The organism is Janthinobacterium sp. 75 (assembly GCF_004365495.1).
Lineage (GTDB): Bacteria > Pseudomonadota > Gammaproteobacteria > Burkholderiales > Burkholderiaceae_D > Janthinobacterium.
The window spans coordinates 1,591,778-1,648,705 of record NZ_SORD01000001.1 but is presented as its reverse complement, the minus strand read 5'-3'; the positions used below and the strand labels follow the sequence as shown (position 1 = coordinate 1,648,705).

Here is a 56,928-nt window from a genome sequence, read left to right as displayed (position 1 = left end):
CGCAAATTATCCAGGCCATAATTGGCCAGCACGGGGCCGACGCCAGGCGAGACGAACAGACCGGCGGCGGCCGACAGCACGAAGTAGCCGTGGGCGATGCGCTTGCCGAACTGCGATTCCTTTGCAGCGATTTCGTCGAAGTGCATGTAGAAGAAATCGCCCGAGATGCCGCCGAAGGCGACGATGTCCGCTTCGCTGACGGTGCGGCGGTGCGTGAGCAGCGAGTCGCCCGTCTTCAGGTCCTCGAAGTGCTTGCGGAACGGGTGGATCGGGCTTTCGTTGACATCCGCGCCGCGCACGTATTCGCCCGTGATCGCCGCCAGCATGGTCGGCGAGCCTTGCACGGCCGCGCGTTGCAGGTAGTGGCGCACGGCGCGCACGCCGCCCAGTTCCTCGCCGCCGCCCGCGCGGCCTGGGCCGCCGTGCTTCAGTTGCGGCAAGGGCGAGCCATGGCCCGTCGAATCGACGGAGGCCACGCGCTCGAGCACATGCACGCGGCCATGCGTGGCCGCCACGTGCGGCACCACGCGCGCAGCGATCTTCGGATCGCGCGTCACCAGGGTACTCACCAGGCTGCCCTTGCCGCGCGCGGCCAGGGCCAGCGCTTCATCGATATCCTTGTAGCCCATCATGGTGCTGACGGGGCCGAACGCTTCCACGTCATGCACGGCATCGTTGCCGAAAGCGTCGCGGCACAGCAGCAGGGTCGGCGAGAAGAAGCTGCCATCCTGTGCCCCATCACCCAGGGGACTGAAGCCGTCGGCGGCGCCGAACACCACTTCGTTCCCTTGCGACAGCGTGGCGACCCGTTCCGCCACGTCGTTCTGCTGTTCTTTCGATGCCAGCGCGCCCATGCGCACGCCTTCGATGGACGGGTCGCCCACCACCACCTTGGCCAGGCGCTCGCGCAGGCGCGTGCCGACGGCGTCCATCAGGTGCTCGGGCACGATGATGCGGCGAATCGCCGTGCACTTCTGGCCCGACTTGCCCGTCATTTCGCGTACGACTTCCTTGACGAACAGGTCGAATTCCACGTCGTCGGGCGTGACGTCCGGCGCCAGGATGGCGCAGTTGAGCGAATCGGCTTCGCCGTTGAAGGGCACGGACTGGGCGATCAGGTTCGGATTTGTGCGCAGCTTGGCGGCAGTGGCGGCCGATCCCGTGAACGTGACGAAGTCCTGTCCATTCAGGCGGTCCAGCAAGTCGCCCGTGGAGCCGATCACCAGTTGCAGGCTGCCGGCCGGCAGCAAGCCAGATTCATGCATCATGCGCACGACAGCTTGCGTCAGATAGCTCGTCGCCGTGGCCGGCTTGGCGATGCAGGGCATGGCGGCGAGAAAACTCGGCGCAAATTTTTCCAGCAGACCCCAGATGGGGAAGTTGAAGGCGTTGATGTGCACGGCCAGGCCGCCGCGCGGCACCAGGATGTGCGTGCCGGCGAAACCGCCCTTCTTGCCCAGCGCGATGGCCGGGCCTTCATGCAGCACGTTCGACGACGGCAGCTCGTTGCTGCCCATGCTGGCATAGGCGAACAGCGTGCCCGTGCCGCCTTCGATATCGACCCAGCTATCTGCGCGCGTGGCGCCCGACAGGTGCGAGATCGCATACAGCTCTTCCTTGCGCTCGACCAGGTACAGGGCCAGCGCCTTCAGGCGCGCGGCGCGCTGCTGGAAGTCCAGCGCCATCAGGCCCGGCACGCCCGTCTTGCGGGCATACGTGACGGCTTCGTCGAAGTCGATCTTCTCGGCATGCGTGTGATAGATGACGCGGTTGTTCAAGGCGCTGTGCAGGGGCACGGCGGCGCTTTCGCCCAGCCAGCGGCCGGCGATCAGGCTTTGCAGGGTGGATATTTGAGCCATGTGGTTTCTCCGTAAAACGAGGGTGTTGGTGACGTTGGTGTGGTGTCGGATTACGCTGGGCGCTGCCCCGCTAATCCGACCTACGCCCATATTGTTTATTGCGCTGCGGCGTTCTTGTGCAAGTGCAGCGGCAATGCGGATTCGAAATTGAGACGCTGGCGGTTCGCCTCGACTTCCGTCAGGGCTTCCACTTCGCGCATCGTCTGCATCGAGCGTACGGCCAGTTCGTGGTACTGGCCCGTGCCCGAACTCTTCCATTTGATTTCATCGTCGGTGAGCGACCGTATCACCTTGGCTGGCGTACCGACCACCATGCTGCGCGGCGCAACGATCATGCCCGCCTTGACGAAACTCATGGCGGCGACGATGGATTCCTCGCCAATGATGGCGTTATCCATCACCACGGCGTTCATGCCCACCAGCGCGTTGCGGCCGATGCGGCAGCCGTGCAGCACGGCGCCGTGACCGATATGTCCGTCGACTTCGACTACCGTGTCGCAGCCGGGGAAGCCGTGCATGACGCAGGTGTCCTGCAGATTCGCGCCCTCTTCCAGGATCAGGCGGCCGAAGTCGCCGCGGATCGAGGCCAGCGGGCCGATGTAGCAGCGCGGCCCGACGATCACGTCGCCAATCAGTACGGCCGACGGGTGCACATAGGCGCTGGGGTGGACGACGGGGGTGACGCCGTTGATTTCGTAGACTTTGACCATGTTGCTCTCCAAAACATTATTGCCAGCCGTAGCGGCTGATGTCGGATTACGCGCAAGCGGCTCGGCGCCCCCGCTAATCCGACCTACGTCTTCACATACCCAAGTAGGCGCTTTGTACCTGCTCGTTAAGCAGTAACTCGGGACCGGGACCGGACAGCGTGATGGCGCCCGTCTCGATCACATAGCCCACGTCGGCGATCGACAGGGCGGCGTGCGCGTTCTGCTCGACGAGGAAGATGGTGATGCCCTGGTCGCGCAGTTCGGCCACGATGCGGAAGATTTCCGCGATCAGCAAGGGTGCCAGGCCCATGCTCGGTTCGTCGAGCAACAGCAGTTGTGGACGGCCCATCAGTGCGCGCGCCATGGCCAGCATCTGCTGCTGCCCGCCCGATAAGGTCCCGGCCAGCAGCAGCCGCTTTTCCTTCAAAATCGGGAACAGGCCATACATGCGCTCCATGTCACCCGCCACGTCCTGTGCGGGGCGTGTAAAAGCGCCCAGGCGCAGATTGTCTTCCACCGTCATGGGGCCGAACACTTGCCGCCCTTCCGGCACCTGGCAAATGCCGGCGCGCACGCGCCTGTCGGCGCTCATGCGGCTGACGTCCTGACCGGCGAAGGCGATGCTGCCGGCGCTGATCGGCTGCACGCCGGAAATCGCCCGCAGCAGGGTCGTCTTGCCGGCGCCATTGGCGCCCACCAGCGCCACCAGTTGCCCTTGGCGCACCTGCAGGTCGATGCCGTGCAGGGCCTGGATGCGGCCATAGTGGCTGGTCAAGCCCTTGATATCGAGCACCAGCGGCGTCTGAGGTTTTTCCTGATTTTTTTCGTACTTCATGCAGCCACTCCCAGATACGCCGCCACCACATCGGGATTGGCGCGCACTTCGGCGGCGGTCCCTTCGGCCAGCTTCTTGCCATAGTCGAGCACCAGGATATGGTCCGACAGGTTCATCACCAGTTTCATGTCATGCTCGACAAGCACCACCGTCACGCCCGATTGCGCCACCTTGCGTATCAAGGCTTCGATCTCGCCCGTCTCCGTATGGTTCAGGCCAGCGGCCGGTTCATCGAGCAGCAGCACCTTCGGCTTGGCCGCCAGCGCGCGGGCGATTTCCAGGCGCTTTAATGCGCCATACGACATCTGACCCGCCTCGTCGTCAATATGCCGGCCCACGCCGACAAACTCCATCAGGCCCGCCGCCTCGTCGCGGCATACCGCATCGGCACGGCGTACGGACGGCAAACGCAGCATGGAAGCGAACAGGTTCTGGTTCAGGCGCAGGTGCGCGCCCACCATCACATTGGCTATGGCCGTCATGTTCATGCACACCTGCAGATTCTGGAAGGTGCGGCTCATGCCGCGCCGCGCCAGCGCATCGGGCGGCATGGCGGCCACGTTCTCGCCATTCAGCAAAATCTCGCCCTTGGTCGGCGTGTACACGCCCGTAATCAAATTGAACAAGGTCGTCTTGCCGGCGCCATTCGGCCCGATCACGGAGTGGATATTGCCTTCCTTGACGGTGAAGCTCACGTCCTGCACCGCGTGCACTCCGCCAAAGCTCTTGCTCAGACTATTAATCGTCAGCATTTCACACCTCCTGTGCCGATGGTTTTGCCGTGCCTTCGTCGGCTTTGGGTGCCTGCGGCACCCCTGCCCGCTTGCGCGAACGGCTGGCCAGGCTGGGTACGAGACCTTTCGGCATGAAAATCATGGTCGCCATCAGGATCACGCCGAACACCACCGTTTCCCAGCCTTCAAAACTGGATAGCAGTTGCGGCAGGATCGTCAGCAGGGCCGCACCGATGATGGAACCGAAGATCGATGCCATGCCGCCCACCACCACCATCGTCACCAGCTCGATCGAGTGGAAGAAGCCGGCCAGGTTGGGGGTGATAAAACCGATGTAGTGGGCGCTGATGCTGCCTGCAATACTGGCAATGACTGCCGACAGCACGAACACGCGCACCTTGAAGCGGGTCGTGTCGACACCGACCACGCGTGCCGCCACTTCCGAGCCGTGAATCGCCTGCAGCGCGCGCCCGACGGGCGAATCGATCAGGTTCAGTGCCAGCCACGTGACCAGCAACAGCAGCACGGCGCACACCAGGTACCACGATTTTTCACCGGCGATTTCCAGGCCGGCGACACTGAAGGCGGAGACGCCGATGCCGTCCGGGCCGCCCGTCCACTGCGTTTCGTTGTTGATTACGATGGAAATGATGATGCCCAGGCCCAGGGTCGCCATGGCCAGGGTATGGCCCTTGAGCTTCAGGACGGGACGCGCCAGCAGCAGGGCCAGCAGACCCGTCGCGACGGCACCCGCCGCCAGGGCAGCTAACGGGGGCCAGCTGTAGTGCGTGGTCAGCACGGCAGACGCGTACGCACCCAGGCCATAGAAACCCGCGTGGCCCAGGCTGATCTGGCCTGTGTAGCCCATCAGGAGATTCAGGCCGATGACGACGATGGCGTTGAGCGCAATGCGGATCGCCACGTCATAGTAGAACGCGTTGGTGAGGAACAGCGGCAAGATGGCCAGCACCAGAGCCAGCACCAGCAAGCCACCGTGACGCGAGCGGGTAAAGAATGTTGGCAACCGCGTCTTCATACACGCTCCGAATTTTTAGCACCAAACAAGCCTTGCGGCAGGAAGAACAGAATCAACAGGATCAGCACGAAAGGCACGGCGTCCTTGTAGGCCGAGGAGATGTAGCCGGCCGTCATGGCTTCAGCGATGCCGAGAATGAGGCCACCGGCAATTGCACCCACGCCACCGCCAAGGCCACCAAGTACGGCGGCGACAAAACCTTTCAGACCCAGCATGATGCCCGCGTCATACGAGGTGTAGGTGATCGGTGCGACCAGAATACCGCCAGCCGCGCCCAGCAAGGCTGACAAGCCGAACGAAAACAGCAGTACCTTGCGCGTGTTGATGCCCACCAGTTGCGCGGCCAGCTTGTTGTGCGATGTGGCCAGCATGGCCTTGCCCATCAGCGTGCGGCCAAAGAACCAGCCCAGCACCAGCACGATGACGACGGTGACACCCAGCACCCACAGGCTTTGCGGCAGCAGGCTGGCGCCCAGGAATTCGATCGGCGCGTCGCCGGAAAAGGCTGGCAATGTATGCGTATCCTTGCCCAGCCAGATTTGCACCAGGCCACGCAGCACCAGCGAGGCGCCGATGGTAATGATCAGCAGGGTGATGACCTGCGCATTTTGCGCCGGTTCGATCACGGCTTTTTCCATCAACAGGCCAACCAGGCCCGTGGCGATGACGGCCAGGATGATGGCCAGCGGCAGCGGCACGCCAGCGGCGGACATCACGGCGGCCAGCATCCCGCCCAGCATGATGAATTCGCCTTGCGCGAAGTTGATCACGCCGCTGGTGTTGTAGATGATGGTGAAGCCCAGCGCCGCCAGCGCGTAGGCGGAACCGACCGTCATCCCGGAATACAGAAATTGTAAAAATTGAGCGACTTCCATGGTGTCTCCATTATGTTCGGCTATGCGCGGGCCCCCTTCGAGGACGGCCTCGCGCAGGTACTTCCGGCTTACATTATTTCGACAATTGCCATTCGCCGTTCTTCACTTCCACCATGCGGAACGCCGACAGGTCCAAGCCCATGTGGTCTTTGGCCGACATGTTGAAGACACCGGTGGTGCCCACAAAACCCTTGGTCTGTTCCAGCGCCGTACGCACTTTTTCGCGGTCCGTTCCCCCTGCGCGCTTGATGGCATCCACCGACAGGTTCAGGGCATCGAGCGCATAGCCGCCAAATGTCGACGGATCAATCTTGTAGCGCTCTTTATACGTCTTGTCGTAGCCAACCACGATGGCCTTTTGCGCGTCGCTGTCCGGCAGCATGGCGCCGATCAGCAGGGCCGGCGTTGGCAGACGCACGCCTTCGGCAGCCTTGCCCGACAGCTTCAGATACTCGTCCGATGCCACGCCGTGCGACTGATACAGCGGCAGTGCGGCCATGCCCAGCTGGCCATAGTTCTTGGTCACGACCGCAGGGCCCTGGCCCAGTCCAAAGACGAATACGGCTTGCACGCCAGCCGTGTTCTTGATGCGCGTGAGCTGCGCCGTGATGTCCGTATCTTTCGGTCCATAGGTTTCATCGGCCACCAGCGTGATGCCATATTTCGAGGCGACGATCTGCGATTCCTTGCGGCCCGAGGCGCCGAAGCCGCTCGTTTCCGACAGCAGGCCTACCTTGCTGATGCCGCGCTTTTTCATGTCTTCGAATACCTTCTCGGCAGCCATGCGGTCCGTATGCGGCGTCTTGAACACCCATTTCTTGACCGGATCGATAATGACTACAGCGCCCGCCAGCGAGATGAACGGCATGCTGGCGCGCTCCACCAGTGGCGCCATCGCCATCGTCGCACCCGTGGTGGTGCCACCAATCAGCACATCGACCTTGTCCGACTCGATCAGGCGCTTGGTAAAACCGTTGGCCTTGGCCGCGTCGCTGCCATCATCGTAGTGCACCAGTTCCAGCTTGCGTCCCAGCACACCGCCTGCCGCATTGATCTTCTCGATATACAGCTGCAGGGTTTTCAGCTCCGGATCGCCCAGAAAGGCGGCAGGTCCCGTGACGGACAGCACGGAACCGATCTTGATGTTATCGGCCGCATACGCGCCCGCAGCGGACATCGCCAGCACACCGGCGATCAGGGTTTTCTTGAAAATATTGGCAATCATTGTGGTCTCCACCAGGTTGGCACTACGGTCAATGTATTGTTGGCGCTTTTTTACAAGCCTGCGCCTTTTTTGTTTTTACTTTGTTATACGCGTTCAATTACTACAGCAATACCCTGCCCCACGCCGATGCACATGGTGCACAACGCATAGCGCCCGCCCGTGCGTTCCAGCTGGTTCAGGGCCGCCATCACCAGGCGCGCGCCCGATGCGCCCAGCGGATGGCCGATGGCAATCGCGCCGCCATTCGGGTTCACGTGGGCCGCGTCGTCAGCCAGGCCCAGGTCGCGCGTGACGGCCAGTGCCTGCGCCGCAAACGCTTCATTGAGCTCGATGACATCCATCTGCTCGATGGTCAACCCTGTCTGCGCCAGCACCTTGCGCGAGGCTGGCGAGGGTCCAAAGCCCATGATGCGCGGCGCCAGACCGGCCGTGGCCATGCCCAGCACTTTTGCGCGCGGCGTCAATTTGTATTTATCCACGGCGGCGGCGGACGCCAGCAGGATGGCGCAGGCGCCGTCGTTCAGGCCCGAGGCATTGCCGGCCGTGACCGTGCCATCCGGCTTGACCACGCCCTTGAGCTTTGCCAGCATGTCCAGCGAAGTATCGGGACGCGGATGTTCATCCATCGTCACCATCTTCGGCTCGCCTTTTTTCTGCGGCACGGCAACAGGCACGATTTCGCGCTCGAAGACGCCAGCCGCGTTAGCGGCGGCCCAGCGCTGCTGGCTGCGCAAGGCCAGCGCATCCTGGTCGGTGCGGCTGATGCCAAATTCCACGGCCACGTTTTCCGCCGTTTCCGGCATGGTATCGATGCCGTACTGCGCCTTCATCTTGCCGTTGACGAAGCGCCAGCCCAGGGTCGTGTCTTCAATTTTCGCAGCGCGCGAGAATGCGCTGTCAGCCTTGCCCATCACGAAAGGCGCGCGCGTCATGCTTTCCACGCCGCCGGCGATGATCAGTTCCGCCTCGCCCGCCTTGATGGAGCGAGCGGCCATGCCGACGGCGTCCAGGCTGGAGCCGCACAGGCGATTGATGGTATTGGCGGGTACGGAGGCAGGCAAGCCAGCCAGCAGCGCGGCCATGCGGCCGACGTTGCGGTTGTCCTCGCCCGCCTGGTTGGCGCAGCCGTAGAACACATCGTCGATGGCGGACCAGTCGACGGACGGGTTACGGGCGATCAGCGCGGCGATCGGCAGCGCGCCCAGGTCGTCCGCGCGCACGCCGGCCAGGGCACCGCCATAGCGGCCAAAGGGGGTGCGTACGGCGTCACAGATAAAAGCGTCGTTCATGTGTGTTTCCTTGTTCGGGCTATCAGGAGAAAATCTTCGGGCGCTGGTCGACCACGCGGCGGGCCTTGCCCGTCAGGGTCCGTTCGATGCCGGCGGCGGCCACCAGGCGCACGCGCGTGCTCACGCCCACATGCGTCTTGATGCGGTGTTCCAGCTCGCGCGCCAGACCTTCGGTCTCGCTGGCCGAGATGGTGGCAGTGAGATCGATACGCAGCTCGGCGATCACTTCGAGCTTGTCGAGGTGGCCGTCGCGCGTGACCACCAGCTGGTATTGCGGCGCCAGCTTCGGCATCTTCAAAATCAGCTCTTCGATCTGCGTGGGAAAGACGTTCACGCCGCGGATAATCAGCATGTCATCCGAGCGGCCCGTGATCTTGCCAATGCGGCGCATCGAGCGTGAGGTGGGCGGCAGCAAGCGGGTAAGGTCGCGGGTGCGGTAGCGGATAACGGGCAGCGCCTCCTTCGACAGCGAGGTGAAGACCAGTTCGCCCTCTTCGCCATCCGGCAGCACTTCGCCCGTTTCCGGATCGATGATCTCGGGATAAAAATGGTCTTCCCAGATGACGGGACCGTCCTTGCTTTCGATGCATTCGGAAGCCACGCCAGGCCCCATTACTTCGGACAGGCCATAGATGTCGACGGCGTCGATGCCGGCGCGCGCTTCGATTTCCGAACGCATGGCGTCGGTCCACGGCTCGGCACCGAAGATGCCCACCTTCAGTGACGATTCAGCCGGATCGAGACCCTGGCGCGTGAATTCCTCGATGATGTTGAGCATGTACGACGGCGTGACCATGATAATCGATGGCTTGAAATCCTGGATCAGTTGTACCTGCTTTTCCGTCTGGCCACCCGACATGGGGATGACGGTGCAGCCCAGGCGCTCGGCCCCATAGTGCGCACCCAGGCCGCCCGTGAACAGGCCGTAGCCGTAGGAGATATGCACCATGTCGCCCGCGCGGCCACCGCCGGCGCGGATCGAGCGCGCCACCACGTTGGCCCAGGTATCGATGTCGTTCTGCGTGTAGCCAACCACCGTTGCCTTGCCCGTGGTGCCGCTCGACGCGTGGATGCGCACAACTTGCTCGCGCGGCACGGCGAACAGGCCAAACGGGTAATTGTCACGCAAGACTTTTTTATCGGTGAACGGGAATTTCGACAAGTCGGACAGCGACTTCAGGTCGTCCGGATGCACGCCAGCTTCGTCAAAAGCGGCACGGTAATGGGGCACGTTGTCATACGCGTGCTTGAGCGTCCATTTCATGCGTTCAAGCTGCAGCGCCTGCAATTCATCCTTGCTGGCGCGCTCGATCGGCTCGAGGTCATTTGGGGAAGGCGTACGTTGGACCATCATTGTCTCCTAATTGGTTCTTTAACTTTTCAAATCAGCTGCGGCAGTTCGAAGCTGCTCTTGTAACCTCACTTGTCACCTCAGCCGCTAATGACTTCACCCGCCACACGGATCGACTTGCCGCGAAAGAGCGCGATGGCGCGCCCTTCCTGGTTGCTGACCTTGACGTCGTAGACGCCGCTCTTGCCGGCCAGCGCCTGTTCGACCGCGTGCGCCGTCAGCACGTCGCCCTCGCGGCCTGGCGCCAGGTAATCGATGGTGCAGCCGGCGCCCACGGTATTCATGTTGTAGCTGTTGCAGGCAAACGCGAAGGCGCTGTCGGCCAGGGCGAAGATGAAACCGCCGTGGCAGGTCTGGTGTCCGTTGAGCATGTCGGCGCGCACCGTCATCGTCATGCGCGCATGGCCGGGGCCCACCTCGGCCAGGGCGATGCCCATGGCAGCGGTGGCGTTGTCGCGCGACAGCATGGAAGCGGCCGCCGCTTCGGCCAATGCCTGTGCAGTCATGTTGTGATCTTCATTCGGCATGAAACGTCGCTCCAGTGGCAAGTTTGCGGCGCAGCAGCGGCGAAACACGGTAGCGGTCTTCGCCATAGCCATGCGCCAGGTGGTGCAGCACGGTCACGATGTGTTGTATGCCCACCGCATCGGCCCAGGCCAGCGGTCCGCGCGGATAGTTGACGCCCTTCTGCATGGCGATATCGGCGGCAGCCACCGTGCACACGCCCTGGTTGACAGCATCGGCTGCCTCGTTGGCCAGCATGGCGACCGTGCGCATGACAGCCAGGCCAGGCACGTCGTCCAGGCGCGTGACGATGAAACCGGCCGCCTGGAACAGGCCGACGACGGCCGCATAGGCGGCATCGCTGCACTGGTCGGCACGCGCCAAGGCGATGCGTTTTGCCCCGGCGTAATCGAGCGCCAGGTCGAACAACACCGTGTCCGGATGCTGGTTATCGTGCGCGCGCTGGGTGGCGCTGCGCCCATCGGTCAGATAAATCGCGGCGCCATGGCAATGCAGGGCGGGCGCCTCGTCGTGTGTCTGGCCTTCCTGCATCACGCGGCGGCTCACGGTGATGCCCGCCTGCTCCAGGCGCTGCACCAGGCTGCGAATGACGCCGCTGTGGCCACGGCCATCGCCGCCGATGGCCGCCGACAGGGCAACAAATTCCGGCTTCGGCTGCGCGCTTTCCGCCTGCGCCACGGGGGCCGGCGCGCCTTCGTGATACTGGTAAAAGCCACGGCCCGATTTGCGACCCAGGAAACCGGCGTTGACCATTTCCTGCTGCAGCACGGACGGCGTGAAGCGCGGGTCGTTGAAATAGGCGCCGAACACGGATTGGGTAACGGAAAAATTGACGTCGTGGCCGATCAAGTCCATCAACTCGAATGGGCCCATGCGGAAACCGCCCGCTTCGCGCAGAACCGCGTCGATGGTGGCGGGATCGCCTGCCTGCTCGCTCAGCAAACGCCAGCCTTCTGCGTAAAACGGACGGGCGACACGGTTGACGATGAAGCCGGGCGTCGATTTCGCATGCACGGGATTCTTGCCCCAGGCAATCGACGTGTCATACACGGTGGCGGCGACTTGCTCGCTGGTAGCCAGGCCACTGATCACTTCCACCAGCGCCATCAAGGGAACCGGGTTGAAGAAGTGCATGCCGACCAGGCGTTCCGGGCGGCGCAGCTTGGCGGCGATGGCTGTCACGGAAATCGACGAGGTGTTCGTCGCCAGGATGCAGTCGTCGCTGACCACGGCTTCCAGTTCGGCGAACAGGCCGCGCTTGACGTCGAGGTTTTCCACGATGGCTTCCACTACCAGCGCGGCATCTGCAACGTCGGCCAGGCTGCCGGCCGCCTGCAGGCGCGCCGTGGCGGCGGCCGCTTCGTCCACCGTCATGCGGCCCTTTTCCGCCAGCTTTGCGTACATCTTGCCAATATCGAGCAATGCCTTGCTCACAGCTTCCGCGCGCGTGTCGTACAGTTTTACCCGGTAACCGGCAGCCGCCGCCACCTGTGCGATACCGGCGCCCATGGCGCCGCTGCCGATGACGGCGACGATACTGTTGTTTGCCAATGCGGTCATATCAGTGTCCCTTGAATTGCGGTGCGCGCTTTTCCATGAAGGCTGCCACGCCTTCGCGGTAATCGTCGCTGTTACCGAGTTCGCTCATCATGCGCGCTTCCAGCGCCAGCTGCTGCGGCAGGGTATTGGCGCCGCTGGCGGCCAGCGCCTGCTTGGTGAACGCCAGGCCCTTGGTCGGCGCCGTGGAAAAGTGCACGGCCAGCTTGCGCGTTTCCTCCAGCAGTTGGGCATCCTCGACGCATTTCCAGATCAGGCCCCAGTCTTCCGCTTTTTCCGCCGTCAGTTTTTCACCGAGCATGGCCAGGCCGATGGCGCGCGCGGAACCGATCAAGCGTGGCAGGAAGAAAGTGCCGCCCGTATCGGGAATCAGGCCCAGCTTGCAGAACACTTCCACGAAACTGGCCGACTTGCCAGCGATGACGATGTCGCAGGCCAGCGCCAGGTTGGCGCCCGCGCCGGCGGCGACGCCATTGACAGCGCAAATCACGGGCATCGGCAGTGCTTTCAAGGCCAGCACCAGCGGCGCATAGTTCTTTTCCACCGACTCGCCCAGGTCCACGCCCTTCGAACCTGGTTCGACGGCGCGGTCGGACAAATCCTGGCCTGCGCAAAATCCGCGCCCCGCGCCCGTCAGCACGAAGACACGCACGGAGCCGTCGGCGTTTACTTTCGCAATCGCATCGCGTACTTCCTCGTGCATGGCCTGGGTAAAGCTGTTGAGCTTGTCGGGACGATTCAGGGTCAGCGTGGCGATGCCCTGCTCGATGGTGAAGAGGATATTCTGGTAGCTCATGGCGTCTCGTTTTTTTAATGGGTATGGCGGGGCGCGTGCCCTGCGCCGGCTTTACTCTGCCTGGTCGAAGTCGACCACGACCTTGTCGGTGAGCGGGAAACTCTGACAGCTGAGGACGAAGCCGCGCGCTACTTCATAGTCTTCCAGCGCGTAGTTGACGTCCATTTCGACCTTGCCATCGAGGATCTTGCAGCGGCAGGTCGAGCATACGCCGCCCTTGCACGAGTAGCGCATGTCGATGCCATGGCGCAGGCCCGCATCGAGGATGGATTCCTTGTCCTTGTCCATCGTGAAGGAGGTGTGGTTGCCATCCATGATGACGGTCACTTCCGTTTCCTGCACGGCGCCCGCGTCGAGCTGGGCGCGCGGCTTGTGGGCGTTTTTCGGGATGCTGGCGGCGAACAGTTCAATCTTGATGTTCTGCTTCGGCATGCCGGCCGCCTGCAGGGCGGCGGAGACGCCCAGCATCATGTCTTCCGGGCCGCAGATGAAGGCGTTGTCGTAATCTTCGACCTTGATCCAGTGCTGCAGGAATTGTTCGCATTTTTCCTGCGTGATGCGGCCATTGAACAATTCGATGTCTTGCTGCTCGCGGCTCATCACGTACACCAGGTTCAAACGCTCCAGGTACACATCCTTCAAATCCGTCAATTCTTCCTTGAAGATGACGGACGACGAAGCGCGGTTGCCGTAGAACAGGGTGAAGCGGCTCAATGGTTCCGTCAGCAGGGTCGTCTTGATGATGGAGAGAATGGGCGTGATGCCGCTGCCGGCCGCGAACGCCAGGTAGTGCTTGCGGTTGACGCAGTCGAGCGGCACGTTGAAGTGCCCCATGGGCGGCATCACCTCGATGGTGGCGCCAGCCTTCAAGGTGTCGTTCGCCCAGGTGGAAAAAGCGCCGCCCGGCGTGCGCTTGATGGCCACACGCAGAGTGCCATCCTGCACCGCAGAACAGATGGAATACGAGCGGCGCACGTCTTCCGCATTGATATTGGCGCGCAGGGTCAGGTGCTGACCCTGCTGGAAGCGGAACTGCTGCTGCAGGTCGGCTGGCACGTCGAAAGTGACGGCGATGGTGTCGCGCGTTTCATTGCGCACGTTCGCCACGGACAGCGGATAAAATTTACTCATGCTTCATCTCCAGTTTCTTCGGAACGTGTGCCTGTTTTTTTTAGTGGCACTTGAAGTAGTCAAACGGTTCGCGGCAAGCCAGGCATTTGTACAGGGCCTTGCAGGGCGTGGAGCCGAACTGGCTGGTCAGCTGCGTGTGCGCGGAACCGCAATTCGGGCAGATCACCTCCAGCGTCGGCATGGGCTGGCGCTTGACACCCCCCTTCAAGCCGCTGATGTCGATCACCTGCTGCTGCGGCGGGGCGATGCCATAGCCTTTCAGCTTGGCCTTGCCCGCCTCGCTCATCCAGTCCGTGGTCCAGGCGGGCGCCAGCTGATTCACCAGTGTCACCTTGGCCACGCCATGGCTGCGCAAGGCATCCGTGACGGCATCGGCGATTACCTGCATGGCAGGGCAGCCCGAATAGGTGGGCGTGATCGTCACGATGCACTCGTCGCTGCTGACCACGTCGACGGCGCGTACGATGCCCAGGTCCACCACCGAAATGACGGGAATTTCCGGGTCCGGCACGTCGCCCAGCCAGGCCCAGACCTGGGCGGCTTCCAGCGCTGCCGCGGGCGCGTTCATTACCACTCCGCCCCGGGATAGGCGCGCTGCAGGAATTGCATCTCGGCCAGGATGAATCCCAGGTGTTCCGTGTGCGTGCCCTGCTTGCCGCCCTTTTGCATCCAGGCGTCGGGCGCCGGCATGGTCAAGGTGGCTTCGTCGAAAATCTCGGCCACGTGTTCGAGGAAGGCCTGGCGCAACACGTCCGATGGCGGTGCGATGCCGTTGGCAAGCATGGCCTGGTCGACGGCGTCGTACTTGAACATCTCGCCCGTGTACATCCACAGCTTGTCGGCCGCCGCCTGCGTCTTGGCATGGCTGTCCGCCGTACCGTCGCCGAGACGCACGATCAGGTCACCGCTGCGGCGCAGGTGATAGGTCACTTCCTTGATCGACTTCTGCGCCACTTCGACGATGCGTGGATCACTGCATTTCGCCAGTTCCAGCAGCTGGAAGTAGTGCCAGGTATCGAAGAAGAACTGGCGCATCATGGTGTCGGCGTAATTGCCGTTCGGCTGCTCCAGCAGCAAACAATTCTTGAAGTCGTGGGCATCGCGCAAAAAGGCGATGTCATCTTCGTCGCGGCCTGCGTTTTCCAGTTCGGCCGCATAGCTGAACCACAAACGCGTCTGGCCCAGGAGGTCGAGCGCCACATTGGTCAGCGCCATGTCCTCTTCCAGCGCGGGTCCCTTGCCGCACAGCTGCGACAACTGCTGGCTGAGAATCAGGGCATTGTCGCCCAGGCGCAAGAGGTAATTGACTTTGTCATCCATTGCAAGCGCTCCCATCACAGGTTCTTGACTTCTTCCGGCATCGGGAAGAAGGTGGGATGGCGGTACACCTTGCTGTTCGACGGCTCGAACAGGGCACCCTTGTCGCCGGGGCTGCTGGCCACGATGTCGGCCGCGCGCACCACCCAGATGCTCACGCCTTCATTGCGGCGCGTGTAGACGTCGCGCGCATGGTTGACCGCCATGGTGGCGTCGGAGGCGTGCAGGCTGCCCACATGCTTGTGCGCCAGGCCGTGCTGGCTGCGGATGAAAACTTCCCACAATGGCCATTCTTTGCTCATGTTGCTCTCCCCTATCTGTCTTATGTATTTACGCTGCCGCTTTGACTGCGGCTTGTTTGTCTGCATACGCGAGCAAGGCATCGCGGAACCATGCACCGTCTTCATACGCCTTGACCCGCGTTTGCAGGCGCTCGCGGTTGCACGGGCCATTGCCCTTCAGGACATTGTTGAACTCGGACCAGTCGATTTCGCCAAATTCATAGTGGCCCGTCTCCGCATTGAACTTCAGGTCGGGATCGGGCACGGTCAAGCCCAGGTACTCGATTTGCGGCACGGTCTGGTCGACCATGCGCTGGCGCAATTCATCATTCGAGAACAGCTTGATGCGCCATTGCGCCGATTGGGCGCTGTTGACGGAGGCGGCGTCGGACGGACCGAACATCATCAAGGACGGCCACCACCAGCGGTTCAGCGCATCCTGTGCCATGGCTTTCTGTTCTGGCGTGCCCTTGCACAGTGACATCATGATGTCGTAGCCCTGGCGGGCATGGAATGATTCTTCCTTGCAGACGCGGATCATGGCACGGGCATACGGGCCATACGAGCAGCGGCAGAGGGGAATCTGGTTGATGATGGCAGAGCCGTCGACCAGCCAGCCGATGGCGCCCATGTCGGCCCACGACAGGGTGGGATAGTTAAAGATGCTGGAATACTTGGCTTTGCCCGAGTGCAAGGCAGCAAGCAGATCGTCGCGCGACACGCCCAGGGTTTCGGCAGCGCTGTACAGGTACAGGCCGTGACCCGCTTCATCCTGAATCTTCGCCAGCAGGATGGACTTGCGTTTCAAGGTCGGTGCGCGCGTGACCCAGTTACCTTCGGGCAATTGACCGACGATTTCCGAATGCGCATGCTGCGAAATCTGGCGGATCAGGGTCTTGCGGTAAGCGTCCGGCATCCAGTCCTTGGCTTCGATCTTGATACCTTCGTCGATACGCGCCTGAAAAGCGCGCTCTTCCGCCCCCATGTCATCGATGGAACGGACGTTCTTGAGGCCGGTTTCAACCATTTGTGCGTACATGATCTGTCTCCCATGTCTTGATTTTGCGCAGCAATGCGGTGCGATGAACAGATAATACGATACAAAAAACGATTTGCATACACTTGATGTGAGTCATTTTAAAAATTCGTATCTTGTGCGGCTTTTTTGTGCGTATGATATTGCTGATGAGAAAACACTGCGAAGTGCCACCAGCGCTTCCTGCAAATTATTGACGCGCTACCCGCGCAGCCAAGTAAACTGCTGCTTTTATTGAATCGACCGCAACACGGCCAGACCGGAACCACATGAAGAACACCCGCTGCACGGCATGGATAGCCGATTTCCTGGAAAGCGACCCACCGCGCTCGAAGTCCCTGGTGATGACCATTTTTGGCGACGCCATCGTGCCGCGCGGCGGCGCCATCTGGCTGGGCAGTCTGATCGACCTGCTGGCACCATTTGGCGTAAATGACCGCCTGCTGCGCACCAGCGTGTTCCGCCTGGCGCAGGAGGGCTGGCTCAGCTCGCAGCGCGACGGCCGCCGTAGCGCCTATACGATACGCCCGGAGGCGCTGGTCCGCTTTGAGCGCGCTTATCGCCGCATCTATGCGCCACTGGTCGTGCACTGGGATGGAAGCTGGACCCTGGTGATCGGGCCGGCCGGAAGCATCGGCGCCGCCGAGCGGGGGGCGCTGCGCAAGGAATTATTGTGGGCTGGCTATGGATTGATCTCTCCCGGCATCTTTGGCCATCCGGCCAGCAACTCGGAGGCGCTGGAAGACATCCTCGTGCGCAACGACGTACAAGGCAAGCTGTATGTCTGCCACACTACGGAGTTGCCGGATGTCAGCACACGGCCCCTGCGCGACATGGTGGGAGAATGCTGGGACTTGTCGGAAGTGATGGCCGGCTACGAAAAATTCATCGCCAGCTTCCAGCCGCTACTGACCCTGCTACAAGAAGAGCCCGTGTTCGATGCCGAGCAAGCCTTCGTCATCCGCTCGCTGTTGACGCACGCCTACCGCCGCGTGCAGTTACACGATCCGCAACTGCCCGTCGAACTGCTGCCCGAACCGTGGCCCGGCACGCAAGCCTATGCGCTGGCGCGCGACCTGTACCGCCTCACCTATGCGGCGGCCGAAGACCATATCCTGGCCACATTACGGCGCGAGGATGAGCACGCGCCAGACGTGGAGCCCTGGTTCTACGAACGTTTCGGCGGCCTGAACACCTGACAAAACGTCCATGGCGGCGTTGCAGGGCCTGGGCGTACGTTCGTACTGCCTGCGGCCCCGCGCCTTGCCCTGAACATTTTTCAGGCGTTCAGCAAGCGTCGTTATCAAACTTTCATTGCTTGGCGACGACCTGCTTGGCCCCCGCCAACAAGTCCTGCCCCAGCTTTTCCAGCGCATTGGCCTGCACCAGCATGGTGTCGAGAATGGCGGCATTGAAGGTGAATTCGGCCGGTGTCGTATAGCCGGGAAAACGCAGAATGCGCAGCAATTCCTGCAAGGTCGTTCCCTTGCCCAGGTGCGCCAGGGCGTCGCTGAGGGCGCTGACTTTCTTTTCCAGTTCGCGTAAATGTTTGCCGTTGTCATCCATGATGCTCTCCCCGTGTTGGAGCTTCCACCTTAGCAAAGTACATCCGTCATCGTTTGCGCCAGCACAAAGGCCACCGCAAAACAGGTATCATCGCGCCATTGCACACGATGCAAAACCCATACGTTTTTATCAGGAACACTCATGACCATTAAAATCAGCCAGCAATTCGACGCCGGCGCGATCGAGGTGCTGCGCGCCGACGATGCCCAATCCATCGAGCTGAACATCCGCAAGGATTCCCACGCCGACATCACGCAGTGGTTTTATTTCCGCCTGCAGGGCGCGCAAGGCGAAGCGTGCACGATCCGCTTCATGAATGCAGGCAAGTCGGCTTACCCGGACGGCTGGAAAGACTACCAGGCCGTGGCCAGTTATGACCGCGAAACCTGGTTCCGCGTGCCAACCAGCTTTGACGGCACGGTGATGACCATCGAACACACGCCGGAAGAAGAAAGCGTGTATTACGCCTACTTCGAACCGTACCCATGGGACCGCCACCTGGCCCTGATCGACAGTGCGCAAGCGTCGCCGCTGGTACGCTTGATCGACCTGGGCAGCACCGTGGAAGGCCGTGACATGAATCTGCTGGTGGTCGGCGACGCCGATGCCGAGAAAAAAGTCTGGGTCATCGCGCGCCAGCATCCAGGTGAAACGATGGCCGAATGGTTTGTCGAAGGCATGCTTGAAGCATTGCTGGACCAGGCCAATCCCTTTGCCCGCCAGTGCCTGCAAGATGCCGTCTTCTACGTGGTGCCGAACATGAACCCGGACGGTTCCGTGCATGGCAACCTGCGCACCAACGCGGCCGGCGCCAACCTGAACCGCGAATGGATGACGCCGACGATGGAACGCAGCCCGGAAGTGTTCCTGGTGAAACAGAAAATGCATGAAATCGGCTGCGATCTGTTCCTCGACGTGCATGGCGACGAAGGCTTGCCTTACGTCTTCGTCGCCGGCAGCGATGCGCTGGAGAATTTCACGCCAGCACAAAAAGCCGAGCAAGACCGCTTCATCGCCGACTTCAAGGTGGCCAGTCCCGACTTCCAGGATGAGCACGGCTATGAAGACGGCCCGTTCACGCCGGAAGTGCTGACCATGGGTTCGCCCCACATCACGCACGCCTTCGGTTGCCTGTCGCTGACCCTGGAATTGCCGTTCAAGGACAATGCCAACGATCCCGACGCGCAAACGGGTTGGAGCGGCGCGCGCAGCGCCGCCCTGGGCGCCGCCGTCTTGCAGCCTATTCTGGCCAGCCTGCGCGCCTGAGCGCTTGCAGCGAACCGGCCCGCAAGGGCTGGCGTCCTGCCTGTTTGACACCATGCCCCGCACGCCGGGGTATTTTTATGCCAGCGCGCAACGCGCGGCTTGCGTTGCGGATAAAACGTATTTTTATACGAACGTCTTGCCTGTTGGAAATTATCGTTCTACACTCAATCATCAAATCGGAGCATGCCGGCATGCGTGCTCCTGCAACAATAATTTGCCGGATGACAAGGCACCCTCTCCTCCCCGGCATGCACGCCCACGGCATCTGCGTGGCATCACGGCCCCATACCTGCCGAGCTAGCTTTCAGTACCACAACGTTTCCGTATCAGCAGCACCTCCCATGAGGCCGGCGCTGACCTGACCACACGATGTTTGTCTTTAGCTCAGGATGGATTGCATATGTCGAATCTCAAAATCAGTACCCGCCTGGGCCTCAGTTTCGGCTTGATCATCGTCCTGCTTGCCATGGTGGCCTTTGTTTCCGTCAGCCGCATCCGCAACATCAATGCATCGACGGATAAAATCCTCAATGACCGCTATGTCAAGGTCATGCTGTCAAATACGATCCAGTCCGAGATCAATATCCAGGCCCGCCTGCTAAGCAATGCCATCATCGGCGCCAACGATGCAGACGAAGTCAGCAGTGCCCTGGGCAAGATTCAGGCGTCGGCAAAAAAGAACGTGGAACTGCTGGCGCGCCTGAAAATCCTGATCAACACGCCCAAGGGCCAGGAACTGTTCCAGGCCGTGATGACCAGCCGCGAAAGCTATGCCAGGACGCGCGATGCGAATATCAAACTGTTGCAAGAGGGCAAAACCGAAACGGCAGGCATCTTCCTGCTGACGCAGCTGCGCTATCCACAAGAGAAATTCTTGACGGCGCTGGCGGCCATGGCCGGCTTCCAGGAGTCGCTGATGGCAGCCGAAGGCAAGCAAGCCCTCGTCGACGGGCGCCTGGCCATCATCCTGACCCTGTCCCTGTCCCTTGCCGCGACGGCGATCGCCATTGCGCTGGCCATCCTGATCAGCCGCTCCATCAGCCGGCCCATCGGCGAAGCCGTCAAGGTGGCCCAACGGGTCGCGTCCGGCGACTTGTCGGGCAGCATCGACGCGCGCGGCACCGATGAAACAGGCATGCTGCTGCGCGCCCTGAAAGAGATGAACGACAATTTGCAAGGCATCGTGGCCCGCGTGCGCCATGGCACGGATGCCATCGCCCATGGCTCGCGTGAAATCGCCTCCGGCAATATGGACTTGTCTTCGCGCACGGAGCAGCAAGCCAGTTCACTGGAAGAAACGGCATCGTCGATGGAAGAATTGACGTCGACCGTCAAGCAGAATGGCGAAAACGCACGCCAGGCCAACCAGATGGCGCAATCGGCCTCCAGCGTGGCCAGCAAAGGCGGCCAGGTGGTGGCGAAAGTGATCACGACCATGGAGTCGATCAATGCCTCGTCGAAGAAAATCGTCGACATCATCAGCGTCATCGACGGCATTGCCTTCCAGACCAATATCCTGGCCCTGAACGCGGCAGTGGAAGCGGCCAGGGCGGGAGAACAGGGCCGAGGCTTTGCCGTGGTGGCCACGGAAGTGCGCAACCTGGCTCACCGCTCAGCCTCCGCCGCCAAGGAAATCAAGATCCTCATCGACGATTCCGTACACCAGGTCAATCTGGGCAGCACCCTGGTGAACCAGGCGGGCAGTACCATGGAAGAGATCGTCAGCAGCGTGCGGCGCGTCACGGACATCATGGCCGAGATCACCTCCGCCAGCAACGAGCAGGAAACGGGCATCGAGCAGATCAACCAGGCCATCACGGAAATGGATGCCGTGACACAGCAAAATGCCGCCCTCGTGGAAGAAGCGGCGGCCGCGTCCGAAGCGCTGCAGGAGCAGGCCGGCATCCTGGCCGAAGCCGTCAGCGTGTTCAAGCTCGACGGCATGCAAGCGCTGCCGCCGGTTCAGGTTCCAGCCATCCGCACGCCAGCAAAGCCTGCCGCCGGACCACGCGTCACGGCCACTGCCGCACCCATCAGGAAAGCAGGCAAGGCGGTCGCACTGGCCGCGGTCGCCGAGACCGAGTGGGAAGAGTACTGAGACCATCTCAAACCAAACTCAGCCCTTGGCCAGCTGGCGCAGGGCATCGACCAGCTTGTCCAGGTGCGCCTCGGGCGTAAAGATGCCCGGCGTGACGCGCACGCATGCGCCGCTGGCCAGGCCGTCGCGCGGCACGGCAAAGATGCCGTGTTCCTGCACCAGCTTTTTCGACAGGGCATAACTGTCGGCCACGCTGGTCTTGCCTTGTAACCGAAACGAGGCGATGGCGCTCGTCAGGCGCGGATCGGATGACGCCAGCACGTCGATGCCATCGATGCCACGTGCCGCTTCGACCCAGCGATTGCGCAGCAGCCGTAGCCGCGCCTGCTTGTTGGCCACACCTATGTGCGCGTGCAAGTCCAGCGCCGTCGGCAGACTCAGGTAGGCGGCGAAATTCACCGTGCCCGTATGCACGCGGGTGCGGATATCGTCGCCCGCCTTCTCCCCCCGCAGTTCCCCCATGTACGGATCGATATCGGCCAACCTGCCCCGCTTGATGTAGGCCGCGCCCACGCCCACGGGCGCGCCTATCCATTTGTGCAAGTTGATGCCGGCAAAGTCCGCCTGCAAATCGGGGATCGTCATGTCCAGCTGGCCAAAGCCATGCGCCGTGTCGACGATCACATCAATGCCCCGTGCGCGCGCCAGGCGGCTGATCTCGGCCACGGGCAAGACCATGCCGTTGCGGTGATTGACATGTGTGAGCAGCATCAATTTCAGCTTCGGATGACGTTCCATGGCGGCAACATAGGCAGCAACCACATTGTCATGCGTAAATGGTTCCGGGATGGCAATCGATACCACCTGGGCGCCGCGCCGTTGCTGCAGCCAGCGCGTGACGGTGATCATGTTGTCGTAATCGATATCTGCGAATAGCACCGCATCGCCCGGCTGCAAGCGGTTGTAGCCGGCGATCAAGACTTGCAGCGCTTCCGTGGCGCCCCGCGTCAACACGATTTCATCGATACCCACGCCCAGCGCCATGGCTGCCGCCGCGCGGGCCGCCTCAAAATCGGCCGGAAAGCGCATGCGCGCATACCAGGCGTTGTCGCGGTTGACCATGGTCAATTGCTGCTCGTAATGACGCAGCACGGGCCTGGCCATCGAGCCCCAGAAGGCATTGTCCAGTTGCACGATGGCATCGGTGGTGTCGTATTGCGCGGCCACGGCCTGCCAATAAGCCTGGTTGCCGGCCAGGGATTCCGGCGTGGTGCCGGCTGGCACCGCTGGCAATGGCGGCAAGGGTGGAGACAGGGCGGCGGACGCTGCCGCAGCCGATCCGGCGCCCACCGTCAAGGGCAGCGCCACCGCCAGCGAACCGGCGCGCAACAAGGCGCGGCGTTGTGGATTCATCATCATCCCCCCTTAAAATTTCACTTTGTACTCGACGTACAGATTACGGCCGTCCGTGTCGTACGGCGCATTGCGCGAATAGATCAGACCGCGGCTGGCCTGGAAGCTTGCTTCATCAGGATACTTGTCCAGCACGTTGTCGATACCCACGCGCACCGACTGCTTGTCGCTGATCTTGTAGCTGGCCGCCAGGTCGAGAAATTGCATGGCGCCAAAACGCTGGAAGATATCGCCCGTCGCGTTGCCGGAATTGTCCGTCCACGCACCGTAGTAGCGTACGCGGGCCAGGGTATTCCAGTTGCCCAGGTCATAGTTGCCGCTGATGGTGGCTTTCTGGCGCGGCAGGCGCTCTTCAAACACTTGCCGCTGGGCCGGATTAGTCACCAGGCTGGACTTGCCGCCGTCGACCTTGGTGGTGTTGTAGTTGTAGGCCAAGGTCAGGTTCAGCTTGCCGTCGCCGATACGGCTCAGGTGGCTGCCGACGATATCGATGCCGCGCGTGGTGGTGTCGAAGTCGTTCGTGAAATAGCTGACCGAGGTGTAACGCAAGGGGTTGGCCACGCCAGCGGGAACGGCAAACGAAGCGGACGTGCTGAAGCGGTCGCTGACCTTGATGTCATACACGTCGACGGAACCGGAAAAGCCGGCCGGCGTCTTCCATGTGAAGCCCAGGGACAGGTTTTTCGATTTTTCCGGCTTCAGCGCCTGGGCACCGAGCAGGATGGCCAGTGGGTCGTTATTGGCCAGGCGGCCGCTGGTAAACAACAGCAGGGTCTTGGTGTCGAGGCCTTGATTCGTGCTGTTGGTATTCGACTGGCCGGGCGTTGGCGCACGAAAACCCGTCGAGTAGGAGCCGCGCAGGGCCAGGTCTTCACTCAGTGCATAGCGGGCCGATAACTTGCCATTGACGGTGCTGCCGAATTCAGAGAAATGTTCGTAGCGGGCGGCGCCGCCCAGGCTCAGGGCCTTGGTGAGGGGCACTTCCACGTCCAGGTAGGCTGCATAGCTGTCCTGGCCCCAGCTGCCAGCCTGGCGGTCGCTGAAACCCGGTGCGCCGTTGGCGTTCGCGTCCAGGCCGATGGCGGCGCCCGGCCCGACCGTCCAGGACGCCGCATCGCCCGCCTTCACCCCATACGTTTCATTACGCGCTTCGGCGCCGAATGCGATATTGACCGGCTGCGGCAAGGACGCCACCGGTAATTCATAGTTGAAGTTGGCGTTGAGAATCTTTTCCGCCTGCGACAACTGGCCCAGGTAGAACGACGTCGGGCTGCCCGGCCCCATTGAGGCGTTGATGGAATTGGCCAAGTTATAGTCGATGCGGTTGCGGCCGTAGGAAGCACTCACATCCCAGCCGAAGCGCTCGTTGAAGTGACCGCGCACGCCGGCCACCAGCTGTAAGTCATCCTGGTCGTTCGAATAGCTGGGGCTGAAGCCGAGCGCATACACACTACGCAAATCCCAGCCGGGGAACAGGCTGCTGGTTTTATACGCGCCCGTGCTGGTGTCGGGATTCCTCCAATTAAAGTCCGAGGTGCCGTCGCTGCGGCTGAACAGGCCGAAACCGTACAGTTCCATCGTGTCGGACAGCGCCATGCTCGCATTGAAGCCGATGCGCTTGCTATCGAGCTCAGGCTGGCCCCAACGCTGCACGGGATTGGGGACCTTCAGTTCCGGATGGGCATTCTGGAAAGCGATGGCGTCGGCTCGCTGGCGCGTGCGCGAGGTGGGGTCGGACTGGGCCAGCGCGCCGAAAATCGTCGCCTTGCCCGTCTCGCCAAACGCAAAGCCCGTCTTCAGGTTGAGCTCATTACCTTTGCCATCGCCTTCCGAATATTGAGAATGGTGCACGGACATCTCCGTACCGGGCGTGTCGTCAAGAATGATGTTGATCACGCCGGCAATCGCGTCGGAGCCGTACTGGGCCGAGGCGCCGTCGCGCAGTACTTCGATGCGCTTGATAGCGGACACGGGAATCTGCGCCAGATCCGGCGCCTGCGCGCCGCGCGCGCCCAGCAGAGCGCTGCGGTGGAAGCGCTTGCCGTTAATCAGCACCAGAGTCTGGTCCGGCGACAGGCCGCGCAAGGTAGCGGGACGCACGAACACTTGCCCATCGGCCATCGGCAAGCGCTGCACCACGTACGAGGGTACGAGTTGCGCCAGTACATCGTTCAAGTCCGACGATTCGACGGCGCCGATATCTTCGCGGTTGAACACATCCACGGGCGCCATGGTATCGAACTGCGTGCGATTGCTGCCGCGCGTGCCGGTGACGATCACGGCTTGCGGTACCTCAAGGGTATCGCTGGCAGCAGCTGGTGCGGCGGACGCATCGCCAAGGGCTTGCGCCTGGTTGACGAACAGGGTGTTCATGGCACACAACAGGGCCACCGCGCGGGCGATGCGGGTACGGGAGTAGGTCATGGAGAGTTCACTATGCAGGTTGGATCAACAACGACGCGTTACTGCAAGACTCGCATCTTGCATGAAATATCACGAAGTTCGGCTTACTTACATTAAAAGCATCTAAATTGCGCAAATAACGTCAGATGGCGCCATCATACGAAGCGAATATTTCCGCCGTATGACGATCAAACCGCTGCAAAAAAAACACAGGGACAAGAAAAAAGGCGCCAGCGGCGCCTTTTGATCAAGAAAAATACATCCGTTCAACCGCCCGCCACCACCATGCTCTCGATGAGGATGGAACCCGTCTCCTTGGTGCCGCGGCGCAGCACATCGGCGCCTACGGCGACGATGTTGCGCAGCATGTCCTTCATGTTGCCGGCGATGGTGATTTCTTCCACCGGGTATTGAATCACGCCATTTTCCACCCAGAAACCGGACGCGCCGCGCGAATAGTCGCCCGTCACGTAATTGGTTCCTTGTCCCATCAGTTCCGTCACCAGCAAACCCGTGCCCAGCTTTTTCAGCATGGCACTAAGATCGTCTGTGGCGGCCGTCTGGCTGGACGTCAGGTACAGATTGTGCGAGCCGCCCGCGTTACCCGTGGTCTGCATGCCCAGCTTGCGGGCCGTGTAAGTCGACAGGAAATAGCCTTGCACCACGCCATTCTTGACGACATCGCGGCTGACGGTCTTCACGCCCTCTTCGTCGAACGGGGCCGAACCGACGCCGCCGATCACATGCGGGTCTTCAAAGATCTGCACATGATCCGGCAATACTTGCGTACCCAGGCAATCGTTGAGGAACGTGGATTTGCGGTACAGGGCGCCGCCCGAGGTCGCTTGCACATAGGTACCCAGCAAGCCGGCCGCCAACGGCGCCTCGAACAGGACGGCACAGGTGCGCGTGCCCAGTTTGCGCGCGTTCAGGCGCGACAGGGCGCGCTCGGCGGCGTAGCGGCCGATGGCTTCCGGACTCGACATTTTGGAGGCGTCGCGCACGGACGAATACCAGTCGTCGCGCTGCATCTTCGCCCCCTTGCCGGCGATGGGCGCCACGGACAGGGTGTGGCGAGAGAATGGGTAGCCGCCGATGAAGCCGCGCGAATTGGCAGAGACAAAGTGCGATTGCTGCACGTGCACGCCCGCGCCTTCGCTATTCGTGATGCGCGGGTCGACGGCAAACGCGGCCGCCTCGGCCCGCTGGGCCAGCACGACGGCTTCCTCGGCGGAAATCAACCAGGGATAGAACAGTTGCAAGTCGCGTGGGGACATTTCCAGCATGTCGGCGTCGGCCAGGCCGGCGCAATCGTCTTCGGCCGTGAAACGGGCGATGTTGTAGGCGGCGTCCACCGTGGCGCGCAAGGCGGACGGCGAAAAATCGGAGGTGCTGGCATTGCCGCGCTTCTTGCCGACAAACACGGTCACGCCCATGCCCTTATCCTTGTTTTGCTCGATCGTCTCGATCTTGCCTTTTCGGACAGAAACGGACAAGCCGCCGCCTTCGCTGACTTCGACGGCTGCGTCGGTGCCGCCCGCTTCCCGCGCAAAAGACAACACATCACGGGCTAGTTGCTGCAATTGCTCTTGACTATGGGTAAATACGGAGTCGTTCATGCGCTGTTTTCTTCGGAAAGCCGCTAAAAAGGTTATCATAGCAGTCGTTTACAGTTTACAGGTGCGGCCTACGCGGCCAATCCCGCCTTATCATGCCAAATCCAAACCGGGGAGCTTGCGGCTTCCAATCTACCGAATTCGAACAGGAATATGAACGTCCTTCGAAGTCGGAACTCAAGCGCCAGATGACCGTCCTGCAAAAGCTGGGCGAAGAACTCGTCAATGAAGCACGTGATCGCGTCAAGCGCGTCCCGATGCCGGAAGACGTGCGCGACGCCATTCTCGAATGCCAGCAGATCAAGGATCACGAAGGCCGCCGCCGCCAGCTGCAATATGTGGGCAAGAAGATGCGCACCCTCGATGAAGAAGAAGTTGCCGCCATCCAACGTACCATCGATAGCTGGAAAGGCTTGTCGAAAGCCGACACGGCCAATATGCACGCGATGGAACGCCGCCGCGACAAACTCTTGACGGATGACAAGGCGCTGACCGTCTTGCTGTCGGAAAACCCGGAACTGGACGTGCAACACCTGCGCACCCTGATCCGCAATGCCCGCAAGGAGCAAGCCGAGAACAAGCCGCCTAAAGCCTACCGTGAAATCTTCCAGATCTTGAAAGAGATCGCCAAGAAGAAAAACAGCGGCAAGAAAGATGCCGACGAAGATGACGTTGAAGGCGAAGACGACGAGTAAAAAACTGGGGTCAGACCCGGCGGGTCTGACCCCGAAAGTAGCTAAAAACCGGGATCAGCCCGGTTTTTTTACGACATAGACAGGTGCCGCATGACCACGATAGAAGACGAATTGATTATCGGCCTCGTGTCGATATCGGACCGCGCCAGCGGCGGCGTGTATGAAGACCAGGGCATCCCGGCCCTGGAAAGCTGGCTGTCCGCCGCCATCCGCACGCCTTTCCGCCTGGAAAAACGGCTGATCCCGGACGAGCGCTCGCAGATTGAAAACACCCTGATCGACATGGTCGACCTGAGCCACTGCCACCTGATCCTGACGACGGGCGGCACGGGTCCGGCGCGGCGCGACGTGACGCCGGACGCCACGCTCAGCGTCGGGACCAAGGAAATGCCCGGTTTCGGCGAACAGATGCGCCAGATCAGCCTGCAATTCGTGCCGACGGCGATCTTGTCGCGCCAGGTGGCCGTGATCCGCGAGACGCCCGAGCGCGCCGCCCTGATCATGAACTTGCCGGGCCAACCGAAGGCCATCAAGGAAACCCTGGAGGGACTGAAAGACGCTGACGGAAATCAATTGGTCAACGGCATCTTTGCCGCCGTGCCGTATTGCATAGACCTCATCGGTGGTCCCTACATGGAAACCGACCCGGCCATCTGCAAGGCCTTCCGTCCCAAATCGGCGCTGCGTCCGGCGCAACCTTTACCTGAGGAAAATACATGAGCACCTTGCTGGAAACCATACAACTCGACAGCGCACCGAACCCCACCGTCTCCATCATCTGGATGCACGGCCTGGGCGCCGACGGCAACGACTTCGTGCCACTGGTGAAGGAACTCGATTTGCGCGGCTGTCCTGCCATCCGCTTCATTTTCCCCAGCGCCGGCACCATGCCCGTCACCATCAACAACGGTTATGTGATGCGCGCCTGGTACGACATCCTCGTGAACGACCTCGTGCGCCGCGAAGATGAGAACGGCTTGCGCGCCTCGCAGGCACAGATCGAAGCGCTGATCGCGCGCGAAAAGGCGCGCGGCATTCCTGCCAGCCGCATCATCCTGGCCGGCTTCTCGCAAGGCTGCGCCATGACCTTGCAAACAGGCTTGCGCCATGCGGAACCGCTGGCCGGCCTGATGTGCCTGTCCGGCTATCTGCCGCTGGCCGACAAGACGGCTCTTGAGCGCACGCCGGCAAGCCTGCAGACGCCCATCTTCATGGCGCACGGCACGGCCGACCCCGTGGTGCCGATCGCCCGCGCACAGCAGTCGCGCGACTTGCTCACCGGCATGGCTTACAAGGTGGAGTGGCACGAGTACATGATGCAGCACTCGCTGTGCCAGGAAGAGATCGACGCGATTGGCGCGTGGCTGAAAAAAGTATTGGCTTAAAGCAAAACAGGCGCGGTGTGCGCCGCGCCTGTTGTTGTTCGGAACGCCGGGAGCTTAGTTGCTCGCCGGCGTTTTTTCATTCCATATTTTCAACATATCAGGTGACGCTTGCGAGCGGATGCCGTTGTCCGTCAGCACCGATTCCGTCGCGGCCAGCATCTCCTTGCGGGGCACGACGACCATTTCCGCATCGCGCTGCTGGAAGCGGAACGTCAGCAGCTCATCCGTCTGGTCGCGCAGCAAGGCCACCAGGTGCGCCAGGCTGCGCACGCGCACGCCATTGACGGAATCGACGACCGAGAAGAAACGGGTACTGTAGCCATTCATCAGCTTGTGCGGAAAGAACGGCGCGGCAATCACCACCAGTTCTTCGCGCTCGCTATCGGGCGCATCGCCGCGCCGCGTGACCAGCGGATTACCGGCAAACGCCATGCCGCCCAGCATCGCTGGATTGCCATTCGGCGCGGCCATGAATTCCGTGGTGGCGCGCGAGAACACCATGGGGCCGAAAATGAAATAGGACGGATAATTGCCCTGCAGGCTGGCAATGAGCATCGGGTGTGCAGCCGAGACGGGCACCTTGATTTTCAGGGGCGCGCCCTGGCGCACCACCGTCAACGGCAACTGGCCGTCTTTCGCCAGTTGCTGCACCCGGTACTGAAAGCGCACGCGGCTGTTGGCATTCAGCTTGACCATGCCCTGGTTGTCGATAGGAAAATCGCCGATATGCGTGATGACATCCCACTCCTTGAGCGGATAAGCGGCGTCCTTGCTGGCCGGCGTCATCACGACGGCCCCCTCGACACCCTTGGCCAGTTTCAGGTAGGTGCGCAGGGCAGGATTTTCCAGCGTTTGCGTCACGTCGCGCATGGCCGGCTTGCCCCGGGGCACGCCACTTTCCTGGTCGCGCAGGAACAGCTCGATTTCCTCGTTGGGGATAATGTAGCCGATGTTTTGCGCATTGAGCATGCCGGCAAAGGCCAGGCCGATCATCTTGTCGCCCGCAATCACGGGGCCGCCGCTATTGCCCGGGTTGATGGCCGCATCGATCTGGATGCGCAAGCCGGAAACGGGGAAGTTATAGCGCACGAATTCGATGCGCGAGACAATGCCCTTGGTAATCGACAACGACGTGCCGCCCGTCGGATAGCCATACGCCAGCACGGCATCGCGCACGTCCGGCAAGACATTGGCGCGCGGCACCGCTTTGTGGCTGGCGAAAAAACTGTCGTCGTCGATCTTCAGCAAGGCCAGGTCCATGCCACGCGAAATGGCCAGCACGGTCGCCGGTATCTTGTCGCCCGCGCCGTTGGCCTGGATCTGTACCTGGCTGGCATAGCCGACCACGTGCGCATTGGTGAGAATGCGGCGGCCTTCGATGACGACGCCGGAACCCGTCACCTCTTGCGGCGCGGCCTTGCTCCACGGCCTGTACGGATCGGGACCGCGCAGGGTGGAAAACACCTTGACGACGGAATTTTCCAGTGCGGAAGCGCTGGCGGCAGCACCGGTTTCGGCGGCAAGCACACGCACCGTCAACAATGGGCCAAGGACCAACACCAGAAAGGCGCGGCCCATCAGGGTGGAGCACGGACGAGTTTTCATTGAGCTTATTGGCAATGGAAGGGAAGTAAAATTATATATTGAATAATTTCAACTTCATTACACTTTGTCCATCTTTGCCCGAAGAACTCTTTCAATCAGGCGGGCAGGGGCGGCACGCCCAAGGCCGGCACCGCCGTCTGCGCCCCGTTCATGACCATGGCCAGGAAAGTGTAGTAGCCATTGATACCCATCAAGTCCACCACGCCGTGCTCGCCAAACAGGGACAGCGCGCGCGCATACGTAGCATCGCTGACGCGCTTGTTCTGCTGCAACTCGATGCAAAAGTCGTGCACGGCTTGCTCTTCTTCTTTCAGGGCAAGCGGCGCGCGGCGCGCGGCAATGGCGTCCACGGCCGCTTGCGCGATGCCGTTCTGCACGGCCAGCGGCGCGTGGATGGCCCACTCGACCTGCTGGTCCCACTGACGCGCCGTGACCAGGATCGCCAGCTCCGACAGGCGCGTGCCGATGGCGCTGCGGTAGCGCAAATACTCGCCCATGCGCTGCGCCGTTTCCATCAGCTCGGGGCTGCGGATCAGCGGCACGAAGGGGCCGTACAGCGCCCCGCGCGGACCGTCGATGATGGCTTGCGCGGCCACGCGCTGCTGGGCGTCGAGCTGCGTCAAAGGCAGCGGCGGCAAGCGGTCGATATCGCTACCGGCCATCAGGCAGTCCAGGCGACCACGTCCTGCTGCTGTTCGCCGAGGCCGGCGATGCCCAGGCGCATGCTGTCGCCCTTTTTCAGGAAACGCTGCGGCTTGCGACCCTGACCCACGCCCGGCGGCGTGCCCGTGGCGATAACGTCGCCCGGTTCCAGGGTCATGAATTGCGACAAGTAGCTGACGATCTGCGCCACCGTGAAAATCATGGTTTGCGTATTGCCCGTCTGCATGCGCTTGCCATTGACTTCCAGATACAGGTCCAGATCCTGCTCGTCGATGACTTCATCGCGCGTCACCAGCCACGGGCCAACGGGGCCGAAGGTGTCGCAGCCCTTGCCTTTATCCCACTGGCCGCCCCGTTCCAGCTGGAAAGAGCGCTCGGAAATATCGTTGACGACGCAATAGCCAGCCACGTATTTCAGGGCGTCTTCTTCGCTCACGTATTGCGCGCGCGTGCCGATGACCACGCCCAGCTCCACTTCCCAATCCGTCTTTTTCGAGCCTTTTGGCAACACGACATTGTCGTCCGGGCCATTCAGGCAAGTAATTGCCTTCATGAAGACGATGGGTTCGGCCGGAATCGGCATGCCGGACTCGGATGCGTGATCCGCATAATTGAGTCCGATGCCGATGAATTTACCCACTTTCGCCAGCGGTACGCCGAAGCGGGGATTGCCGCGCACCAGGGGCAAGGTCTTTTCGTCCAGCTTGGCCAGCTTGCGCAAGGCCTTGTCGGACAGTTGCGCGCCGTCAATATCCGCGATCACGCCGGACAGGTCGCGCAGTTTGCCTTCTTCATCGATCAGGCCCGGTTTTTCCTTGCCTGGACGTCCATAACGAACGAGTTTCATAGTCTTCCTTGGAGTTGATCATTGCCGCTGTGCAGGCCGCCATTTTACCGGATGGCCCGGCACGCCTGTAACGTCGAATGAAAAACATCGCAAGTCCCGGCAATTGCAAGGCTGCCAGCACGCCAAACGCCACCTGGTAGGCTTGCGGCGGATACTGCTGCAAGCTGTTCAGGGGCCAGCAGCCGAGGATCAGGCCAAAGCCCGCCTGTACCAGGAAGGCGCCCGTAAAAATGAGTAAATTGAGGCAGGTGGCCGCCCTGCCCGTCAAGCTGGACGGCATGCTTTGCGCGACGATCGCATACTCGAGGCCCGTCACCGTGCCCAACAAGGTAAACAGCACGGATAGCAAAGGCAGGCTGGGCACCACATTGCATGCCATCGCCACTTGCACGGCAACAAACAGGACAAGGCCCGCGGCCGCCACTTGCATCGGTTCAATCGCACGCCGCCCGGCCCATTCCGTCAGCATGCCCATGCCGATGGCGCCAAAGATGACGGACGCCATGCCCAGGTACAACAGATACGCCACGCTGTCATCGGACAGGCCACCCACATCGGCCAGCCAGCGCCCTATCCATAAGCCCTGCACGCCAAAGAACACCGTGTGCGGCAGCAGGATCAGCGCGATGGTGCGGCGAAAGGCCACGTCGCGGTACACATTCCAGACACTGACCTTGCTCACCGTGTGCGTGGGGGCGCGGCCGGACATGGCCGGCGACAGCAGGCGGATCAGCACGCCGATGGCCAGCGCCGCCAGCGCCAGGCCCAGGAATACGCCGCGCCAGTCGGTGTAATGCAAGGCCAGCTTGACGGGCATGGTGGCCGTGGCCGCGCCCAGGCCGCCTACGGCGATCAGGTAGCCGTGCACGGAAGGCAGGCGAGATGGCGCGATGGCGCATGAGATCGCCTTCACGGCGGCCATGAAACAGCCGCCCAGGCCCGCCCCCATAACAGCCCGTGCCAAAATCAGCTCGGCAAAGCTGTGGCCCCGGCTGAACAGCCACACGCCCAGGGCCGCCAGCGCCAGCGCCAGCAGCCACAGTTGCACCGTGCGGGGGCCGTAACGGTCGAGCGCCATGCCGATCGGCAGTTGCACCAGCGCAAAGGCGAGAAAAAAGGCGCTGGTCAGCAGGCCCAGTTGCGCTGGCGTCAGGGCGACAGAGGCCAGCAACTCCGCCGTCAGAACGGCATTGACGCCGCGCAGCAGGCACGACAGGTAATGACCGAGCGCAAACGGCAGGAACACCAGACAAAACACGGCCACGCCGGAACGGGAAGACGCGTCGGCGCCGTGCATGCTCAGGCGGCCTGTGCCAGGCGGATGATTTTATGCGGCAACTGCGGCATAGGCTCATCCGTTTCAAAGAAAAACTTGGCGTGGCCGAACGCGGGCTTTAAATCGTCCATCCACGTCGCTTCCGCATCGAACTTGGCATAAAACGGCCGGCGCACCCAATCCGGATTGCGCGCCTGCAAGAATTGCAGGGCAAACAGTTTTTCGCCGTTGATGCTGACGATGCCATCGATGACGACCTTGCCGTGAAAGGCACTCATGGACGGGCCGCGCACCGTGCGCGACAGGCCTGACACCATCTGGTAGGCGGCCTGGAAAATTTCATGCGCCTTCGCCAAGGGCAACTCGAAATAGCCGCGCGGCCCCGTGTCCCGTTCGACAAACATGTAATACGGAATCGCTCCCAGGCGCGTGCCCGTCTGCCACAGCTCCGCCCAGCTAGCCGGGTCTTCATTGATGTGGCGGATCAGCGGCCCCTGCATGCGCAAGGTGGCGCCCGTGGAGACGATGCGTTTCAGCGCTTGTTGCGCGATGTCCTGGCGCAATTCCACGGCATGGCTGTAATGGCCCATCACGGCCAGGTTCTTGCCCGCCTTGACGATGCGCTCGAACAGGCGCAGCAAATCGTCCGCATCGCGGTCGGAGACAAAGCGCTGCGGCCAATACGCCACTGCCTTGGTGCCGATGCGGATGTTCTGGATGTGCTCCAGGCCCGGCTCCAGCAGCGGCTCCAGGTAGGCTGCCAGTTGGCGCGTATTCATGATCATCGGGTCGCCGCCCGTGATCAGCACATCCGTCACTTCCGGATGCAGTTTCAGGTAGGCGGCCAGCTCATGCGATTCGCGCGCATCGAACTTCATGTCGTCCATGCCGACGAACTGGGGCCAGCGGAAGCAGAAGGTGCAATACGCGTGGCACGTCTGGCCCGCGCTGGGGAAAAATAGCACCGTTTGCGCATATTTATGCTGCAGGCCGCGCACGGGTGCATCGTTGATTTTCGGCACGTTATGCGTCATCTGCCCGGCCGGATGGGGATTCATGCCCAGGCGGATATCATGCACATAGGCATCGATGGCGGCCTTGTCACGCTGCACCAGCACCAGATCGCGCAAGTGGGCGTACTGCTCGGGTGGCAGCATGTCGCGGTGGGGGAAAACGAGGCGGTAGATGGGATCATCAGGAATATTGTTCCAGTCGATCAGCTGGTCGAGCACATAGGCATTGGTGCGAAACGGCAAGACGTGCGAGACCACTTGCACGGCGACACGCTGCTCTTCCGGCAGCCATTTCCACTGCCGCGCCTGATGAATGGTTTGCCGCGTGTACGGCTTGAACTTGGGTGGAAACGGCTCGGTAATGAGTGCGGACACGATAGTCTCCTTGCCTATAAATAGCGATAACTTTCATGAAATTGGCCCTATATCGGTCAATTGCAGCCCCCTCAGGCAACGCCTGCTCGGCATGCTGTGAAAGTCATGATAATTCTTGCCATACAGAACCAAATTGCCACATATCAACAAGCATGCCGATACCTGGCTCGCTGCCTACAAGCAACTCTTTAGTTTGTTCCATCGCAATTTGATGGGGCCCTCGACGACGTAAATTACGGCTTGGCAACACATCCCTCGACATCACAAGGAGCTGTCATGAAACGCTTATTCACGGGTAGCCTGCTGTGCCTGGCATTTGTCGGCGGCAGCGTCAATGCCGCAGTCGAAGCAACGGAAAAAGACGCCATCGCCATGGCCGAACGGGGCGCCGCCTTCATGAAGGCGCATGGCAAAGAAGAGATGATGAAGAAAATCACGGCGAAAGACCCCGACTTCGTGCAAGGCTCGCTGTATGTGGACATGCGCGACATCAAGACGGGCATCGTGCTCGCCCACCCCATCAATGCTTCCATCGTGGGCAAGGATTTGACGGACGTGCCTGACGCGAATGGCAAGAAATATCGCCGTGAAATCATCGAACTGGCGCAAAAGCAGGGCAAGGGCTGGGTCGACTACCAGTACAAGAACCCCGTCAGCGGCAAGATCGAGCCAAAGACCACATATATCCTGCGCGTCAACGATGTGGTGCTGGAAGCGGGCATCTACAAGAAATAGAACCGGGGCTGCGCGCACGAACGCCGTGCGCCGCCAGCGCTTGGAACAGCCATCGCCAGGAGTCAAGCATGCTCAATACATTACGCATCGGACCAAAATTATTGCTGGCGCCCGCCCTGGTCTTGCTGCTGCTGATACTCAGCTCGACCGGTGCCTGGTATGGCATGGTGCGGCAAAATACATCGCTGGAAAACATGGTGCGCGTGCGCATCACGCATTTGAAGGCGGCCGCCGACATACTAGGCGAGGCCAAGCAGGTGCACGGCAATATGTACCAGTTGCTGTCATGGACGAATGGCAGCTTCGCCAAAGCCCGCATCGACGCGCTGGAACAACAGATCAAGGCGCGCCACGCGGCCATCGGCACCCAGCTGGCCTCGCTGCGCGCCATGGCCACGGGCGCCGAGCGCACCCTGGTCGATGCCGCCATCACGGCCCTGGCCGGCTATCGCAAGGTTGTACTGGAAACCATGGAAATGGCGCAGATGGATCAGTCGATCGCCACCAATTCCATGCTCAAGGCGGAAACGCAATTCGGCCAGTTCAATACGCAGCTGGCGCAGCTGTCTGCCCTGGAAACGACGCTCAGCCGCCAGGCCCATGCGGCGGCCAGCGCCGAGTTTCGCAGCCTGGGCTGGAGCCTGCTGCTGACCGTTCTGCTCTCCATCCTGGTCTCCATCGTGGTGACCATGCTGGTGCGGCGCGCCATGCTGGTGGAAATCCGCGGCATCGCCGACGCGGTGCAAGACTTGGCGGCGGGCAAGCTGATGTCCGGTGCGCCCAAGCAGGGCAATGACGAGATCGCCGCCACGTCGCGCGTGCTGGACCAGGCCATCGCCCACCTGAACCAGACCTTGCGTACCATCAGGGGCGCCGTGCAATCGATCGACGCGGCCTCGCGCGAAATTGCCGCCGGCAATCTGGATTTATCGGCGCGCACGGAACTGCAAGCCAGTGCGCTGGAAGAAACGTCAAGCGCCATGGAAGCGCTGACGCAAGCCGTCAATGACAACGCCGCCAACGCCCAGCTCGCTTGCGAGCTGGCGGGGCAAGCGTCCACCCTGGCCGTACACGGGGGAGTATCGATGCAGCAAGCGGTGACGACGATGGCGACGATACGCGCCAATTCGCGCCAGATCGTGGATATTATCGGCGTGATCGACGGCATTTCTTTCCAAACCAACATCCTCGCGCTAAATGCGGCGGTGGAAGCGGCGCGCGCGGGCGAACAAGGCCGCGGCTTTGCCGTGGTGGCGTCCGAAGTGCGCACCCTGGCGCAACGCTCGGCGCTGGCCGCCAGGGAAATCAAGACACTGATCGCCACATCCGTCACGACCATCGATGGCGGCAGCGTGGCCGTGCAGCAAGCGGGCGACAGCATGGGCGCCATCGTCGCCTCGGTGCAGCAAGTCCATGACATCATCCAGCGCGTAAAACAGGCCAGCGCCGAGCAGGCGTCGGGCATCACGGAAGTCAACCAGGCCGTCACGCAAATGGATGACGTCACGCAGCACAATGCGGCCCTGGTGGAACAGGCGGCAGCGGCGGCAGCCAGCTTGCAGGACCAGGCCGTCAAATTGTCGGCGGCAGTCAGCGTCTTTACCCTGGATCACACCACGCCAACGACGCCCGCCAGCGTAGACGATGAAGTCTTCCTGAATCCGGCCAGGAAACCGGGCCAGGACAGACGCGCTGTGCACAGCCCGCTGCGAAGCATGCCCGGCCTGCGCGGCGCCAAGAATGCGCCGCAGCGCCAGCGTGGCCAGATGCGCGATTAACTGGCAGGTGTACGCATGGGCTTGCTCAGGTAGCGCGAACCGGCCAGCACGAAGCGCCACGGCGTCTCCATCGCCCTGGAGATGCCGATGCGCGGCCCCGCCTGCACTGTCAGTTCATCCTCGCGGGCCAGCAGCATGAACGGTGGTGCATCGAGCGCCAGGCGATTCTGCAGGTGGCTCACACCGAGCGCCTGGCACACCTTACCCGGCCCCGAACACAGCAGCCGCAGATCCTCGACGCCGCGCCGTTGGCGCATGGCATCGAGTCCCGCCAGCGGCTCGATGGCGCGAATCAGCACGCCTGCCCCATGGCCCGCTTCGCGGCACACAAAATTCAAACACCAATGGATGCCGTAGGAGCGGTAGACATAGGCGTGCGCGGGCGGGCCGAACATGGCGGCGTTGCGCGGCGTCATGCCGCCATACGTGTGCGAAGCAGGGTCCAGCCGGTCATACGCTTCCGTTTCCACGATGCGCCCGCCCACGCCGTCAACCAGCACGGTCACGCCGATCAGCTGGCGCGCCACGCTGCTGGAATCGTCCGCAAAATCGATACCGGCAAGGAGTTTTTTCATACGGTAATTGTACTGCCGCACTATCCACCACACGCCGCCCCGCCGCCTTGAAAACAAATAAAACTTGATATTTTAATCACAAATTCAGGGATGGACCTCGTCGTACAATGACGAAAATAGCGTATCGACACGATCAAAATGGGGATTTTTTCCAGAATATATTGTCGAGATGAACTATTGCCACGCATAAACAGCGATAATCGTCGGGCACTGCGCCAGACGCTCATGAAGCGGGCAGCGGCAGCGCGCGACAGAATAAGCACCGGGCACAAAAATGATGATGAAAGCGTGATGATGAGAGCGGCAGCGCAAAAGCAGGTAGTGCAGGAAGATCCGGTTGACGCCTTGATGCGTTCCATCCGCATTCCGCCACGTCCCAGCCTGCTGGTCGATTTGCAGCGCGAACTGGCCGAAGACGACCCGTCGCCGCGCCGCATCGCGCGCATCATCGCCGACGATGTCGGCATGTCCGGCGCCCTGCTGAAGCTGGCCAACTCGCCTTTCTACGGCGCCGCGCGCAAGGCCAAATCCGTCGAGCAAGGCATCAACTTTCTCGGCATTAACCAGTGCAGCGCCATGATGACGGGCTTGCTGGCGCGCCAGGCGCTGGAAGCGGAAGGCGTGGAACTGACCAACTTCTGGGATGTGTCGGCCAAGCGCGCGCGCGCCCTGGTATTTACCTCGCGCAAGCTGCGCATCGCCCCGCCCGACATCGCCCATACCTTCGGCCTGTTCTGCGATATCGGCGTGCCCCTGCTGATGAACCGCTTCCCCGACTACGTCAAGACCTACGCGGCGGCGGCCAACGATGCGCACAATTGCTTTACCAGCCTGGAAGACGCGCGCCACCAGACCAACCACGCAGCCATCGGCTGCTTGCTGGCGCGCAACTGGGGCCTGTCTTCCGATGTCTCCTGGGCCATCCTGCACCACCACGACTACACGGTGCTGGCGGACCCGTCCACGGACGACGCCATCCGCTCGCTCGTCGCCCTGTCGCTGCTGGCCGAAAAGGGCATTCAGCGCTACCATGGCAACAGTACCTCGCTGGAGTGGGACAAGGGCGGCGAACTTGCCTGCCAGCATCTCGGCCTGTCGCAGGAAGAAGCCGCCGACCTGCTCGACGAGCTGCACGAGATGTTCGATACCGACCATTGAGGTATCAGGCGGCCGCGTCCGCCTGTATCATCTGTCCCGGCGCCTGGCAAAGCCTTGGCGCCTGTTTCCGTTTGCCTGACCCGTATTTCTTAACCTGTTGATCGCCATGCCCAAAAATAAGCGCCCTGTCCCCCGTAAATCCGCCAACACGCCTGAAGACAAGGATGAGTCCGTCACGCGCATGCTGTGCACGATGGCCCTGAACCTGGCGGAGCAGGAAGACAGCGAATCGCAGGGCACGGTCCTGGCCGAGCAAGCCGTCGAGTTCGGCCGCCTGATCCGCAAGGCCTTGAATCAAAAGAAGGATGAAATCCTGTACGACGCCATCGAACGGGCCAAGTACGAAGACGTGGGCGCCTACCAGTACCTGCGCAGCCATATCGAGGAAGCGGCGTCCATCTCCGTGATCCGCCGCGAGAATGCCCCTGCCATGGAAATCAACGCCTTTGTCGTGCCCCTGCTGGTGCAAAGCACGGGCGGCCTGCGGGAAGCGGACAGTTTCCAGGACCAGGACGCATTCGAAGCGCTGGTGCAGAGTTTTCAACAGTCTCAACTGGAAAGCGCCAAGGCCAAGGTCGTCTTGATGAGCCACGCCTACGACCTCGATGAAATCGACCGCATCACCTATAGCCACCTGCACGAGATGGTGCGTGATGCGTACTCGTCGATGACAGACAAGAAAATCGTCGCCACGCCGGGCCTGGAAAGCAGCATCGTCGGCTGGAGCGAGACGGCTTTCGGCCCGCAGGATACGGCCGTCGAGCTGCGCTTCCTGCTGGGCTTTGCCTTGAAACGCGTGGACGACCCCTTCTATGCGGAACCGAAGGATGAAGCGGCGCTCGACGCCTGGTTCGATGCGCGCATGGCCCGCTATCAACAATGGACGACGGAAGTGGGCGAGCTCGTCAAGCGCTGCCTGGCACCGGCCGGCAGCGCCCTGGAAGTGAGCTTCCTCTACCAGGATCTATTCCATGGCGGCAAGGAACAAGGCATGAGCGAATATGCGATGCTGCAGATGATGTCGGGCATCAACCACGCGCTGGCGGAAAACAAAGTGGATGCTGCGGATGTCTCGGTGGTCGTCGGCCCTGCCGATGAGCACGGCGACATGCTGTTGCGCGTCAACGTCACCACGGCGGGCGGCGAACTGCTGCACAGCGCCGACAAGCCGCTGGACCTGGCTGCCGACCTGCAGGACGAAGTCGACGACATCTGCGATGCGCTCGCTACCATTGGCGTGACGCAATTGTCCGTGGCCTTGAAATTCGATGCCAAGGGACAGCCGGTGGAAGCGCAGCCGTACGCACCGGCCTAAGGAACTGGCACGGCCCGCGTTCTGCATCAAAACGGCTGTAATGTTTTCCATTCCAGCAACTTGGCAGCATAGGCGAGCGTGTAGGCAGGACTGCTCGAGGGCAAGCTGACGATGCGGTAGCGCTGCGCGTGTTCGCCCAGCACCTTGATGCCCAGCTTCGCCGCCGTGCCGCCGTTGAAAGCGATCGTATGCAGCTGCGGCAGGCTGGCGGTCAGGGCCACCAGGTCGTTGTCGTCGCGGGCGCGGATGTTGCTGTCCAGGCTGCCTGTGCGCTGCGCCTGCGCCACCACGTCCCACAGGCCCACGCCCTGCGCCAGCAAGGTACTCAAGCGTTCGGCATAGGGCAGGCTGGTCAAATGCACGCCCAGCACTTCGCCCAGCAGCATCCAGAACTTGTTTTGCGGATGCGCATAGTACTGGCTGTGCGCCAGTGATTTTTCGCCGGGCAAGCTGCCCAGGATCAGCAAGCGCGTGCCGGCGTCGATGACGGGAGCAAAGCAGCGCTTGCGCGCATCTGCAGCATGGTCTGGCAAGAAGGCAGGGCTATTCAAATGAGATATCCGGAAGGGAAGGCGTAGGGCCATTTTACCCGGCCACGCGACGGTGTAGAATTCCCGGACAAGCTCCCAACACAAGAGACCACCCATGCGCACCATCGATACCCTGCTGACCCAATATGGCGAAAGCCATCGCAACCACGTCAATGAATGGGTGCACATCGTGTGCGTGCCGCTGATCGTTTTCAGCCTGCTGGGGCTGCTGTGGAGCGTGCATCCCAGCGTGGCGCTGCTCGGCAGTATTCTCGCTTTATACTATTATTACAAGCTGTCGCGCCCGTTTGCGGTGGGCATGCTGGCCATGCTGGCCGCCATGCTGGGCGTACTGCTGCTCATGCCGGCGATGACCATCCTGCCCGTGTCGCTGGGTGTTTTTGTGCTGGCCTGGATAGGCCAGTTCATCGGTCACCAGATCGAAGGCAAGAAACCGTCGTTTCTGGACGACTTGCGCTTTTTACTGGTGGGCCCCCTGTTCGTGCTGGGTTTTTTGTACCGGCGCCTGCGGCTGGCGTATTGAGAGGCATGCGGTCACGCGGGGGCCGTAACAGATTTTTACTATTCGCAACTAGTTATCTGCGACAAGTGTCCTTATGATAAGTCTGCATCTTTACTGCCGGTCGACGCAATCGGCAACTAACTTTTGTCCAAGGGAGTCCCACATGAAAGCACCAATCATTGCAGTGGCATTACTCGCCACCCTGGCAGGCTGCGCCGTACAACCGAACTCGGCGAATGTCTACAATGCGCGCCAGGCGCAGAATGAACAATCGGTTCGCATGGGCACGGTTGAATCCGTGCGCCAAGTGACCATCGACAAGGGCGAAACGGGCACCGGCGTGCTGGCTGGCGCGGCGCTGGGCGGCGTGGCCGGCTCGACAGTCGGTGGCGGCAAGGGCGCCATCGCGGCCAGCATCCTCGGCGCGGTCGCCGGCGGCATCGCCGGCAAGAGCATCGAAGCGAATGCCTCGAACAAGGCCGGCCTGGAAATCACCGTGCGCCTGGACAATGGCGACATGCGCGCCATCGTGCAAGACGCCGATGAACTGTTCCGCCCGGGCGAACGTGTGCGCCTGCTGTCGGATGGCCGCAAGACCCGCGTCACGCATTGATCGGCAGGCTGGCGCCCAGGCATTAGCCGAAGGCGCCGGCAAGGAGCAAGGCAGAAGGGTGCAGCCTGATGGCAATCACGGTTGCCACGATGACGTAAACAAGCACGCTCCAGACTTTGATCTGCAGTGAAGCTGGCATGGCGGTCCCCTTTCAACGATACCATTCAAAAAATATTTACTTGATCATAAAGTAAATATTTTCATAAATTTAACATTTTCCAGAAGTACTGCGCTGGCTCAATGCCTGAGGGTATCTTGCCGCGCATTTCGCCCCTCCATTTGCCAAGCTCGACCGGAATGCGCGATGCCCGTATACTCGCGCGATGTCCTCTCCTCTCCTGTTCATCATTGCCTGCCTGATCTGGGGCTCCACCTTCTGGGCCATCACCTTGCAGCTGGGCGATGTCGCCCCTGCCGTTTCCGTGGTCTACCGCTTCGGTCTCGCATCCGCCACCTTGTTTGCCTGGTGCGCCTTGCGCGGCGATACATTGCGCCTGCCCTGGCGCGCGCAAAAATGGATGCTGCTGCAAGGCCTGGCCTCGTTTGCCCTCAGCTATGTGTGCACCTACAGCTCGGAGCAATACCTGGTGTCGGCCCTCGTCAGCGTGCTGTTTGCGCTGATGGTGTTCTGGACGCCCTTGCTGAACCGCATCGCCTTCGGCACGCCCATCACCTGGAGCACCTGCTGCGCGGCGTTTGTCGCCATCTGCGGCATCGTGCTGCTGTTTTACCAGTCCATCGGCGCGGCGCTGCAAGATATTCTGGGCGGTGGCAATGGCCATTTCCTGCTCGGTTTCATGCTGGCCCTGGTGGCCACCATATCGAGCACGGTGGGCAATGCCCTCGTCATGAAAGTGCGAGAACATTCGGGCAACGTGATGCTGACCATGGCCTGGACCATGCTGTGGGGCACCTTGATGGTGGCCGCCTGGGCCATCGCCACGGGCCAGTCCTGGCAACTGCCCACGCGCCCCAGTTACTGGATGGGACTGATCTATCTGGCCATCTTCGGCTCGGTGATCGCCTTCAGCGCGTATTTCACCTTGATCGCGCGCATCGGCACGCAAAAGACCGTGTACATCGGCGTCGTCACGCCCGTCATCTCCGTGCTGCTGTCAGTGCAATTCGAACACTACCGGCCCGCCGCCATCGAATGGGTGGGCATGCTGCTATGCCTGTCCAGCGTGGCCTGGGCCCTGACCTCGGGCGCGCGCAAGACGAGTACCATTGCTACCCTTTCCACCACTCCATCAACAAAGGCAACATGAGCACCTCTTCCTCCCTCGCCATCCGTCCCGCGACCGCATCCGACGTGGCAGCCATCTTTGGCATGATCCATGAACTGGCCGTGTTTGAAAAACTCGAACACATGATGATCGCCAAGGAATCCATGCTGCACGACAGCCTGTTCGGCAAGCACCCCGCGTGCGAAGCGCTGGTCGGCGAGGAAAATGGCGAGGTCGTGACGTTCGCCCTGTTCTTCCATAATTTTTCCACCTTCCTGTGCCGCAAGGGACTGTACCTGGAAGACCTGTATGTGAAGCAATCGGTGCGCGGCAAGGGCTATGGCAAGCAGATGCTGGTGGCGCTGGCGCAACTGGCTGTCGAACGCGATTGCGGCCGCTTCGAATGGTCGGTGCTGGACTGGAATGAGAACGCGATCAACTTCTACAAGGGCATGGGCGCGGACGTGATGCCGGACTGGCGCATCTGCCGTGTCGCTGGCGATTCCTTGACGCAATTGTCGGCGGGCACGCCAAAAACCTTCGCGTTGGAACGGTAAGCGTAAGTTCCAAAAAAAATCCCCGCGGGCTAGCGGCACCGCGGGGTGAACCCATTGTCAAGTGGGAGGGGGAGAATGCAATCAACGGTTATCAATATAAACGCTACGACTGGTCACCGCGCCGACCTTTACATTTGCTTACCGGGCCTTACATTTTCCTTAAGTCTGTCAGCTAACTGTCCATCCTTCACCACAGTTTATTTCCGTGCTTCAATCAATGTGCCGTGCAAACCGCTATGTTGTTGCGTAACCCCAATGGCACCCTGCGCATTTTTATAGATTTGCTACACTGTGAAGCAGGCGATGCCGCCAGCGACCACGGCAAAAATGACCATGCGACGATCCTTGGGGATGCTTGAAGGTATCTGGGGGATCAGAACCTGCGGCTGATAATGGCCAGGCAGGGAAGATCCAGTGTGGCATCTTCTGCTGGTGGGGCATTGCGGAATATCAAACGCGTCAACGTGACGGCGCGCTGGCGTTTGATGCGACGCAAAATGGCGGCAATGCGCTCACACACAATGAACGAATCAATCAACGAATCGTTACGCCTATGGGAGCCACATCATGAATGTCTCTGCCAAACCGCTCGTCATGAAAATCTACCGCGCCTACCTGCGCTCGCGCCTGGAGCGCTACACACGCGACTTGCAAGCCATCGCCGAACAGCGCGAGAACGACTTCCAGGCCGAACGCATCCTGCACCAGGCCGTCGTCTCGGTGCGCTCGAAACTGCACTCGCTGTAACCGTGATACCTTCAGCGCTGCCGGCCGGCCACGGCCCAGCGTTCCACCAGCTCGAACAAGCCTTGCGTCAGCAGGGCCAGCACGGCTGCGGGGATGGCGCCGGCCAGCAGCATGTCGTTGTCGTTCAACGCCAGGCCGATGGTAATGCGTTCGCCATAGCCGCCCGCGCCGATGAAAGCGGCGATGGTGGCCGTGCCCACGCTCATCACGGCCGCCGTTTTCACACCCGCCAGCATCACGGGCAAGGCCAGCGGCAAGTCCACGTGCAGCAGGCGGTCGCGCCGGCTCATGCCCAGCGCCAGCGCCGCCATGCGCAAGCCTTGCGGTACCTGCAAGATGCCCGTGCACGTATTGCGCACGATGGGCAGCAGGGCGTACACGAATAAGGCCACCAGGGCCGGCACGGTGCCGATCATGCCAAGCACGGGAATCAAAATCGCCAGCAAGGCCAAGGAGGGCACCGTCTGCAGCACGCCAACGAAGGCCAGCACCGTTTGCCGCAGCGGCGCCGAAAACGCCGCCAGCACGCCCAGCGGAATACCGATCAGGCACGCCAGGGCCACCGACAGCAGCACCAGGGTCAGGTGCTGGCGCGTCAGGGTCCACAAATCGTCGCCGATAATTTTATGCAGCAGCGTGCTGCGCGCCGCCGGTTTGTCCACCTGCGTCCCCGAGGTCAGCCACTGCCGCGCCACGCCGGCAAAGCTCTTGCCGTCGATTTCCACGGCCGCATTCATGGCGATCATGTCGCTCTCGCTGATGCGCCCCTGCAGCCCTTGCAAGGCTTGCCAGGCGGCGGGAAAGCGCGGCGGCAGGTCGAGCCGGAACAGAAGCATGGCATCGTAGCGGGGAAAGTACTGCTGCGTGTCGGCCAGCACGCGCAAGCCGTACTGGCGTATCTTCGCATCCGTCGAATAAATGTCGATCACATCCACCTGGCGCTGCGCCAGCGCTTCATAGGCGATGCCGTGATCGAGCCCGCGCGGGCGCTGCGGCAAGCCATAGCGCGCGGCCAGGCCCGGCCAGCCATCGACGCGGCCAATGAATTCATGCGACAAGCCAAACTTCAAGGCTGGGTGCTGTGCCAGCTGCGTCAAGTTCGTGATGGATTTTTCATCGCCGCGCATGGCCAGCGCGTAAGTATTGTTAAAGCCCAAAGGCACGGCCACGCCCAGCCCCAGCGCCGCCAGCTCGCGCCGCATCTGATCCAGATCAATCGGTTTGTCGTGCTTGAGGATTTCGCTGGCGATCGTGCCCATGTATTCGGCATACACGTCGATGCTGCCCGCCTGCAGCGCGGCCAGCACGATGGCCGTGTTGCCCAGGCCTTGGCGGTGCTCCGCCCTGACGTGCGGCGCGGCGCTCTGCCGGATGATTTCGCCGAGGATATAGGATTCCGTGAAACGCTTCGAGCCCACCTTCAAGGTGCCGCCGTCCATGGCGTGCGCGGGCGCGGCGGCGAAAACAAGCATCAACAACAGGTAGACAGCACGCACGCGGCGCTCCAGGACGAATGATCAGTCCGTCAAGCTTACCACCGGCGCACGCCAGACACCGCCATGCACCACGCCCGCGCACGGATTCAGGCCCAGCGCATACGCCAGGTCGGCCGGGCGCGCAATGCGCCACAAGGCGAAATCGGCGCGCTTGCCCACCACCAGGCTCCCCGTTTCCTGCTGCAGGCCCAGCGCGCGCGCCGCGTGGCACGTAGCACCGGCCAGCGCCTCCTGCGGCGTCAAACGCCACAGGGTGCACGCCATGTTCATCGCCAGCAGCAAGGACGTCATGGGCGACGTGCCCGGATTGCAATCGGTGGCTACGGCCATCGGCACGCCAGCCGCGCGCAAGGCCGCGACAGGCGGCGGCTGCGTCTCGCGCAAAAAGTAATACGCACCCGGCAGCAGCACGGCAACCGTGCCATGTTCCGCCATGGCGGCGATGCCCTCCGCCGACAAAAATTCCAGGTGGTCGGCCGACAGGCCAGCGTAGCGGGCAACAAGCGCCGCGCCGCCCAGGTCGGACAACTGCTCCGCATGCAGCTTCACGGGCAGGCCCAGGCCTCGCGCCGCTTCGAACACGCGCTGCGTTTGCGCCGGCGTAAAGCCGATGCGCTCGCAAAACGCGTCGACGGCGTCGACCAGGCCAGCGCCAGCGAGCCTGGGCAGCATCTGCGCGCACAGCAGGTCGATATAAGCGTCGGGCTGGCCCGCATATTCGGGTGGAAGCGCATGTGCGCCCAGGAACGTGGTACGCACAGTGACCGGCAGCTTTTCTGCGATCCTGCGCGCCACGCGCAGCATCTTCGCTTCGCTATCCGCATCGAGACCATAGCCGGACTTGATCTCCAGGGTGGTCACGCCCTCGGCCAGCAGCGCCAGCACGCGTGGCAAGCTTTGCTGCAGCAATGCGTCTTCGCTGGCCGCGCGCGTGGCGCGCACGGTGGACATGATGCCGCCGCCGGCGCGGCTGATGTCTTCATAGCTGGCGCCATTCAGGCGCGCCTCGAATTCGTCGCTGCGGTTGCCCGCGTGGACGATGTGCGTATGGCAGTCGATCAGTCCGGGCGTCAGCCAGCAGCCCTGGCCATCGACCAGCACCGCGCCGCTGGCCGGCAGCTCGTCGCCGGGGCCAAACCAGGCGATGCGGCCATCCTTGACGGCGATGGCCGCGTCGAGCAGTTCGCCATAGCCGTGCTCCATCGTGGCCAGGTGAACGTTGTGGATAACCAGGTCCCAGTCCTGCATGTCGTTTCCTTCCTAGATGAACAGGTCGACGCGGAACACGGCCGTGCGCTGCAAGGCGTCGAGCCGCCATTCCTGCGCATCGTCGGCGTCCAGCAGCAAGGCGTCATAGCGGGCCAGCGCGAACTGCTGCTCTCCACCGCGCGCCAGCACGGAGCCATCTCCAGCAACAAACAGCAAAGTCGCCGTGCTGCGCCGCGCCAGCTTGCCAGGCGCCGTGATCTTTTCCAGCTGGTGGCGGCAGCGGTCGCGCCGCGTCATCACATTGAAATCCGTCGTCGCCCCCTTGACTTGCGCAACAACGGCCGCTTCGCCGGGAAACCATAGCATGGGTTGGGCCGCGTTCAAGAGCACCTTGCGCGTGCCATCGAGCGTCAACTGCACGTTGTCGCCATCGACCAGCATCAGGCTGCGGTCGATGCCGGGAAAGCTGGAAAATGGTCCGCTGGCCGTGATCGTCGCCAGGCTGATACGCCAATCAAAATCGTCAAAGCCTGCCCCCAAGGGGGCAATGGCGATTTCCGTCGTGCTGCCGCCGCCATTTTTCCATGGCGCGGCGCGCTGGCATTCGTGGGGGATGAAGGTGGCCATCAGAGCGCCCTCAGTTGCGCCAGGGTGTGTTTGTAGGCTGTGGCGATGGCGTCCTGCGCCACGTGGCGCCCGCCGCGCACCTGCCACCGGCCGCCGCACAGCACGTGGCGCACCAGGTTGTCGTTGCCGCAGAAAATAAAACTGCCCAGCACATCGGTGATGGCCACGCCGCACAGGTTCACATGCGCGTCGTCGAGCACCAGCAGGTCGGCGCGGCAGCCCGGCGCCAGTGCGCCCAGCCTGCGTCCGGCTGCCTGCGCGCCGCCCCGCAAGGCCGCCTGCCACAGGTAGTCGCCAACATGGTGTTCATTCGGCGTGACGGCCACGTTGCGCTGCTGGCGCTGCAAGCGCTGGCCGTATTCAAGCCAGCGCAACTCCTCGACAGGCGACTGCGATACATGGCTGTCGCTGCCGACGCCGAAGCGCCCACCGGCGGCGATGAATTCGGCCAGCGGGAACAGGCCATCACCCAGGTTCGCCTCCGTCGTCGGACACAGGCCGGCCACGGCGCCGCTGGCGGCCATCAGCGCCACTTCGTCAGGCTGCACATGCGTGGCGTGCACGAGGCACCAGCGCGCGTCGACATCGACGTGCTCATACAGATACTGCACCGGGCGCCGGCCGCTGTAATCAATACATTGGCGCACTTCGCCCTGCTGCTCGGCGATGTGAATGTGGATGGGCCGCTGCGCCGGCAACGCTTGCGCCACCTCGCGGATCTGCGCCACCCCGGCGGCACGCAGCGAATGGGGTGCAAAACCCACCTCTACCTGTCCGCCGCGCTGCGGCGCCAGCGCCTCGACGATGCGCAGCACATCATTAGCATCGGTGCGAAAGCGCGCCTGCTCCGCTTTCAACGCTTGTTCGCCGAAGCCCGCATGGCTGTACAGCACGGGCAGCATGGTCATGCCGATGCCGCTGATGCGCGCCGCCGCCAGCACCCGTTCCGCCGTTTCGGCGGGGCGCGCATACAGCGCGCCAGCCGCATCGCGCTGCAGGTAGTGAAATTCGCAAACAGCCGTGTAGCCATGGCGCAGGCATTCGGCAAACAGCTGCGCGGCGATGGTTTCCATCTGTTCAGGCGTGATGTGGCGCGCAAAGCGGTACATCAGGTCGCGCCAGGTCCAGAAGCTGTCCGGCGCACTGCCCGCCTCCTCGCCAGCGGCTTCCGTCATGCCCCCCAGCGCCCGCTGGAAGGCATGCGAATGCAGGTTGACCATGCCCGGCAAGACATATTCGGCCACTTCGACGCCGGCAGACGATGCTGTATTTTCCGTCACCACCGTCAAATCGCCAGCCGCATCCCATTCCAGCAGAACGTCGCGGCGCCAGCCCTGCGGCAGCAGCGCATGGCGCGCGAACAAACAGCCGCTCAACGCGCCACCCATGCCACGGCCGCTTCCATCATCTGGCGCAGCAGCGGCTGCACCTGTGCGGCCAGGTCGGGCCGGTAGCCGAACGGCATCGCTTCATCCATGTAAAGGCACTGACACATCTCCAGCTGGATCGCATGCACGCGGCTGGCCGGCTGGCCGTACTGGCGCGTGATATGTCCGCCCTTGAAGCGGCCATTCAGCGCCACGGTAAATGTATCCTGCGCGCGCGCGATATCGACCACGGCGGACGTCAGGCCGCTATCGCAGCTGGCGCCATCGGCCGTGCCGAAGTTCAGGTCGGGCAGCTTGCCGTCAAAGAAACGCGGCACGTGCGAGGCGATGGAATGGGCATCCCATAGCACCACGGCGCCATGCACGCGCAGCAGCCGGTCCAGTTCCGCGCGCAGCTGCCGGTGATACGGCGCCCAGTAGCGCTGCAAGCGCTGCTGCACGTCGGCCGCGTCGGGTTCGCGGCCTGGCAGATACAGCGGCTCGCGGTGAAAGGTATCGTTGGGCAGCAAACCCGTCGTATCCTGGCCCGGATACAGATTCGTGTCTTCCTGCGGGCGGTTCAAGTCGATCGTGTAGCGCGACCATCGCGCCGACAGCACCGACGCATCCATCTCCTGCAAAAATCCATACAGCTCGCGCAAATGCCAGTCCGTATCGGCCTTGATCAAGGCCTGCGGCGTCATGCGCGCGGCGATATCGTCCGGTATATCGGTGCCCACGTGGGGCATAGACACCAGCAGCGGGATGCTGCCTTCGTTGAAGCGGAAATCCATGCTTGTCTCCTAGCGCCCGCTCAAGCGTACAGCGGGGCGAACAAATTCTTGCAAGTGCTGCTCAATTCGCCGCGCAAGACCATCTGCTTGGCCGCTTCGATATCCGGCGCGAAGAAGCGGTCGGCGTCGAAGAACGGCACCTTCTGGCGCAACTGGTGATGCACGTGTTCCAGGTGCGGCGAGGTTTTCAGCGGACGGTGGAAATCGATACCCTGCGCAGCAGCCAGCAGCTCGATGCCAACGATGACGGCAGTGTTGTGCGCCATGTCGTCGAGGCGGCGCCCGGCGAACGTGGCCATGCTCACATGGTCTTCCTGGTTGGCCGAAGTGGGCAGGCTGTCGACGCTGGCCGGATGCGCGAGCGACTTGTTTTCCGACGCCAGCGCGGCGGCCGTCACGTGGGCGATCATGAAACCGGAATTGACACCCGGATCGCGCACGAGGAAGGGCGGCAGGCCGGACAGCGTAGCGTCGATCAGCAGCGCGATGCGGCGCTCGGCCAGCGCGCCGATTTCGGCAATCGCCAGCGCCAGGGTGTCGGCAGCAAAGGCCACCGGCTCGGCGTGGAAGTTCCCGCCCGAGACGATTTCCGCCTGTCCGCCGGGACCATCCTGGAAAATCAGCGGATTGTCCGTGACGGCATTGGCTTCGATCAGCAGGGTGCGGCCCACATTGCCGATCAAATCGAGGCAGGCGCCCATGACTTGCGGCTGGCAGCGCAGGCTGTACGGATCTTGCACGCGCTCGTCGCCTTCCAGGTGCGAAGCACGGATTGCGCTGTGCGCCACCAGTTGGCGGTACATCTGCGCGGCCAGGATCTGCCCCGGCTGTCCGCGCACGGCGTGCACGCGCGCGTCGAACGGCGCATCGCTGCCCTTGGCCGCATCGAGCGACAGCGCGCCCGTGACCATGGCAGCTTCCAGCAGGCGCTCGGCCATGAACAAGCCATGCAGCGTCAGTGCGTTCGACACTTGCGTGCCGTTGATCAGCGCCAGTCCCTCTTTTGCCGCCAGCACGACAGGCGCGATGCCCGCCTGCGCCAGCGCCTCGGGGGCCGGCATCAATTCGCCGTTGACGCGCACGTCGCCCACGCCCAGCATGGCCAGGGTCATGTGCGACAGCGGCGCCAGGTCGCCCGAGGCGCCCACGGAACCCTTGGCGGGAATGGCCGGCATGATGCCAGCGTTGTACAGGGCGATCAGGGTATCGACGATCAGCGGGCGCACGCCGGAATAGCCGCGCGCCAGGCTGCCGATCTTCATCAGCATGATCAGGCGTACGACGGCGTCCGACAGCAGCTCGCCCGTGCCGACGGAGTGCGACAGGATCAGGTTGCGCTGCAATTGCTCCAGCTTTTCATCGGGGATGCGCGTCTTGGCGAGCAGGCCGAAGCCCGTGTTGATGCCGTAGGCCGCATCGCCCTTGGCGACGATGGCTTGCACGGCGGCGGCCGACGCCTCGATGACGGGATACGCCTCGGCGGCGAGTATCAGTTTGGCGGGCGCGGCCCAGACGGCGCGCAGGTCGCCCAAGGTCATCGCGCCCGGTTTCAGGGTCCAACTTTTGGCATGCTGTGTCATAGTCATTCGTGTCCAGGTCTCAAGAAAGCATGGGAAGAATCAGGCCGTTGCGCTTGGCGCAGGCGGCCGCTGTTTCGTAGCCGGCATCGGCATGACGCATCACACCCGAGCCGCTGTCGTTGACCAGCACCCTGGCCAGGCGTTTCGCCGCGCTTTCCGTGCCGTCGGCTACGATGACCATGCCCGCATGCTGAGAATACCCCATTCCCACCCCGCCGCCATGGTGCAGCGAGACCCAGGTGGCGCCGCCGGCCGTATTCAGCATGGCGTTCAGCAGCGGCCAGTCGGAGACGGCGTCGGTGCCATCCTTCATGCTTTCCGTCTCGCGGTTCGGGCTGGCCACGGAACCCGTGTCCAGGTGGTCGCGGCCGATGACGATGGGCGCCTTCAGTTCACCCGTGCGCACCATCTCGTTGAAGGCCAGGCCGGCGATGTGGCGCTCGCCCAGTCCCAGCCAGCAGATGCGCGCCGGCAGCCCCTGGAAAGCGATGCGCTCGCGCGCCATGTCGAGCCAATGGTGCACCTGTTTGTGGTGCGGGAACAGTTCCTTGATCTTCGCATCCGTCTTATAGATATCTTCCGGGTCGCCCGACAAGGCCACCCAGCGGAACGGCCCCCGTCCTTCGCAGAACTGCGGGCGGATGTAGGCGGGCACGAAGCCGGGGAAGTCGAAGGCATTCTGCACGCCCTGGTCGAACGCCACCTGGCGGATATTGTTGCCGTAATCGACGGTGTGCACGCCCATGGCGTGGAAATCGAGCATGGCTTGCACGTGGGCGGCGCAGGAATCGGCAGCCGCCACCGTCAGGCGCGCGTGGCGCTGCGGGTCCTGCTGCGCCGCCTTCCAGTCCGACACGCTCCAACCACGTGGCAGGTAGCCGTTGACCAGGTCATGCGCGGACGTCTGGTCCGTCACCAGGTCGGGCACCAGGCCGCCCGCTTTCGCGCGGCGGACCAGTTCCGGCAGCACTTCGGCCGCGTTGCCCAGCAAGCCGATGGAAATGGCTTCCTTGCGCTGCGTATGGTATTTGACCAGCTCCAACGCTTCATCCAGGCTGGCCGCCTGCTTGTCCAGGTAGCGCGTGCGCAAACGGAAATCGATGCTGCTTTGCTGGCATTCGATATTGAGCGAGACGGCGCCCGCCATGGTGGCGGCCAGCGGCTGCGCGCCGCCCATGCCGCCCAGGCCCGCCGTCAGGATCCAGCGCCCGCCCCAGTCGCCGCCGAAATGCTGGCGGCCCGCCTCGGCGAAAGTTTCATACGTGCCCTGCACGATGCCCTGCGTGCCGATGTAGATCCAGCTGCCGGCCGTCATCTGGCCATACATGAAGAGGCCCTGGCGATCGAGTTCGTTGAAATGTTCCCAGTTGGCCCATTTCGGCACCAGGTTGGAGTTCGCGATCAGCACGCGCGGCGCATCCGCGTGGGTCTGGAACACGCCCACCGGCTTGCCTGACTGAATCAGCAAGGTCTGGTCGTCTTCCAGTTCGCGCAGCGAGGCGAGAATCTGGTCGAAACAAGCCCAGTTGCGGGCGGCGCGGCCGATGCCGCCATAGACGACCAGGTGCTGCGGATTTTCCGCCACTTCCGGGTCCAGGTTGTTTTGCAACATGCGGTAGGCCGCCTCGGCCTGCCAACTCTTGCAAGCCATGTCCGTGCCGCGCGGGGCGCGGATGGTACGGCTGGCATCAAAGCGTGGATCGGTGTCCATTGTGCTGTTCATGCTGTCTCCTCGTAGGGTGCGAGCGGGCGTACCTGCCCCGGTACCTGGCCCGCTCCGGTACTCCCAGCATAGGTTGTCTATACAACCAAGTCAACAGATTTTCTTTGGGGCTCAGCCCCGGCGGGCCTGTCCCCTGCCTTTATTTTTTCTCGAACACGCGCTGGCCCGCCACCCACGTCTGCAGCACCTGCGTCTTGCCGATGGCGGTCGGTGCCACCTTGAACAGGTCCTGGTCGACGACGACGAAGTCTGCCCATTTGCCCGCTTCCAAGGTGCCGATGACCTTTTCCTGGTGTGCCGCCCAGGCCGCGTCGAGGGTGAAGCAGCGCAGCGCTTGCGTCACCGTCATGGCCTGCTGCGGATACCAGCCGCCGGCCGGGAATCCTTCGCTGTTTTGCCGCGTGACGGCCGCATGGATGCCCTCGAACGGATTCGGCGACTCGATGGGGAAATCGGAACCGCAGGCGATGCGCGAACCCTGCTTGAGGAAGGTGCGCCACGCATACGCGCCCTTGATGCGCTCGTGGCCCACGCGCTGCTCCGCCATATTCTGGTCCGAAGTGGCGTGCGTGGGCTGCATCGATGGCACGATGCCGAGGCTCTTGAAACGGGGGATGTCGCTCAATTGCACTACCTGCGCGTGCTCCATGCGGTGACGCAGGCCCACGCTGCGGTACTGCGCTATCAAGGCCTGATAGCCATCGAGAATTTGATGGTTGCCCGCGTCGCCGATGGCGTGCACGTTCACCTGGTAGCCGGCGCGCATGGCTTTTTCCATCTTCGCGCGCATGGCGGCGTCCGGGTAGAACAGCAGGCCGCTGGTCGTCGGATCGTCGCTGTACGGCGCCAGCAGGGCCGCGCCGCGGCTGCCCAGGGCGCCGTCGGACAGCAGTTTGACGGCGCGCAAGGCGTACATGTCGCGCGCATAGCTATTCAGGGGGCCGTTTTTTGACAGCGCGTCGAAATCTTCCGTGGTGTCGGCAATCATGCCGTACACGCGCACCGTCAGCTTGCCGTGGTCCGCATAATCGCGGAACAATCGGTCCTGCATCTGGCCGATGCCCGCATCGTGCACGCTGGTCAGCCCCACTTGCGACAATTGCGCCAGCGCGCCATCGAGGGCGGCGCGGTTTTCCACGTCGCCGGGCCTGGGCAGCACGGCATCCATCAAGTCCATGGCGCTGTCGACCAGCACGCCGGTGGGATTGCCATCCGCATCACGGTCGATTTTGCCGCCCGCCGGATCTTGTGTGGCACGCGTAATGCCGGCCAGCGCCAGCGCGCGGCTGTTGGCCCAGCCCGCGTGGCCATCGACGCGGCGCAGCCAAACGGGCCGCGCGCTTTCGGCCGCATCGAGCTCCAAGGCTGTGGGAAAGCGCCCCAGCTTCCAGATTTCCTGGTTCCAGCCATTGCCGACAACCCAGCTGCGCTCAGGATGCGCTCTGGCGAAGTCGCCCACGGCCTGCACGGCGGCCGGCAGCGATGCGGAACCGTACAGCATCACGCCGCTGGCGATCGTTCCCAGACCGAACACGTGGCCATGCGCGTCGATCAGGCCCGGCAACACGGTTTTTCCCTGCAGGTCGACGTGCAGGGCGTCCTTGGCGACCTTGCGTTTCACCTGCGCGGCACTGCCGACGGCGACGATCTTGCCCGCGTCGTCAAACGCCAGCGCCGTGAAGCGCACCACCTTGCCGGCCGCGTTGAGCGTATAGCCGTTGGCGTTGTCGATGACCGTGTCGGCACGGACGTGGGCGTAGGCCAGGGTGCCCAGGCAGGCGAGAACAAGCAGGGTGCGGCGCAATTGCGAGGTCGGCATTTCCATCTCCAGGTCTTTTACGTCAATGAGCGAAAAGACGAGTGTATAGAAATTGGAAAAATGGTCAATTAGTCAGCGTGCGAGTTTCCTGCAGCGGGCCGTCGCATCAGCCAGTAATCGCAGCCCGTGACGGCTTCCGCGTAACGCCCCTCCACCAAGAAGCCAAGGCGGCCATAGAACGGCAGGCTGCGCTCGTTGTACGTCTCCAGGAAGCACGCGGCACGAGCAGCATCAACGGCCGCCAGTCCCGGCGCCAGCACGGACGCGCCCAGTCCCTGCCCTTGCCCGGCAGGATCGATGCCGGCGATCGACAAATACCAGGCATCCTGCAATTCGTGTTGCGCCAGCGCGTGCTCCATGTTGTCGACGATGGCTGAAAAATGCGCAAAGCCGCGCTCTCCCAGCAGCGCGCGCAAGGCGATCTCGCGCTGCGCATACGCGGCCTGGCGCAGTGCTGCCGGCGCATCCGTCGTCCAGATGGCGGCGCCACTGCCAGCGTCGTCAGCCAGGTCGACGCGGCCCGCCTGCCAGCCTTCGGCAAGGGCCAGCGAGAAGTAGTGCGTCAGCATGGCCAGCCGCGCCGCTTCGTCCTCGCCGCACGCCACAGTCACGGTGCGGTAAAACGGGTCGCCGATCAGGGCGGCGGCCAGGCTGCGGGCGGTTCGCGATGCTTCACTGTGTGGTGCGCTGGGCATGGGTTCTCTTTCTTCTCATCGTAACGCGGAAACGCCCGGCATGTTAACGCAAGCGCCCATGTCTTGCGGCCGCTCGATACATTCGATACGGCACTGAGATTTGCTGCAATTGTCATGTGGAGCGTGCCATGCCATCAGCATGTCGCTGCGGCCTTACTTCGCCCCCTGTTCCGGCTTGTGCGCCGGCGCCCTGAACCATTCACCGGGCGGCACCACTTGCGATTCTTTCGGGTCGTCAATGTAGTGCGGCGAAGTGATTTGCACGTCGAATTCGTTGAAGACGTCGATGATGTTCTGGTGCAAGCGGTTCAGCACTTCGGCGCGCTGGCGGGGGACTTCGGCGCTGGCGTAGGCGACGAGGCGGTATTGCACGTAGTAATCCTGCAGCGCCAGCTGCATCACGTAGGGTTTCGGCGTGGCAGACAATTCCGTCGTGCGGGAGGCGGCCAGTTCCAGCATGGCGTGCACCTGCCGCCATGGTGTGGCATAGCCGATGGTGACGGTGGAATCGAGCACGAAGCCGCCGCCAGGCTGGGCGCGCGAATAGTTTTTCGTCGTTTGCGACATCACCCAGGCGTTCGGCAAGGCCACTTCTTCGCCCAGGCCCGTGCGCAAGCGCGTCTCGAACATGCCCACGTCGACCACCGTGCCTTCGCTATCGCCCACGCGCACATATTCCCCCTTGCGCAGGGCGCGCGTGTACATCAGGATCAAGCCGCTGGCGCCCTGGCCCACGATGCTCGAGGCGCCGATCGATACCATCAGGCCCACCAGCACGGACAGCCCCTGGAAAGCGGCCGTGTGCGAACCGGGCAAATACGGATACGCCATGGCCAGCGCGAACAGCCAGATCACCACGCTGGCGATGCGGCGCGTGGGCAGGGCCGTGTCCTTGTCGAGCCAGCCAATTTGCAGTTCTCCGCTTTCCACGCGCTTGAACAGCGAGGCGGCGGTGGCGGCGATCAGGCGCGCGATGGCGAAGATCACGCACACCAGCACCAGCCCCGGCAAGGCGCCAATGATGGCGTGGAAGACGTCGGCCGCCACGTCGAACAAATAACCGTTCAGGCTTTCTCCCCAGGAACGCGTGTAAGGCAAACGGCTCAGCACGAAGGCGGCCCACAGATAGGTGGCCATCAGGCG

General features: G+C 62.3%; 53 protein-coding genes (2 of these 53 only partly in view). 15 read left to right on the top strand and 38 right to left on the bottom strand.

The window, feature by feature from the left end; translation table 11 throughout:
• From paaZ to paaA, 17 genes are all read right to left on the bottom strand, one after another.
• Positions 1–1,859, bottom strand: the 5' portion of a protein-coding gene (paaZ, locus tag C8C89_RS07560) for a phenylacetic acid degradation bifunctional protein PaaZ (protein WP_101482840.1). Its footprint begins 193 nt before the window's first position; the window shows 1,859 of its 2,052 coding nt (coding positions 1–1,859); the start codon lies at positions 1,857–1,859; its stop codon lies beyond the left edge, outside the window.
• 95 nt (positions 1,860–1,954) lie between these two features.
• On the bottom strand, positions 1,955–2,569 hold the full coding sequence (paaY, locus tag C8C89_RS07555) for a phenylacetic acid degradation protein PaaY (protein WP_101482841.1): 615 nt from the start codon (positions 2,567–2,569) through the stop codon (positions 1,955–1,957).
• Between the two features lie 91 nt (positions 2,570–2,660).
• Positions 2,661–3,404 (bottom strand): ABC transporter ATP-binding protein, encoded by a 744-nt coding sequence (locus tag C8C89_RS07550; protein ID WP_133989256.1) that lies wholly within the window; start codon positions 3,402–3,404, stop codon positions 2,661–2,663.
• Positions 3,401–4,156: an ABC transporter ATP-binding protein gene (locus tag C8C89_RS07545; protein WP_101482843.1), complete on the bottom strand. Its 756-nt coding sequence runs from the start codon at positions 4,154–4,156 to the stop codon at positions 3,401–3,403. Before C8C89_RS07545 ends, C8C89_RS07550 begins: the two co-directional genes overlap by 4 nt.
• Before the next feature lies 1 nt (position 4,157).
• A complete protein-coding gene (locus tag C8C89_RS07540) occupies positions 4,158–5,174 on the bottom strand; it encodes a branched-chain amino acid ABC transporter permease (protein ID WP_101482844.1) in 1,017 nt (338 codons plus the stop codon).
• Positions 5,171–6,049: a branched-chain amino acid ABC transporter permease gene (locus C8C89_RS07535; protein ID WP_101482845.1), complete on the bottom strand. Its 879-nt coding sequence runs from the start codon at positions 6,047–6,049 to the stop codon at positions 5,171–5,173. Before C8C89_RS07535 ends, C8C89_RS07540 begins: the two co-directional genes overlap by 4 nt.
• Positions 6,050–6,122: 73 nt before the next feature.
• Positions 6,123–7,274 carry an ABC transporter substrate-binding protein gene (locus C8C89_RS07530; RefSeq protein ID WP_101482846.1) on the bottom strand — a complete coding sequence of 384 codons (1,152 nt, stop codon included), beginning with the start codon at positions 7,272–7,274 and terminating at the stop codon, positions 6,123–6,125.
• An 83-nt stretch (positions 7,275–7,357) separates the two neighbouring features.
• Entirely contained in the window at positions 7,358–8,563 is a 1,206-nt protein-coding gene (gene pcaF / locus C8C89_RS07525) for a 3-oxoadipyl-CoA thiolase (protein ID WP_101482847.1), read from the bottom strand.
• A 22-nt stretch (positions 8,564–8,585) separates the two neighbouring features.
• Entirely contained in the window at positions 8,586–9,914 is a 1,329-nt protein-coding gene (gene paaK, locus C8C89_RS07520; RefSeq protein WP_101484734.1) for a phenylacetate--CoA ligase PaaK, read from the bottom strand.
• Between the two features lie 80 nt (positions 9,915–9,994).
• Positions 9,995–10,441, bottom strand: a complete 447-nt coding sequence (paaI, locus tag C8C89_RS07515) for a hydroxyphenylacetyl-CoA thioesterase PaaI (protein ID WP_101482848.1) — start codon at positions 10,439–10,441, stop codon at positions 9,995–9,997.
• Positions 10,431–11,999, bottom strand: coding sequence for a 3-hydroxyacyl-CoA dehydrogenase PaaH (gene paaH, locus C8C89_RS07510; protein WP_133989255.1), 1,569 nt, complete (start codon positions 11,997–11,999; stop codon positions 10,431–10,433). The genes paaI and paaH overlap by 11 nt, the downstream gene beginning before the upstream one ends.
• 1 nt (position 12,000) lies before the next feature.
• On the bottom strand, positions 12,001–12,792 hold the full coding sequence (gene paaG, locus C8C89_RS07505; protein WP_101482850.1) for a 2-(1,2-epoxy-1,2-dihydrophenyl)acetyl-CoA isomerase PaaG: 792 nt from the start codon (positions 12,790–12,792) through the stop codon (positions 12,001–12,003).
• Between the two features lie 51 nt (positions 12,793–12,843).
• Complete coding sequence (gene paaE / locus C8C89_RS07500; RefSeq protein WP_101482851.1) at positions 12,844–13,923, bottom strand: 1,2-phenylacetyl-CoA epoxidase subunit PaaE; 1,080 nt, start codon at positions 13,921–13,923, stop codon at positions 12,844–12,846.
• 40 nt (positions 13,924–13,963) lie between these two features.
• Positions 13,964–14,491, bottom strand: a complete 528-nt coding sequence (paaD, locus tag C8C89_RS07495) for a 1,2-phenylacetyl-CoA epoxidase subunit PaaD (protein ID WP_101482852.1) — start codon at positions 14,489–14,491, stop codon at positions 13,964–13,966.
• Complete coding sequence (gene paaC, locus C8C89_RS07490; RefSeq protein WP_279587381.1) at positions 14,491–15,258, bottom strand: 1,2-phenylacetyl-CoA epoxidase subunit PaaC; 768 nt, start codon at positions 15,256–15,258, stop codon at positions 14,491–14,493. The genes paaD and paaC overlap by 1 nt, the downstream gene beginning before the upstream one ends.
• Complete coding sequence (gene paaB / locus C8C89_RS07485) at positions 15,258–15,542, bottom strand: 1,2-phenylacetyl-CoA epoxidase subunit PaaB (RefSeq protein ID WP_034746356.1); 285 nt, start codon at positions 15,540–15,542, stop codon at positions 15,258–15,260. Before paaB ends, paaC begins: the two co-directional genes overlap by 1 nt.
• 28 nt (positions 15,543–15,570) lie before the next feature.
• Positions 15,571–16,560, bottom strand: coding sequence for a 1,2-phenylacetyl-CoA epoxidase subunit PaaA (gene paaA / locus C8C89_RS07480; protein ID WP_101482854.1), 990 nt, complete (start codon positions 16,558–16,560; stop codon positions 15,571–15,573).
• 266 nt (positions 16,561–16,826) lie between these two features.
• On the opposite strand from paaA, the gene paaX reads away from it, so the two are divergent.
• Positions 16,827–17,756 carry a phenylacetic acid degradation operon negative regulatory protein PaaX gene (gene paaX / locus C8C89_RS07475; protein WP_101482855.1) on the top strand — a complete coding sequence of 310 codons (930 nt, stop codon included), beginning with the start codon at positions 16,827–16,829 and terminating at the stop codon, positions 17,754–17,756.
• Positions 17,757–17,868: 112 nt separating this feature from the next.
• Here the strand turns inward: paaX and C8C89_RS07470 are convergent, their stop codons facing one another.
• Complete coding sequence (locus C8C89_RS07470) at positions 17,869–18,123, bottom strand: hypothetical protein (RefSeq protein WP_133989253.1); 255 nt, start codon at positions 18,121–18,123, stop codon at positions 17,869–17,871.
• 141 nt (positions 18,124–18,264) lie between these two features.
• Here C8C89_RS07470 and C8C89_RS07465 point away from each other — a divergent pair, with 141 nt between their 5' ends.
• Together C8C89_RS07465 and C8C89_RS27495 are read left to right on the top strand one after the other, a co-directional pair.
• Complete coding sequence (locus C8C89_RS07465) at positions 18,265–19,389, top strand: M14-type cytosolic carboxypeptidase (RefSeq protein WP_101482857.1); 1,125 nt, start codon at positions 18,265–18,267, stop codon at positions 19,387–19,389.
• Between the two features lie 400 nt (positions 19,390–19,789).
• Entirely contained in the window at positions 19,790–21,487 is a 1,698-nt protein-coding gene (locus C8C89_RS27495; protein WP_133989252.1) for a methyl-accepting chemotaxis protein, read from the top strand.
• 18 nt (positions 21,488–21,505) lie between these two features.
• Here C8C89_RS27495 and C8C89_RS07455 read toward each other — a convergent pair whose 3' ends face one another.
• The 3 genes from C8C89_RS07455 to pmbA all read right to left on the bottom strand — a co-directional run bounded on the left by C8C89_RS07455 (position 21,506) and on the right by pmbA (position 26,862).
• The gene (locus tag C8C89_RS07455; protein ID WP_208327684.1) at positions 21,506–22,843 is read right to left on the bottom strand and encodes an aminotransferase class V-fold PLP-dependent enzyme; all 1,338 of its coding nucleotides are present in this window, start codon (positions 22,841–22,843) and stop codon (positions 21,506–21,508) included.
• 9 nt (positions 22,844–22,852) lie between these two features.
• A complete protein-coding gene (locus C8C89_RS07450) occupies positions 22,853–25,264 on the bottom strand; it encodes a TonB-dependent receptor (protein ID WP_208327683.1) in 2,412 nt (803 codons plus the stop codon).
• Positions 25,265–25,509: 245 nt separating this feature from the next.
• A complete protein-coding gene (gene pmbA / locus C8C89_RS07445) occupies positions 25,510–26,862 on the bottom strand; it encodes a metalloprotease PmbA (protein WP_133989251.1) in 1,353 nt (450 codons plus the stop codon).
• Positions 26,863–26,954: 92 nt separating this feature from the next.
• Here pmbA and yjgA point away from each other — a divergent pair, with 92 nt between their 5' ends.
• From yjgA to C8C89_RS07430, 3 genes are all read left to right on the top strand, one after another.
• Complete coding sequence (gene yjgA / locus C8C89_RS07440) at positions 26,955–27,554, top strand: ribosome biogenesis factor YjgA (RefSeq protein WP_101482860.1); 600 nt, start codon at positions 26,955–26,957, stop codon at positions 27,552–27,554.
• Positions 27,555–27,644: 90 nt separating this feature from the next.
• Entirely contained in the window at positions 27,645–28,274 is a 630-nt protein-coding gene (mog, locus tag C8C89_RS07435) for a molybdopterin adenylyltransferase (RefSeq protein ID WP_101482861.1), read from the top strand.
• On the top strand, positions 28,271–28,939 hold the full coding sequence (locus C8C89_RS07430) for an alpha/beta hydrolase (RefSeq protein WP_133989250.1): 669 nt from the start codon (positions 28,271–28,273) through the stop codon (positions 28,937–28,939). Before mog ends, C8C89_RS07430 begins: the two co-directional genes overlap by 4 nt.
• Before the next feature lie 54 nt (positions 28,940–28,993).
• Here C8C89_RS07430 and C8C89_RS07425 read toward each other — a convergent pair whose 3' ends face one another.
• The 5 genes from C8C89_RS07425 to C8C89_RS07405 all read right to left on the bottom strand — a co-directional run bounded on the left by C8C89_RS07425 (position 28,994) and on the right by C8C89_RS07405 (position 34,718).
• Positions 28,994–30,544 carry a S1C family serine protease gene (locus tag C8C89_RS07425; RefSeq protein WP_243857930.1) on the bottom strand — a complete coding sequence of 517 codons (1,551 nt, stop codon included), beginning with the start codon at positions 30,542–30,544 and terminating at the stop codon, positions 28,994–28,996.
• 95 nt (positions 30,545–30,639) lie between these two features.
• Entirely contained in the window at positions 30,640–31,206 is a 567-nt protein-coding gene (locus C8C89_RS07420; RefSeq protein ID WP_133989249.1) for a carboxymuconolactone decarboxylase family protein, read from the bottom strand.
• Entirely contained in the window at positions 31,206–32,054 is an 849-nt protein-coding gene (locus C8C89_RS07415) for a fumarylacetoacetate hydrolase family protein (RefSeq protein ID WP_133989248.1), read from the bottom strand. Before C8C89_RS07415 ends, C8C89_RS07420 begins: the two co-directional genes overlap by 1 nt.
• Entirely contained in the window at positions 31,999–33,351 is a 1,353-nt protein-coding gene (locus C8C89_RS07410) for an MFS transporter (RefSeq protein WP_243857929.1), read from the bottom strand. The genes C8C89_RS07415 and C8C89_RS07410 overlap by 56 nt, the downstream gene beginning before the upstream one ends.
• A gap of 2 nt (positions 33,352–33,353) precedes the next feature.
• Entirely contained in the window at positions 33,354–34,718 is a 1,365-nt protein-coding gene (locus C8C89_RS07405) for a lysine 2,3-aminomutase (protein WP_243857928.1), read from the bottom strand.
• Positions 34,719–34,994: 276 nt separating this feature from the next.
• Between C8C89_RS07405 and C8C89_RS07400 the strand changes: the two genes are divergently transcribed.
• Complete coding sequence (locus C8C89_RS07400) at positions 34,995–35,453, top strand: cache domain-containing protein (protein ID WP_133989246.1); 459 nt, start codon at positions 34,995–34,997, stop codon at positions 35,451–35,453.
• Between the two features lie 68 nt (positions 35,454–35,521).
• Positions 35,522–37,231, top strand: coding sequence for a methyl-accepting chemotaxis protein (locus tag C8C89_RS07395; RefSeq protein WP_133989245.1), 1,710 nt, complete (start codon positions 35,522–35,524; stop codon positions 37,229–37,231).
• On the opposite strand, the gene C8C89_RS07390 is transcribed toward C8C89_RS07395, so the two are convergent.
• Complete coding sequence (locus C8C89_RS07390) at positions 37,228–37,806, bottom strand: DNA-3-methyladenine glycosylase (protein ID WP_133989244.1); 579 nt, start codon at positions 37,804–37,806, stop codon at positions 37,228–37,230. The two genes, C8C89_RS07395 and C8C89_RS07390, sit on opposite strands and share 4 nt — an antisense overlap.
• A gap of 291 nt (positions 37,807–38,097) precedes the next feature.
• On the opposite strand from C8C89_RS07390, the gene C8C89_RS07385 reads away from it, so the two are divergent.
• Entirely contained in the window at positions 38,098–38,964 is an 867-nt protein-coding gene (locus tag C8C89_RS07385) for an HDOD domain-containing protein (protein ID WP_101482870.1), read from the top strand.
• 106 nt (positions 38,965–39,070) lie between these two features.
• Positions 39,071–40,279: a hypothetical protein gene (locus C8C89_RS07380; RefSeq protein WP_133989243.1), complete on the top strand. Its 1,209-nt coding sequence runs from the start codon at positions 39,071–39,073 to the stop codon at positions 40,277–40,279.
• 26 nt (positions 40,280–40,305) lie between these two features.
• Here C8C89_RS07380 and C8C89_RS07375 read toward each other — a convergent pair whose 3' ends face one another.
• Complete coding sequence (locus C8C89_RS07375; protein ID WP_133989242.1) at positions 40,306–40,830, bottom strand: DNA-deoxyinosine glycosylase; 525 nt, start codon at positions 40,828–40,830, stop codon at positions 40,306–40,308.
• Between the two features lie 94 nt (positions 40,831–40,924).
• On the opposite strand from C8C89_RS07375, the gene C8C89_RS07370 reads away from it, so the two are divergent.
• From C8C89_RS07370 to C8C89_RS07350, 5 genes are all read left to right on the top strand, one after another.
• On the top strand, positions 40,925–41,353 hold the full coding sequence (locus C8C89_RS07370; RefSeq protein ID WP_133989241.1) for an Mpo1-like protein: 429 nt from the start codon (positions 40,925–40,927) through the stop codon (positions 41,351–41,353).
• A 142-nt stretch (positions 41,354–41,495) separates the two neighbouring features.
• Positions 41,496–41,945 (top strand): glycine zipper 2TM domain-containing protein, encoded by a 450-nt coding sequence (locus C8C89_RS07365; protein ID WP_101482874.1) that lies wholly within the window; start codon positions 41,496–41,498, stop codon positions 41,943–41,945.
• A gap of 323 nt (positions 41,946–42,268) precedes the next feature.
• Positions 42,269–43,213, top strand: a complete 945-nt coding sequence (locus C8C89_RS07360; RefSeq protein ID WP_101482875.1) for an EamA family transporter — start codon at positions 42,269–42,271, stop codon at positions 43,211–43,213.
• Complete coding sequence (locus C8C89_RS07355) at positions 43,210–43,728, top strand: GNAT family N-acetyltransferase (protein ID WP_133989240.1); 519 nt, start codon at positions 43,210–43,212, stop codon at positions 43,726–43,728. The genes C8C89_RS07360 and C8C89_RS07355 overlap by 4 nt, the downstream gene beginning before the upstream one ends.
• 567 nt (positions 43,729–44,295) lie before the next feature.
• Positions 44,296–44,475, top strand: coding sequence for a hypothetical protein (locus C8C89_RS07350; protein WP_034746290.1), 180 nt, complete (start codon positions 44,296–44,298; stop codon positions 44,473–44,475).
• 11 nt (positions 44,476–44,486) lie between these two features.
• Here the strand turns inward: C8C89_RS07350 and C8C89_RS07345 are convergent, their stop codons facing one another.
• The 10 genes from C8C89_RS07345 to C8C89_RS07300 all read right to left on the bottom strand — a co-directional run.
• Complete coding sequence (locus C8C89_RS07345) at positions 44,487–45,947, bottom strand: glycine betaine ABC transporter substrate-binding protein (RefSeq protein WP_133993206.1); 1,461 nt, start codon at positions 45,945–45,947, stop codon at positions 44,487–44,489.
• Between the two features lie 45 nt (positions 45,948–45,992).
• The gene (gene hutI / locus C8C89_RS07340) at positions 45,993–47,219 is read right to left on the bottom strand and encodes an imidazolonepropionase (RefSeq protein WP_133989239.1); all 1,227 of its coding nucleotides are present in this window, start codon (positions 47,217–47,219) and stop codon (positions 45,993–45,995) included.
• A 12-nt stretch (positions 47,220–47,231) separates the two neighbouring features.
• Positions 47,232–47,807, bottom strand: coding sequence for a HutD family protein (locus C8C89_RS07335; protein WP_133989238.1), 576 nt, complete (start codon positions 47,805–47,807; stop codon positions 47,232–47,234).
• Positions 47,807–49,195, bottom strand: a complete 1,389-nt coding sequence (locus C8C89_RS07330; RefSeq protein WP_133989237.1) for a formimidoylglutamate deiminase — start codon at positions 49,193–49,195, stop codon at positions 47,807–47,809. Before C8C89_RS07330 ends, C8C89_RS07335 begins: the two co-directional genes overlap by 1 nt.
• A complete protein-coding gene (hutG, locus tag C8C89_RS07325) occupies positions 49,180–49,968 on the bottom strand; it encodes an N-formylglutamate deformylase (protein ID WP_133989236.1) in 789 nt (262 codons plus the stop codon). The genes C8C89_RS07330 and hutG overlap by 16 nt, the downstream gene beginning before the upstream one ends.
• 20 nt (positions 49,969–49,988) lie before the next feature.
• Entirely contained in the window at positions 49,989–51,548 is a 1,560-nt protein-coding gene (gene hutH / locus C8C89_RS07320; RefSeq protein WP_133989235.1) for a histidine ammonia-lyase, read from the bottom strand.
• Between the two features lie 19 nt (positions 51,549–51,567).
• On the bottom strand, positions 51,568–53,271 hold the full coding sequence (gene hutU / locus C8C89_RS07315; RefSeq protein ID WP_133989234.1) for a urocanate hydratase: 1,704 nt from the start codon (positions 53,269–53,271) through the stop codon (positions 51,568–51,570).
• A gap of 139 nt (positions 53,272–53,410) precedes the next feature.
• The gene (locus tag C8C89_RS07310; protein ID WP_133989233.1) at positions 53,411–55,090 is read right to left on the bottom strand and encodes an amidohydrolase; all 1,680 of its coding nucleotides are present in this window, start codon (positions 55,088–55,090) and stop codon (positions 53,411–53,413) included.
• A 68-nt stretch (positions 55,091–55,158) separates the two neighbouring features.
• The gene (locus tag C8C89_RS07305) at positions 55,159–55,785 is read right to left on the bottom strand and encodes an N-acetyltransferase (RefSeq protein ID WP_133989232.1); all 627 of its coding nucleotides are present in this window, start codon (positions 55,783–55,785) and stop codon (positions 55,159–55,161) included.
• Positions 55,786–55,938: 153 nt separating this feature from the next.
• Positions 55,939–56,928, bottom strand: the 3' portion of a protein-coding gene (locus tag C8C89_RS07300) for a mechanosensitive ion channel domain-containing protein (protein WP_133989231.1). 669 nt of this gene lie beyond the right edge of the window; the window shows 990 of its 1,659 coding nt (coding positions 670–1,659); the start codon falls outside the window, past its right edge; its stop codon occupies positions 55,939–55,941.

Excerpts from the sequence above, each read along its gene's own strand:
- paaY (WP_101482841.1), bottom strand. The coding sequence starts at position 2,569 with ATGGTCAAAGTCTACGAAATCAACGGCGTCACCCCCGTCGTCCACCCC.
- C8C89_RS07550 (WP_133989256.1), bottom strand. The coding sequence starts at position 3,404 with ATGAAGTACGAAAAAAATCAGGAAAAACCTCAGACGCCGCTGGTGCTC.
- C8C89_RS07545 (WP_101482843.1), bottom strand. The coding sequence starts at position 4,156 with ATGCTGACGATTAATAGTCTGAGCAAGAGCTTTGGCGGAGTGCACGCG.
- C8C89_RS07540 (WP_101482844.1), bottom strand. The coding sequence starts at position 5,174 with ATGAAGACGCGGTTGCCAACATTCTTTACCCGCTCGCGTCACGGTGGC.
- C8C89_RS07535 (WP_101482845.1), bottom strand. The coding sequence starts at position 6,049 with ATGGAAGTCGCTCAATTTTTACAATTTCTGTATTCCGGGATGACGGTC.
- C8C89_RS07530 (WP_101482846.1), bottom strand. The coding sequence starts at position 7,274 with ATGATTGCCAATATTTTCAAGAAAACCCTGATCGCCGGTGTGCTGGCG.
- pcaF (WP_101482847.1), bottom strand. The coding sequence starts at position 8,563 with ATGAACGACGCTTTTATCTGTGACGCCGTACGCACCCCCTTTGGCCGC.
- paaK (WP_101484734.1), bottom strand. The coding sequence starts at position 9,914 with ATGGTCCAACGTACGCCTTCCCCAAATGACCTCGAGCCGATCGAGCGC.
- paaI (WP_101482848.1), bottom strand. The coding sequence starts at position 10,441 with ATGCCGAATGAAGATCACAACATGACTGCACAGGCATTGGCCGAAGCG.
- paaH (WP_133989255.1), bottom strand. The coding sequence starts at position 11,999 with ATGACCGCATTGGCAAACAACAGTATCGTCGCCGTCATCGGCAGCGGC.
- paaG (WP_101482850.1), bottom strand. The coding sequence starts at position 12,792 with ATGAGCTACCAGAATATCCTCTTCACCATCGAGCAGGGCATCGCCACG.
- paaE (WP_101482851.1), bottom strand. The coding sequence starts at position 13,923 with ATGAGTAAATTTTATCCGCTGTCCGTGGCGAACGTGCGCAATGAAACG.
- paaD (WP_101482852.1), bottom strand. The coding sequence starts at position 14,491 with ATGAACGCGCCCGCGGCAGCGCTGGAAGCCGCCCAGGTCTGGGCCTGG.
- paaC (WP_279587381.1), bottom strand. The coding sequence starts at position 15,258 with ATGGGAGCGCTTGCAATGGATGACAAAGTCAATTACCTCTTGCGCCTG.
- paaB (WP_034746356.1), bottom strand. The coding sequence starts at position 15,542 with ATGAGCAAAGAATGGCCATTGTGGGAAGTTTTCATCCGCAGCCAGCAC.
- paaA (WP_101482854.1), bottom strand. The coding sequence starts at position 16,560 with ATGTACGCACAAATGGTTGAAACCGGCCTCAAGAACGTCCGTTCCATC.
- paaX (WP_101482855.1), top strand. The coding sequence starts at position 16,827 with ATGAAGAACACCCGCTGCACGGCATGGATAGCCGATTTCCTGGAAAGC.
- C8C89_RS07470 (WP_133989253.1), bottom strand. The coding sequence starts at position 18,123 with ATGGATGACAACGGCAAACATTTACGCGAACTGGAAAAGAAAGTCAGC.
- C8C89_RS07465 (WP_101482857.1), top strand. The coding sequence starts at position 18,265 with ATGACCATTAAAATCAGCCAGCAATTCGACGCCGGCGCGATCGAGGTG.
- C8C89_RS27495 (WP_133989252.1), top strand. The coding sequence starts at position 19,790 with ATGTCGAATCTCAAAATCAGTACCCGCCTGGGCCTCAGTTTCGGCTTG.
- C8C89_RS07455 (WP_208327684.1), bottom strand. The coding sequence starts at position 22,843 with ATGATGAATCCACAACGCCGCGCCTTGTTGCGCGCCGGTTCGCTGGCG.
- C8C89_RS07450 (WP_208327683.1), bottom strand. The coding sequence starts at position 25,264 with ATGACCTACTCCCGTACCCGCATCGCCCGCGCGGTGGCCCTGTTGTGT.
- pmbA (WP_133989251.1), bottom strand. The coding sequence starts at position 26,862 with ATGAACGACTCCGTATTTACCCATAGTCAAGAGCAATTGCAGCAACTA.
- yjgA (WP_101482860.1), top strand. The coding sequence starts at position 26,955 with ATGCCAAATCCAAACCGGGGAGCTTGCGGCTTCCAATCTACCGAATTC.
- mog (WP_101482861.1), top strand. The coding sequence starts at position 27,645 with ATGACCACGATAGAAGACGAATTGATTATCGGCCTCGTGTCGATATCG.
- C8C89_RS07430 (WP_133989250.1), top strand. The coding sequence starts at position 28,271 with ATGAGCACCTTGCTGGAAACCATACAACTCGACAGCGCACCGAACCCC.
- C8C89_RS07425 (WP_243857930.1), bottom strand. The coding sequence starts at position 30,544 with ATGAAAACTCGTCCGTGCTCCACCCTGATGGGCCGCGCCTTTCTGGTG.
- C8C89_RS07420 (WP_133989249.1), bottom strand. The coding sequence starts at position 31,206 with ATGGCCGGTAGCGATATCGACCGCTTGCCGCCGCTGCCTTTGACGCAG.
- C8C89_RS07415 (WP_133989248.1), bottom strand. The coding sequence starts at position 32,054 with ATGAAACTCGTTCGTTATGGACGTCCAGGCAAGGAAAAACCGGGCCTG.
- C8C89_RS07410 (WP_243857929.1), bottom strand. The coding sequence starts at position 33,351 with ATGCACGGCGCCGACGCGTCTTCCCGTTCCGGCGTGGCCGTGTTTTGT.
- C8C89_RS07400 (WP_133989246.1), top strand. The coding sequence starts at position 34,995 with ATGAAACGCTTATTCACGGGTAGCCTGCTGTGCCTGGCATTTGTCGGC.
- C8C89_RS07395 (WP_133989245.1), top strand. The coding sequence starts at position 35,522 with ATGCTCAATACATTACGCATCGGACCAAAATTATTGCTGGCGCCCGCC.
- C8C89_RS07390 (WP_133989244.1), bottom strand. The coding sequence starts at position 37,806 with ATGAAAAAACTCCTTGCCGGTATCGATTTTGCGGACGATTCCAGCAGC.
- C8C89_RS07385 (WP_101482870.1), top strand. The coding sequence starts at position 38,098 with ATGATGAGAGCGGCAGCGCAAAAGCAGGTAGTGCAGGAAGATCCGGTT.
- C8C89_RS07380 (WP_133989243.1), top strand. The coding sequence starts at position 39,071 with ATGCCCAAAAATAAGCGCCCTGTCCCCCGTAAATCCGCCAACACGCCT.
- C8C89_RS07370 (WP_133989241.1), top strand. The coding sequence starts at position 40,925 with ATGCGCACCATCGATACCCTGCTGACCCAATATGGCGAAAGCCATCGC.
- C8C89_RS07365 (WP_101482874.1), top strand. The coding sequence starts at position 41,496 with ATGAAAGCACCAATCATTGCAGTGGCATTACTCGCCACCCTGGCAGGC.
- C8C89_RS07360 (WP_101482875.1), top strand. The coding sequence starts at position 42,269 with ATGTCCTCTCCTCTCCTGTTCATCATTGCCTGCCTGATCTGGGGCTCC.
- C8C89_RS07355 (WP_133989240.1), top strand. The coding sequence starts at position 43,210 with ATGAGCACCTCTTCCTCCCTCGCCATCCGTCCCGCGACCGCATCCGAC.
- C8C89_RS07350 (WP_034746290.1), top strand. The coding sequence starts at position 44,296 with ATGAATGTCTCTGCCAAACCGCTCGTCATGAAAATCTACCGCGCCTAC.
- C8C89_RS07345 (WP_133993206.1), bottom strand. The coding sequence starts at position 45,947 with ATGCTTGTTTTCGCCGCCGCGCCCGCGCACGCCATGGACGGCGGCACC.
- hutI (WP_133989239.1), bottom strand. The coding sequence starts at position 47,219 with ATGCAGGACTGGGACCTGGTTATCCACAACGTTCACCTGGCCACGATG.
- C8C89_RS07335 (WP_133989238.1), bottom strand. The coding sequence starts at position 47,807 with ATGGCCACCTTCATCCCCCACGAATGCCAGCGCGCCGCGCCATGGAAA.
- C8C89_RS07330 (WP_133989237.1), bottom strand. The coding sequence starts at position 49,195 with ATGGGTGGCGCGTTGAGCGGCTGTTTGTTCGCGCGCCATGCGCTGCTG.
- hutG (WP_133989236.1), bottom strand. The coding sequence starts at position 49,968 with ATGGATTTCCGCTTCAACGAAGGCAGCATCCCGCTGCTGGTGTCTATG.
- hutH (WP_133989235.1), bottom strand. The coding sequence starts at position 51,548 with ATGACACAGCATGCCAAAAGTTGGACCCTGAAACCGGGCGCGATGACC.
- hutU (WP_133989234.1), bottom strand. The coding sequence starts at position 53,271 with ATGAACAGCACAATGGACACCGATCCACGCTTTGATGCCAGCCGTACC.
- C8C89_RS07310 (WP_133989233.1), bottom strand. The coding sequence starts at position 55,090 with ATGCCGACCTCGCAATTGCGCCGCACCCTGCTTGTTCTCGCCTGCCTG.
- C8C89_RS07305 (WP_133989232.1), bottom strand. The coding sequence starts at position 55,785 with ATGCCCAGCGCACCACACAGTGAAGCATCGCGAACCGCCCGCAGCCTG.